Raw genomic sequence first — 56,643 nt, 5'->3', positions numbered from 1 at the left:
CTACGCGGTAGCCGCGCCGATCATTGTGGAGGGGCGCACGGTCGCCGCGCTATCCATTGCAGGGCTCGAGTTCCGGCTCGACGACCAGGCAAAGGAACGACTCCTCGAGAAGGTCAAGCTGGGCGCCAGAGAGATCGCAGAGCTCGTGCTTGCTGAGGAAAGCGCTCAGTAATCACCTATGCGCCGCACAGGTTGGCGGCGTCGGTTTCTCAGCATGTGATTTGTGCCGGAATGGGGCGCTACTTCGCCGGATTTCCGGGAAAGTAACGCTGTTATCTCGGCATTCTGAATTGCTTGACAGTGCTTTTAAATTCTTATAGCTTCATAAATCAGCATTACAAAGTGATAATTCTGGGTGAGAGTGCTCGTTGTATATGCTCAGCAACTCAACGGTGAGTGAAATTGGAGGAACACAAATGTTCTTGGGACGATCAACGAAAAAGGGGCTCCGCGTCGGCATCGCGCTTGCGGTCAGCGTGGGCCTATTGGCAACCGCAGGCTGCTCGGGTCGCGGGAGCGACACTGGCACGGCCGGCGGCGACGCGCCCGCCGCAGGGACAAAGGTGACTCAGTTCGCCATCGTCACGCCGGAGAAGGAATCGGATTACGGCTGGAACCAGCAGGGCATCTGGGCTGCGCAGGCGGCAGCTGACGAGCTCGGCATCAAGCTCGACGACAACTCGAACGTCGGCTACGACAACACCGAGACGATCCTGACCCAGGTCGCTGAGGCTGGAAACCAGCTCATCATCGCCCACGCCAGCGGGTTCAACACCGCGGGTCACCGCGTCGGTATGCAGACCGGCGTGCCGACCCTCGTCGTGGACTTCGACAAGAACGAGCCCGGTAAAGTCGCCACGGTGATTACGCAGGCGCAGGAGGGTGCATATCTCGCAGGCGTAGCCGCAGCGAAGAAGACCACCACGAAGACCGTCGGCATTGTCGCATCGGCTGAAGACCTGAACTGGTTCCTGATGGCCGGTGGCTTCGCACAGGGCGTCTACAGCGTGGACCCGACGATTAACGTCGTCGTGGCCTACGTCGGCCCTGCCGGTTACGGCGACTCTGCTGGCGGTAGCACAGTGACTGCCCAGGTCATCGCCGCGGGCGCTGATGTGATCTTCGGCATGGGCGATGGCGCGACCATCGGCTACCTTCAGGCCATCGAGACCGCTGACGTGGGTTACCCGATCTCGTACATCGCGACCATCGGCGACGTCACCGAGATCGTGGAGAACCCGGACATGGTGCTCACCTCGGTGCTGTGGAACTTCAAGGACTCCTACATCGCCGCGATCAAGGACGTCGAGGCGGGGACGTTCGGCACCAAGACCTACGAGCTCACGGTCGAAAACGGAGGCCTGTCGCTGCAGGACACCCCGTCGCTCACCGGCGATATTGCGACAGCGGTCGATGAAGCCAAGGCCGGCATCATCGACGGTAGCGTGAAGGTCGAGCGGGCAACCGATACAAAGGCTGTCCAGGCGATCATCGACGCTAAGGGCAAGTAGCACACGAGAAATATGCGCTGCACGGGGTGCCCCGGCAAAATGCTGGGGCACCCCGCACGTATCTGATTCGCGCGATTAACGGAGGGGACAGCCTTGTCCGAGAACACCCAGGTAGACGTCCCGGAATCGGACAACGCCGAAGCTTCGGTGATCATTCGACTCACCGAAATTACCAAGTCATTCCCCGGCATCATCGCGAATGACGCAATCTCACTCGATGTGAAGCGCGGCGAAGTGCACTGCCTGCTGGGCGAGAACGGCGCAGGAAAGTCGACGCTGATCAGCGTGCTTGCAGGCCTCCAGCAGCCAGATTCGGGCACGATTGAAATGCACGGTACGCCGACGGTCTTGAGCTCTCCGAGCGTCTCGATGGCGCAGGGCATTGGCGTTGTCTACCAGCACTCAGCGCTCATTCCGTCGCTGACGGTGCTCGAGAACCTCATGCTGAGTGACTCCGAAAACTTTTGGCTGGGCAAGGCGGGCGCAACCGCCCGCCTGCGCGAGCTCAGCGAACTTCTGGGCGCCCCGATCGACCCAGACATGCCCGCGGGCGACCTGGGGCTCGGCCAGCAGCAGCAGGTCGAGATCGCGAAGGCGATGTGGAAGGGTTCTGAGGTGCTCATCCTTGACGAGCCCACCTCGATGCTGACACCGCAGGCCATCGACAACCTCGTCGCGAGTATCAACCGACTGAAGGCCGAGGGGCTTGCCGTTATCTTTATCTCCCACAAACTGCACGAGGCGTACGCTATTGGCGATTCGGTGACCGTGCTACGCGGGGGTAAGGTCGCCGGGCGCATTGATCCTGCGGAAATGCATTCGATGACGGAAGAGCAGGCCAAGGCCCGCATCTTGGAAGCGATGTTCGGTACGAACCCCGAGACGATCGGTGCAGAGGAAGCCGAAGCGGCTGGTATGGGTGCGGAGGAACGGCGACACCAGGTGCCCGCGGACGCCGCGGTCGTCCTTGAAGTGCGCGACCTCAGTACAATTTCGCGTTCGGGGGAGGTGCCAATTTGCGAGCTGAACCTCGCCATTCGAGCGGGCGAGATCGTCGGGGTCGCCGGTATCGATGGACACGGACAGCAACATCTTGCCGAAGCGATCGCAGGCCAGCTTGCACCCACTGCGGGGTCGGTGCTGCTCGACACGAAGAACATTACGAAACTCAAGGTGAAGGAACGGCAACACCTCGGCGTGCGATACGTCACTGATGACCGCCTGCACGAGGGGATCGTCGGCACATTTAGCGTGGCGCTGAACCTCGTGTTGAAGAAGGTCGGGGAACGCCCCTTCTGGAAGTTCGGGCGAATGGACAAGGCGGCTGTACTGAACGAGGCGCTCACACAGATTGCCGACTACGAGATCCGTACCCCGTCAGAGCAGACGCGGGCCGGCACGCTCTCCGGTGGCAACATCCAGAAGATCCTTCTGGCGCGCGAGCTTTCGCACGACCCGAAGGCAGTGATCTTCCACAAACCTACATACGGCCTTGACCTCAAGACCGTGTACCGCGTGCGCGAGACCGTTCGGGAGTTTGCCCGTGGCGGGGGAGCTGCGCTCTTGATTTCCACCGACCTCGATGAGCTCGCTGAGCTCTCCGACCGGATCGTCGTCATCTCGAATGGACGGTTGATCGGCGAGGTGCAGAACGACGGCGACCGGGTCACCGAGCGCGTGGGCGAGCTCATGGTCGGTTCGAAGACGAGTATTGCCACGGTAGGGGGAACGCATGACCACGAGTAGCGAGTCAGTCGCAGAGAAGTTGGGGGCGAACGACGCCGGGCTGCCTGGCGATCCCGGCCCTGAAACCCGCGTCATCGAGGCGGCGCGCAAGCCCGAGAAGAGCAAGCTCAGCGTCTCGATGCAGGTGCTGATTCGCACCGTCGCGCCGGTGCTGCTCGCCCTGATCGTCGCGGGGTTCATTATCTGGTCGATGGGCGTTGACCCACTGAAGTTCTACGGCGACATTCTTGCGTTGGGGCTCGGGGGCACTGGGTGGCAGAAGACGCTCACCATGATGGCGCCGCTCCTGATCATCTCGCTCGGCTTGATCATCTCGTTCCGCGCGCAGCTCTGGAACCTGGGCTACAACGGCACCTACCTATTGGCCGCCGCAGTCGTCGCAGGAACCGCTCCCGACATCATGGCAACGTTGCCCTTCGGGGTGGGGATTGTAGTCCTCTTCGTGCTGGCGTTCGTCATCGGTGCGGCGCTCGGCTACCTTCCCGCGCTCCTCAAAGCGAAGTACGGAACGAACGAGATCATTACGAGTCTCATGCTCTCGTTTATCGCCATCAGCGTGGCGAATATCCTGGTGAAGGGCCCGTTCCAGGATCACGGGGTCACCGTTCCGCAGACCCGAGTGCTCGATTTGGGCCTCATGCTTCCCTTCATTCCGGGGACGCGCATCCACGTGGGGTTCATCATCGCGTTGGTGCTCGTTGTGGTGTTCCACTACATCCTCACGAAGTCGTCGTTTGGCCTGAAGATCGACATCCTCGGCGCGAGCCCGAAGGCGGCCACCCACGCGGGCATCGACGCGAAGAAGATGATCATCATCGTCTTCTTGCTCTCCTCCGGCATGATCGCGCTCGCGGGTGCGGTCGACATGCTGGGGCTCTGGGGGTACATGCGTACGAACTGGAACCCGATGTACGGCGACAAGATCCTGCCGTTCGTGTTCCTGGCCCGGCTCAACCCCATCGGCTCGATTCCGCTCGTCGCGTTCTACGCGATCCTGGCGACCGGCGGCACCATCGCCGCTCAACAGGTCGGGCTGTCAGTCGACTTCCTGCTCATCATCGTGGCGCTGATCCTGTTCTTCATGACGGTCATCGAGTTCATGGGTAACCGCAAGGACCTGGGCAAGAGCTATCTCCCCACCGGCCTGTTCAAGAGTGCCAAGAAGTAAAGGACGACTGGACATGATTCCCTTTTTCTCTGACGCATTTCTCACGGCGTTCGTCGTAGCGGCGCTGGCCAGCGCTATCCCCGTCATGCTTGCCGCGATCGGTGAGACCGTGGGCGAGCAGGCCGGCGTGCTCAATATCGGTATGGAGGGCATGCTGCTGATCGGCGGGTACTTCGGCTTCGTCGGCACACTCGCCACCGATAGCTTCTGGCTGGGCTTCCTTATCGGCGCTCTCGCCGGTGTGGTCCTGTCATCGATCATGATGGTGCTGTCTGTGCTGCTCGGTCTGAACCAGATTGTCGTGGGCATCGGTATTACCCTCGCGGGCACAGGTGTGAGCAGCGTGCTGTACGACTTCAACTACGGCACCTCAAAGCCGCGTCTCGGCCTGGCAGCCCCGTGGAAAATCCCGTTCTTGTCAGACATTCCGGTGATTGGGCCGAGCCTGTTTTCGCAGCCGGGCATGTTCTACATCTCGATGCTGCTCGCGATCCTGACCTCGATCTGGTTGTACCGGACCACGAGCGGGCTGCGGCTGCGCTCCGCCGGGCAGAAGCCCGCGTCGCTCGACGCTGCGGGCGGCAACGTCCTGCTGACCCGCTCGCTCGCGGTGCTTTTCGGCGGAGCGATGTCGGGCCTTGGCGGGGCCTACCTCGCCCTCATCTCCGCGGGAACGTTCACGCCGGGGATGACCCACGGCATGGGCTTCCTCGCCATCGTGGTGGCGATGTTGGCCCGCGGACGCTTGCTCTGGGTGCTCGCGATCTCGCTCATCTACGGGTTGTTCGTTGCGATGGGGACCGTGCTGCAGCTCACCACGCTGAACATTCCCAACGACGTCGTGACGATGATGCCGTTTATCGCGGTAATGATCGTCCTGACGTTCTTCGCCCGCAAGTCAGCTCTGCCAGCCGCATTGGCGACTCCGTACATTCGCGGCGCGCGCTAGTCCGCCATCGCTCTCCCCGCACCTCTTCTGAAAGGAATCCAGGTTGAAGAACCCTGAAGTATTCACGTTGTCCGCCGGGCCGACGATGGCGACGCACCGCACGCTCGCCGCCCTCGGCAAGCCGATTCTGTACCACTACGACCCGCTGTTCCTCGAGACCTTCCGGCGCACGCAGGAGAAGGCCGCGCGAGTCTTCAAGACGAAGAACGACATGATCCTGATGCAGGGCGAGGCGATCGTGGCGCTCGAGGGTGCCGCTCGCTCACTGGTGAAGCCGGGCATGCAAGTGCTCAACCTGGTGCAGGGCGTGTTCGGCAAGGGCATGGGGTACTGGCTCACGAGCTTCGGCGCCGAGGTGTTCGAGCTCGAGGTGGCGTACAACGAGGCGGTGGACCCGGCGGCGGTCGAGGACTTCCTCAAGTCGCACCCCGGCATCGAGCTCGTCACACTGGTGCACTCCGAGACACCCTCTGGCACGATCACGGACTGCAAAGCGATTGGTCCGATCGCGAAGAAGTACGGCGCCCTCACGCTCATCGACGCGGTGTCCTCAATCGGTGGACTCGAGTTCGAGACCGATGAGTGGCAGCTCGACGTTGTCGTGACCGGTGCACAGAAGTGCCTCGCGGGCCCTCCCGGCATCGGAATGATGTCGGTCAGCCCCGCTGCCTGGGACCGAATCGAGAATAACCCCGCCGCGCCGCGCGCCTCGTATGTGTCACTGCTCGACTGGAAAGAGAAGTGGCTTGACGGGGGAGTCTTCCCCTATACGCCGTCGGTTTCCGACGTGCACGGGCTTGAGTCGGTGCTGGACCAGGTGCTCGAAGAGGGCCTCGACGCCGCGATCGAACGGCACACTCTTGCGGCCGAGGCGACTCGCGCCGGGGTGACCGCAATGGGGCTCGAGCTCTGGGCGGCCAGTCCGAGCGTCGCGGCAAACTGTGTGACCTCGGTGCGGCTGCCCGACCACCTCGACCACGTCGAGGTCCGCACGCACGTCCGTGAGAAGTACGGCGTCATGCTGTCGAGCGGCCAGGGCGCCGGCAACCTGATGCGCCTCGCGCATATGGGTCCGACCGCCAGCGGAATGTACCCCATCGTGGGGCTTGCGGCGCTGGGGCGAGGGCTCAAAGATCTGGGAATGGACGTGAACGTCGGAGCGGGGATCGACGCCGCGCTTGAGGTGCTTGCCGCCGCAGAGTAACGGCTTCCGATGGGCCGTTCGCCGTTCGCACTCACGTGTGCGGGCCAGGCGGGCGGCCCGTGAACCCCCGGTGTTGCACACCCGAATCGCCGCCGCACCCGCTTCCCAGCTAGCCTGGAGGGCATGACGAACGAAACTGTTCAATCGTCCACCCTGAGTCGCTGGGTCTTCTGGCCCGCGGCCACAATCGTTGTTCTCTTTGCCGCCTTCGCGATGATCCTGCCCGATGCGGCGGAAGCCGCCTTCAAGGCGATCCAGGCCAGCATCGTCCACAACTTCAACTGGTACTACGTCCTCATCGCGTCGTTCTTCGTGATCTTTAGCCTCTCGATGGGGTTCAGCCGGTTCGGCGAGATCAAGCTGGGCAAGGACGACGACGAGCCGGAGTTCTCGCTCGGTTCATGGTTCTCGCTGCTCTTCGCCGCGGGAATGGGCATCGGTCTCGTCTTCTACGGCGTGAGCGAGCCGCTCAGCCACTTCGCGAACCCGCGGCCCGGGGTCACCGGCAGCGAGGGACAGCTGGCGCAGCAGGCCCTCTCGCAGACATACCTCCACTGGGGCGTGCACGCCTGGTCGATCTACGTCGTGATCGGGCTCGCGCTCGCGTACGCGATCCATCGCCGAGGCCGCCCCATTTCGATCCGCTGGACGCTCGAGCCGCTGCTCGGCAAGCGCGTGCGCGGCGGCTGGGGGAACACGATCGATGTGATCGCCCTCGTTGGCACCATCTTCGGCGTCGGCACCTCACTCGGCCTCGGCGTCTTGCAGATCAGCGCGGGGCTCGAGAGCGCCGGCATTATGCAGGCGTCAGACTTCAGCAACATCGTCATCATCGTCGTGATCACCGCGCTCGTGCTGTTCTCGGTGCTGTCGGGGGTCGGCAAGGGCATGAAGTGGCTGTCGAACGCCAACTTGATGCTCGCCGGCGTGCTGGTGCTCGTCGTGCTGATCGTCGGGCCCACCCAGTTCCTGCTGCGTGAGTTCGTGCAGTCCATCGGCGATTACCTGCAAAACATCGTCGGCATGTCGTTCACCGTGAGCGCGTTCACCGGCGCCGAGGGCGAGGCCTGGCAGGCGTCATGGACCACGTTCTACTGGGGCTGGTGGATCTCGTGGGCACCGTTCGTCGGCATCTTCATCGCCCGCATTTCGCGCGGGCGCACCGTGCGCCAGTTCGTGATGGGCGTCATTCTGGTCCCGACGCTGATGACGTTCCTCTGGTTCAGCGTGCTCGGCGGGACGGCGCTCTACTCGGAGCTGTCGGGCCCGGGCGGGCTCGTCGGCCCGGGCGGCTCAGTTGACATCGAGGGCTCGCTGTTCGCGATGCTCGGTCAGCTGGATGGCGGGGCCGCGCTCACCGTCGGCGCGATCGTACTCATCACGATCTTCTTCGTAACCTCGGCGGACTCCGGCTCGCTCGTCATGGGCATGATCGCGACGGGCGGCCAGGTCGAGCCAAAGAACTGGATCCGGGTGTTCTTCGCGCTCGCCACGGCCTTCCTCGCGACCGCCCTGCTGCTCTCGGGCGGGCTCGAGGCGCTGAAGACCGCGGCAATTATCATCGCGCTGCCGTTCTCGGTGATCATGCTCGGGATCTGTTGGTCTACGATCATCGCCTTCACCCGCGAGCGGCGCGCGTACGACCGCGCACAGCGCGCCGCGTTCGTCGATCACATCGGCGACTATTACGGGCTTGAGGTCGAAGAGCCTGCCGAAGAGGGCATCAAGCTGGGCTGGCGGGGCCTGTTCCGGCGCCCGGGCGGCGCTCCCGTGGTGATGACCGGGCAGGATCCTGCCGCTGCCGTACCTCAGAGCGAAGCCCCGGGCGAGGCCCCAGCCGAATAGCTACATCTTTGCGCAGGTCTTGCAGAGCTTGTAGCCGTTGGTCCCGAACTTCTTGTTCTCCTTCGGGATCGCCTTGCCCGCGGGGCAATCGCGCTGGTTGTGGTGCACGTCGGGGTCTTGCGTGTTGGTCGAGTAGTACGGGTTGGTCTTCACGGTTCCTCCTGGAACTTGGCGACATCCCGTCGAATGAAGGGGTCACTCAAGAGTACGGGGAACTGGGGCCCGCTACCCGACCCCCTTCTCGTCCTGAATCGCGTTTCCGCCGTCGACGACGAGCACCTGCCCGGTGACGTAGGAGGCGCCGGGCGATGCGAGGAATTCGATCACCGCGGCGACCTCGTCGGGCGTGCCCGATCGGCCAAGCGGCACCGCGTCGCCCATGCGGTTCTCGTGCTCGGTGGCGGATCCGGTCCGGATCCAGCCGGGGGCGACCGCGTTCGCCGTCGTGCCGCTCGCCGCCAGGTCGACCGCGAGAGCGCGCGTGAGCCCCACGAGGCCCGCCTTCGCCGCGTGATACCCGACGTCGCCGCGGTACGCGAGGATCGGCCCGGACACGGACGAGACGGTGACGATGCGGCCGTGCTCGGCCAGGGCGAGGTGGGGGAGCGCGGCGCGCGTCACGAGGTACGCCGTCGTGAGATTGCGGGTGAGTGCGTGCTCGAAGCCCGAGCGGTCGAGCTGGCCCATCGCGGCCGGCGCCTCTGGGTCGGACACCGAGGTCATGCCGGCATTGTTCACCAGGACGTCGAGCCTGCCGAACGCGACGACTGCCGCCTGCACGAGGCGTGTAGCCCCGGCCTCCTCCGTGAGGTCCGCGATGACGGGGACGGCGTGAGTAGCCCCGGGCTGGGCGCCGTGCGCCGCCGCGATGGCTTCGAGCTCGAAGGCGCGGTCGTCGATCCGGTCGCTCGTCGCCCCCACGACGACCCGGTAGCCGGCGCGCACCAGTCGGGCGGCGGTGGCGAAGCCGATGCCGTCGGGGGAGCCCGCCCCCGAGACGATCGCGACGCGGGCGGAGGGCGAGGTGGACGACAACGATTCGGACAACACAGTCATGGCTTGAGCGTAGCGGGCTTCGGCCGCGCCACCAGCATCACTCCGGCACGTGCTGCGCGCGGGCCTCAGCCTGCGAGAGCTCGAGCAGCTGGCGCAGCACCGAGAGGTCGACGCCCTCGAGGCGCTTGAGGTACAGGCACGCCTTGCTGGCGGTGTGGGGGCCGAGCCTCGCCATCAACTCGGGGTAGTCCTGCGAGAAGTTCTCGGTCAGGTAGATCGTGTGCTTCGTATTGTTGCTGTTGAACCCGAGCAGCGGGGCGTTCCCGGAGTGCCCGCTCGCGTAGCGGTAGTGATATTCGCCGAAGCCGATGATGCGCCTGGCCCACACGACGGGCTCTTCTCCGCTGACCTCGCGGCACAGCGCGAGCAGCTGCTCGGCCTCCGCGCGGCGGGCTGGGGTGAGGGGGATGAGAACCTCCTCAACGGGCATGTCTGACGGCGACATCGCCGGTGTTTTCGTGGCCATGGTGGCTTCCCCTTCCGCGCAGATGCTCACATCCTACGAGGCCCGTGTGCGGCGCGTGAGGAATCCAGAGATAGCCGTTTGGAAACCGTTAGGACGAGGGATCTGACTACCCCGGCGGGGCCAAGATTCAGGGAGCGGCCCCGAGAACGGGCCGGGCGGCGGCCGAGGGGGCCGCCCGCATCGCCCTCTGAAAGGAATCCACATTGCTGGACATCGTGTACGTGCTCGGCGTAATTGCCGTGTTCGTGCTGCTCGGCCTGATCGCGAAGGGGGTCGAGAAGCTGTGATCATCTTCTCCCTGATCGCCGCAGCGCTCGCGCTCGCCGCCATCGCCTATCTCGTGTTTGCTCTCGTGAAGCCGGAGCGATTCTGACATGGACGTACTTTTTGCCGTGCTGCAGGTCGCCACGCTGGCCCTGATCCTCGCGCTCCTGTACCGCCCGCTCGGCGACTACATGGCGCGCATCTATTCCTCGACTCGCGACCTGCGCGTCGAGCGTGGCTTCTACCGCCTCGTCGGTGTCGACTCGGCGAGCGAGCAGAGCTGGCGGGCGTACCTGCGCAGCGTCCTCTCGTTCTCGCTCGTCAGCATCCTCGCGGTCTACCTGTTGCAGCGCATCCAAGGGATCCTGCCGTACTCGCTGGGCCTGCCGCCCGTGCCCGAGGGCCTCGCGTTCAACACCGCGGTCTCGTTCGTCACCAACACGAACTGGCAGAACTATTCGCCCGAGCTCACCCTGGGGTACTCGGTGCAGATCGCCGGCCTCGCCGTGCAGAACTTCGTCTCGGCCGCGGTGGGCACCGCAGTGGCGATTGCCGTCGTGCGCGGCTTCGCTCGCACCCGCTCGCTCACGATCGGTAATTTCTGGGTCGACTTGACGCGCGGCACCGTTCGTCTGCTCCTGCCCATCTCCGTTGTCGGTGCGGTCATCCTGATCGCCGGCGGCGTCATCCAGAACTTCGCGGGGTTCACCGAGGTGACGACGCTGTCGGGCGCCACGCAGAGCATCCCGGGCGGGCCGGTCGCCTCGCAAGAGGTGATCAAGCTACTCGGCACCAACGGTGGCGGGTTCTTCAACGCAAACTCCGCCCACCCATTCGAGAACCCGACGGCCTGGACGAACCTGTTCCAGAACGTGCTCATGCTGATGATCCCGTTCTCGCTGCCGCGCACCTTCGGCAAGCTCGTGGGTGACCCGCGCCAGGGACGCGCGATCCTCGCCGTCATGGCCACGCTGTACGTCGCCTCGTTTGCGATCCTGTCGAGCCTCGAGCGGGCCGGTCTCGGTACCGCCCCGCAGCTGGCTGGAGGAGCGATGGAGGGCAAGGAGCAGCGCTTCGGCATCTTCGCCTCGACGCTGTTCGGCACGACCAGCACGCTCACCTCCACCGGCGCGGTCAACTCGATGCACGACTCGTACACGGCGCTCGGCGGCATGCTGCCGATGTTGAACATGATGCTCGGCGAGGTCGCCCCAGGCGGCGTCGGCTCGGGGCTGTACGGCATGCTCATCCTGGCCGTGATCACCGTCTTCATCGGCGGTCTGCTGGTCGGGCGCACCCCGGAATACCTGGGCAAGAAGATCGGGCCGCGTGAGATCACCCTCGCGAGCCTGTTCATCTTGATCGTGCCCGCCCTCATTCTCGGCGGCACGGCGCTCAGCTTCGCCATTCCTGCGGTGCGCGGCGATGTCGAGGCGACCTCGATCTGGAACCCCGGCAATCACGGGTTGTCCGAAGTGATCTACGCGTTCACTTCCGCCGCAAACAACAACGGGTCGGCGTTCGCGGGGCTCACCGGGAACACGCCGTGGTTTAACACGGCGCTCGGGGTCGCGATGCTGCTCGGCCGGTTCCTGCCGATCCTGTTCGCGCTCGCCCTTGCGGGTTCCCTCGCGGCGCAGGGCAAAGTACCTGCCACGAGCGGGACGCTGCCCACCCACAAGCCGATGTTCATCGGCATGCTCCTCGGGGTGACCGTCATCGTGACGGCCCTCACTTACTTCCCGATCTTGACCCTCGGACCCCTCGCAGAAGGGCTGCGCTAAACCATGTCCACTCTCACTGAACTCCCGAACACCACGGACGAGCCCGCCACAAGCGCCTCGTCGAAACCTCGACAGCGCAGCGTCTTCACCTGGAAGGCCGTGGTCGAAGCGCTTCCCGGCACGTTCGCGAAGCTCGACCCCAGGGTCATGTGGCGAAACCCCGTCATGTTCCTCGTCGAGATCGGCGCGGTACTGGTGACCGCGCTTGCGATCGCCGAACCCTTCCTGGGCGGGCCCGCCCCCTCTGGTGGTGCGGAGATTCCCGCGTCCTTCGCGTGGGGCATCGCTCTCTGGCTGTGGCTCACCGTGCTCTTCGCGAACCTCGCGGAATCGGTCGCCGAGGGGCGAGGCAAGGCACAGGCGGAGAGCCTGCGGGCGACCCGCACCAGCACGGTCGCGCACCGGGTCGTGGGGTACGACGCGGCGCAGGATCCCTCGGCCGCATCTGCCGAGCTCGAAGAGCTTCCCTCGTCAGATCTCGGGCTGCACGACACGGTCGTGGTGACGGCCGGGCAGCTCGTGCCGGGCGACGGTGACATCGTCTGGGGCATCGCCTCGATCGACGAGTCGGCGATCACCGGCGAGTCCGCCCCGGTCGTTCGTGAGTCGGGCGGCGACCGCAGCGCGGTCACGGGCGGCACCCGGGTGCTTTCGGACCGCATTGTTGTCCAGATCACGGCCAAGCCGGGGGAGACGTTCGTCGACCGGATGATCCGCCTCGTCGAGGGCGCGGCCCGTCAGAAGACGCCGAACGAGATCGCGCTGAACGTGCTGCTCGCAGGCCTGTCGATCATCTTCGTGCTCGTGACGCTGACACTCAACCCGATCGCCTCGGCCGTCGGCGTGAATGTCACCCTCCCCGTGCTGATCGCGCTCGTGGTCTGCCTGATCCCCACCACGATCGGTGCGCTGCTCTCGGCCATCGGCATCGCCGGCATGGACCGGCTCGTCCAACACAATGTGCTCGCGATGTCGGGCCGCGCGGTCGAGGCCGCGGGCGACGTCACGACGCTCCTGCTCGACAAGACCGGCACGATCACCTACGGCAACCGCCAGGCGTCCGAGTTCATCGCGCTTGACGGCGTGGACGAGAAAGAACTCATGACGCTTGCGGCACTCTCGTCGCTGGCCGACCCGACGCCCGAGGGCAAATCCATCGTGGAGCTCGCCCGCAGAAAGGGCGTCCAGTTCGACACGAACGCCCCCGGCGAGATCGTGCCGTTCACGGCCCAGACCCGCATGTCGGGGCTCGACCTCAGAAACGGCGTGCAGATTCGGAAGGGTGCCGGCTCGGCGGTTGCCGCGTGGGTGCGGCAGGATCAAGCGCCCGCCGAGGCGGTACTCGCCGAGCTCGACAGGCACGTCGAGCGGGTCTCGCAGGACGGCGGCACCCCGTTGGTGGTCGCGGTCAAGCAGCCGTCGGGTGAGAGCTCCATCCTCGGTGTCGTGCACCTGAAGGACGTCGTGAAGGACGGCCTGCGCGAACGCTTCTCCGAGCTGCGCAGCATGGGGATCCGGACCGTCATGATCACGGGCGATAACCCCCTGACGGCGCGCGCGATCGCGGCGGAAGCCGGCGTCGACGACTTCCTCGCTGAGGCGACGCCGGAAGACAAAATGGCACTCATTAAGCGTGAGCAGGCCGGTGGCAGCCTCGTGGCGATGACCGGCGACGGCACCAACGATGCGCCCGCGCTCGCGCAGGCCGACGTGGGCGTCGCGATGAACACGGGCACGTCCGCCGCGAAGGAGGCGGGCAACATGGTCGATCTCGACTCGGACCCGACCAAGCTCATCGACATCGTGGCGATCGGCAAGCAGCTCCTCATCACCCGGGGCGCTCTGACCACCTTCTCGATCGCGAACGACCTCGCGAAGTACTTCGCGATCATCCCCGCGATGTTTGTGGGGGTCTTCCCGGGCCTCGCCGTGCTCAACATCATGGGGCTGCACTCGCCGGCCTCGGCGGTACTCTCGGCGATCATCTTCAACGCGATCATCATCGTCATCCTGATCCCGCTCGCGCTGCGCGGCGTGAAGTATCGGCCGCTGAGCTCGTCGCGCGTGCTCGGCCGAAACCTCCTGGTCTACGGGCTCGGCGGCGTCATCGCTCCGTTCATTGGCATCAAGCTCATTGACCTTGCGGTCAGCCTCCTCCCCGGCTTCTAGCCGTACCCCTAGAAAGAAGCGAACATCATGAGTTCCACTCGGACTGGCGCCCGCACCACGTGGGTTGCCGTGCGCGTCCTCCTCCTCTTCACCCTCCTCCTGGGCGTGGCATACCCGTTGGTGATCACCGCGATCGGGCAACTCGCGCTGCCCGCCCAGGCGAACGGCTCGCTGGTCGCCCGCGATGGCGAAACGGTCGGCTCGCAGCTGATCGGGCAGTCGTTCTCAGACTCGGACGGTGCCCCGCTGCCCGAGTGGTTCCAACCGCGCCCGTCCGCCGCAGGCGACGGCTACGACGCCGGGGCCTCCAGCGGCAGCAACTGGGGCCCGGAGCACCCCGACCTCATCGCGGCTATCACCGAGCGTCGCGCGGGGGTGGCGGAGCACAACGGCACGCCCGCCTCGGAGGTTCCGGTCGATGCACTCACCGCGTCGGCGTCGGGTCTCGATCCGCACATCAGCCCGGCGTACGCCTTGCTGCAGGTCGAGCGGGTGGCGGCGGCGCGGCACCTGCCCGTCGAAACGGTCCGCGAGCTGGTGGAGAGTACAGTTCAGAAGAGGGATCTGGGGTACCTGGGCGAACCCACGGTGAACGTCCTTATGCTCAACCTCGCCCTCGCTCAGCTGGGAGGGTAGATGGCGTCCAAAGGACGGCTGCGGGTGCTGCTCGGTGCAGCACCCGGCGTGGGCAAGACCTACGCCATGCTCGAAGAGGGGCGACGCCTCCTCGAGGATGGCGTTGACGTGGCGGTCGCGATCGTGGAAACCCACGGTCGCGCCGCCACGGCGGCCATGTGCGAGGGTCTCGAGATTATCCCGAGAATGAGCGTGCAGCACCGCGGGGTCGAACTCACCGAGATGGACCTCGCGGCGGTGCTTGCGCGAAAGCCCGCGCTCGCGCTCGTCGACGAGCTCGCGCACACGAACGCCCCGGGATCGCTCCACGAGAAGCGTTGGCAGGACGTCGCGGCGCTGCTCGACGCCGGGATCGACGTCTGCTCGACCGTCAATATTCAGCACATTGAGTCGCTGAACGATGTGGTGGAGCAGATCACCGGTGTGCCGCAGCGGGAGACCATTCCCGACGCGATTCTGCGCTCGGCCGACCAGATCGAGGTCATCGACCTCGCACCCGACGCGCTGCGCGACCGCCTCTCGAGCGGCCGGGTATACCCGGCCGAACGCATCGACGCGGCTCTGTCGAACTACTTTCGCCTCGGCAACCTCACTGCCCTGCGCGAACTCGCCCTGCTCTGGCTGGCCGACGAGGTGGAAAGCGCGCTGCGCAACTACCGCGCCGAGCACGACATCGATGCCGCGTGGGAGACCCGAGAGCGCGTCGTGGTTGCGCTCACCGGCGGACCAGAGGGCGACACCCTGCTCCGCCGCGGGGCCCGGATCGCGGCGCGCACGGCGGGCGGTGAGCTGCTCGCGGTGCACGTCGCCGGTCAGGACGGCCTGCGCCTGTCGCGGCCCGAGGCGCTCGCCACGCAGCGCGCGCTCGTCGAGAAACTCGGCGGCACCTTCCACCAGGTGGTGGGGGAGGACATCCCCGAGGCGCTGGTCGCCTTCTCGAAAGGGGTCAACGCCACTCAGCTGGTGATCGGGGTGAGCCGGCGCAGCCGGCTGCGTTCCGCGCTGTCGGGTCCCGGCATCGGTGCGACCGTCATTCGCGAGTCGGGCGACCTCGACGTCCACATCGTGACGCACGCCGCCGCTGCCGGGCATCGCTTCTCCCTCCCGCGGCCAGCGGGCGGGCTCACCACTCGGCGACGCGTGCTCGGCTTTCTCCTCGCCCTCGTCGGTGGTCCGGCGCTCACCGCGTTGCTGTCCTCTGTGCGCACCGCGGAGTCGATTACCAGCGACGTGCTGCTCTACCAGCTTCTCGTGGTCCTCGTCGCGCTCGTCGGCGGGATCTGGCCCGCCCTCTTCGCCGCGTTCGCCTCCGGCTTGACGCTGAACTTCTTCTTCATCGAGCCGCTGCACAAGGTGACGGTGAGTAAACCCAGTCAGATGCTCGCGCTCGTGCTCTACGTGCTCATTGCCGCCCTCGTGAGCTACGTCGTGGACCAGTCGGCCCGGCGCATGCGCGCGGCCCGGCGCGCCGGGGCGGAATCAGACCTCCTCGCCTCGATTTCGGGGAATGTTCTGCGGGGAGAGAACGCGCTCCAGGCGCTAGTGAGCCGCACCCGCGAGGCGTTCTCGCTCAGCGCGGTGCGGCTCCTGTCCGGAGACACCGTGCTGGCGAGCGACGGGGAGCCCGTGGATGGCGACGAGCGCACCTCGATTTCCGCCGGCACCCGCGCAACGCTCGAACTCTACGGCGCGAAGCTCCACGCCACGGAGCGGCGCCTCGTCGAAGTCATCGCCACCCAGGCCGACTCGGCCCTCGAATATGCCGACCTCGCGGAGACCGCGAGTGAGGTCGGCCCGCTCGCCGAGGTCGACCGGGTGCGCAGCGCGCTGTTGTCCGCGGTGAGTCACGACCTGCGCCGCCCGCTCGCCGCCGCGACCGCGGCGGTCGGGGGCCTGCGCTCGCCGGGCATCTCGTACTCCGACCGCGACCGAGACGAACTGCTGACGACCGCGGCGGAGAGCCTATCGACCCTCGGCTCGCTCGTCACGAACCTGCTCGACGTGAGCCGCGTGCAGGCCGGAGTCCTCGGCGTCTCGCTGGGAGAGGTCGACGCCGAGGACATGATCCTGCCGGCCCTCGACGAGCTGGGGCTCGGGCCGCAGGACGTCGAGCTCGATCTTGACCCCGAGCTACCACCGCTCGTGGCCGATCCCGGCCTGCTGCAGCGGGTCATCGTGAACCTGCTCGCGAACGCGGGCCGCTTCGCCCCGGCCGGCACCCGAGTGCGGATCGCGTCAAGCAGCTTCGGGTCGACCGCCGAGATTCGGGTGATCGATCACGGGCCCGGTATCGCGCCCGACCGCCGAGACGAAGTGTTCCTTCCCTTTCAGCGCCTGGGGGACACGGACAACCTGACCGGCCTGGGGCTGGGCCTCGCCCTGGCCAAGGGGTTCACTGAGGGGATGGGGGGCACGCTCGAAGCGGAAGACACCCCGGGCGGCGGGCTCACCATGGTGGTCGCCCTGCCCGCGGCGATCGCGCACCCGGCCTCCCCGCCCGATCCTGAACCGCTCACCCCAGACGCCCCGACCGACTCCGCCGCACCATCGAACCCACAGGACGCCAGATGAAGATCCTCATCGCCGACGACGACCCCCAGATCCTGCGCGCGCTCAGGGTCACGCTGGCCGCACAGGGGTACGAGGTACTCACCGCGGTAAACGGTGCCGCCGCGATCAACACGGCGATCGCCGAGCGTCCCGACCTGTTCATGATCGACCTGGGCATGCCAGAGCTCGACGGGATCGACGTGATCTACGCGCTGCGCGGCTGGACGCGGGCGCCGATCCTGGTCGTCTCAGGGCGCACCGGGGCAGCAGACAAGGTCGAGGCGCTCGACGCTGGCGCGGACGACTACGTCACCAAGCCCTTTGCGATCGACGAGCTGCTCGCGCGTATCCGTGCGCTGACCCGGCGCGTGCCGAACCAAGAGCCGGCGCCGCTGACCCGCATCGCCGACATCACAATCGACCTGGCCGCGAAGAGCATCACGCGCGAGACAGCGGCGGGTTCGGAACGTATCCGGCTGACACGGACGGAGTGGGAGGTGCTCGACATCCTCGTGCGCAACGCCGGCAAGCTCGTCACGCGGCAGCGGCTCCTCACCGATATCTGGGGGTCGGAGCACATTACCGACACGGGGTACCTGCGGCTCTACATCGCCCAGCTGCGCAAGAAGATCGAGCCGGATCCTGCCCGGCCGCGGTTCCTCATCACCGACCCAGGCATGGGGTACCGCTTTGAACCGGACGCGGCCGCTGGCGAGCACCCGATACCGTGAGGCATGCGTTTCACTGAGACTGGCCCGCCGGGCGGCCCCGCCGTCCTGCTGATCCATGGCGGGGGCGTCGGTGGCTGGATGTGGCGACCAACTCTCGCGCGGTTGGACCCGTCATTTCGGGTGATCGTGCCCGAACTGCCCGGCCACGACCTCGAATCGGCCGGGTCCTACCGGGGGCACGCGGACACCCTGCACAGGCTCATCGAGCTCATCGAGGCGCGCGCCCCCGGAGGCCTGCACGTCGCAGGATTCTCGCTCGGAGCTCAGCTCGCGATCTTGCTGGCCGCGGCACGGCCGGACCTCGTGCGCAGCGTCATCGTGGTGAGCGCGCAAACCCGGCCCATCGCGCTGCCGGGCGCGACGCTGGCGATGCTGTCGCTTGCGGCGCCCCTCGCGCGACAGCCCTGGTTCGCGCGGCTGCAGGCAAGGGAGCTCTTCGTCCCGGATGAACTCCTCGACGAATACATCGAGCTGTCCGCCCACATCTCACCTGAGACGCTGCGCTCGGCGGTCGGCGAGAACATCCGCTTCACGCTTCCGAGCGGCTGGGCGAGGTTTCCCAAACCGGCGCTCGTGCTCGTGGGCGGGCGCGAGCGGCGACTCATGCGCGACTCGGCCCAGGCGAGCGCCGCCGCGTTGCCCGGCGCAGTCCTCGAGGTCGTACCGGAGTGCGGGCACGGGATTCCCCTCCAGCGCCCCGAATGGTTCGCCAATCGGCTGACGAGGTGGATGCGCGGGGACGCCGCGGGAGCGGGCGAGATCGGCGGCCCGAATGTCGGCGGTCGGGTCTAGAGTCCCAGTCATGGGACGAATCATCTTTGACAGTGCGACGACGCTGAACGGCTGGATCGCCGACGAAGCACACTCGCTCGACTGGCTCTTCTCGGTCGAGGGCGGTGACGAGCCCGCGGAGGGGCTATACCCCTCGCGGGCGGCGGTGCTCGTCGAGGGATCGACGACGTACGAGTGGGTGCTCGAGCACGAGAAACTCATGGAGTTCCCCGAGCGCTGGGCCGAACTGTACGGAGAGAAGCCCACATTCGTGTTCTCGAGCCGTGAGCTGCCCATCCCCGATGGGGCCGACGTGCGCGTGGTGTCCGGCCCGGTGGCCGAGGCTCTGCCCGCGATTCGCGCCGCCGCGGGTGACGGCGACATCTGGGTGGTCGGCGGCGGCGAGCTCGCGGGCCAATTCCTCGACATCGGCGCGCTTGACGAGATCGCACTGTCGATTGCGCCGGTCGCGCTCGCCGCCGGGGCGCCGCTGTTGCCGCGCCGGCTTGAGTCCGACCGGCTCCACCTCGCCTCCGTCCGCCAGGTCGGGCAGTTCGCGCGGTTGGTCTACGAGGTGCGACCCGAGTAAGCCAGCTACGCTTTGGGTATGGAGCCGATCTTTGTCTTTCCCGCCAAGCGCGACGTCGCTGGTATGTCCGCGCAGCTCGCCGAGGCCACGCCTGAACAGCGGATTGCGGTCGGCATCGAGACCGATCGCTACGGCGTGACGCTCATCGCGGGCCCGGTCTGGGTGAATGACGTCGACGAGATGGTGCTCGGCGGCGTGCACATCGCGAAGAAGCAGACGATGAAGAACGAGCTCGCGGTGCGGGCGCCCGAGCGCGAGGTGAAGCGGGTGCTGCTCGAAGCCCCGGACGTGCCGCGGGGGAGCGCGGTCGACGCGCTGAGCATCGGCCACGGCGACTTTGTCTCGGTCGACTTCACTCAGCACCCCTATGGCGACTTCACGGTGACGGGGGTCGCGACAGCGGGTGACCGCAGCGAGTTCGTAATGGTTGATCAGTGGATCATCCACGACTCGGCCGAGCGCAATACGCGGGCCACCGAGACCCGCCTGATCGCGGCCGCAGACGCGCACGACATGCCGATCCCGTCGCCGCGCACGGCCAACTTCTCGGCGGCGGACAGCGACGTGGTCTAGCCGCTCCGGCAACAATATGGCCGCAGTTCCGTCTTCGGGCGGGGCGGCGTGTTCTACTTTTGGCATGAGTCGACAGACGGGTGCGGTCGCCGCCGCCATTGTTGCCACGCTCGCGCTTGCCGGCTGTGCCGGTTCCGCGCCCGGGTCATACGATCCGGCCCCCACTGCCGCAGAACCGAACACGGCGTGGGGAACGTCGCTCGAGTCGGCGGTCACGGGCATGCTCGACGATACCGGGATCCCGGGTGCCGTCTTCCTCGTCACTCAGGACGGTAATGAGCTGTGGTCGTTCACCTACAACAGCCCTGACCAGGACGCGATCCCTGTCGCGATCGACCAGCACTTCGGCTACCGCAGCATCACCAAGTCGTTCACCGTGACGGCGCTGTTGGTGCTGGTCGATGAGGGGAGCGTCTCGCTGGGCGACCCCATCTCGAAGTTCGTGGAGGGCGTGCCGGGCGGTGACGAGATCACGCTGCAAGACCTCGCCGAGATGCGCTCCGGCCTGGCGAACTATTCCGCGCTGCCGGAGATCGGTGTGCTGATCAATGACGACCCGACGGCGCCGCTGACGGACGATCAGCTGATCGGCCCGGCGCTCGCGGTGCCGCTGGCGTTTTCACCGGGCGCCCAGTTCTCATACTCCAACACGAACACGATCCTGCTCGGAATGGTGATCGAGAAGGTGACCGGGGAGCCCTGGGCCGAGGCGGTCATGGAGCTCGCCACCGAGCCGCTCGGACTTGCCAGCGTTGCGTACCCGGCGGACGGCAAGATCGCCGAACCTGCGGCCACCCCCTACCAGTGGACCGACGAGACGCTCGAGCCGCTGCCGGTCGTGTCACCTTCCATGTTCGGCGCGGCCGGCGGGCTGTTCGGCAGCGTCACGGACCTCGCCAGCTGGGCCGACGAGCTCGGCACTGGCTCGCTGCTCGCTGCGCAGACGCAGCAGGACCGGCTCGCCTCGTTCCGCCCCGCGACGGGCGACCCAAACGCCCCCGAGTACGACGAGTACGGCATGGGTATGGGCAAGATCGGGGACTACGTCGGGCACACCGGAACGGGTCTCGGGTTCCAGGCTCTCGCGATGAACAACCCAGAGACCGGCGTCTCGGTCGCGATCCTGTTGAACAGCACGACGGCCGACTCGGACCTGCCCGCGCACCTCTTCAAACTGATGGAGCCGATACTGGCGACGCAGTAGCGTCTCGGCGCAGTCTACGCGCGCGCGGTCGCTGTGCCCGCGCCGCGCTGCGAGGCCCGCGATGCCGCGACCCCGAAGCAGGCCTCGCCGATCACGGCGACGATGAGCCCCCCGACGATGAGTGACCAGGGGACGCCGGCGGCGGCAAGCAGCCCCATGGCGAGCGGGCCGAGGGCCGCGAGGGTGTAGCCCGCCCCCTGTGCAAATGCCGAGAACGCGGATGTCTGGGCGACGCTCGGCGCGGTGAAGATGATGAGGCCGATCGCGATGCCAAATGCGGCGCTCTGGGCGATGCCCAGCAGACTCACCGCGAGCGGGGCGAGCGCGGTCGGGCCGAAGGCGACCCCCATCAGGCCGATGGCGGATAGGACCGAGAGCCCGACGATGAGTGGGGTGCGCAGCGCCGGCTTCGCGGCAAGCGTCGGAGCGAGCAGCGAGGCCGGCAAGCCGGCGATGCTCATGAGCGCGAGGAGGAGGCCGGCGTCGGCCGGGGCGAGCCCGCGATCGGTATAGACGGTGGGCAGCCACGAGGTGAGTGAGAAGTAGATGAGGGCCTGGCAGCCGAAGAACCCAGTCACGGCAAAGAGGCCGGGGGCCCGGCTGATGGGGCCCGCCTGGGGGCGCGCCGAGCTGGTGGCCGCCGGGGACGCCCTGCGCAGGCGCGGCAGCAGGATCGCGCCGACCGCCGCGGACCCTGCGAGGGGAATGCCCCAGGCGATGAGGGTGAGCGACGCCTGGTCGCTCAACGCGTGAAACAGCGGTACGGTCAGCGCCGCGCCGACGGCCGCACTGATGCCAAAGGAGGTGGTGTAGATCCCCGTCCAGAGCCCGGCGCGCTTGTCGAGGAAGTGTCGGATGAGCTGCGGGGCAAGGATGCCGAGGAGCGCGATGGCGGCACCGACGATCACGGTGCCGACGAAGAGCAGCGGGGTATTGAGTGGCCGCAGCAGCCCCGCGATTGCGAGGGCCACGAGCAGCAGGAGCAGCGCGCCCTCGAGCCCGAGCCGGCGCACGAGGACGGGCGCGATGGGGGAGGCGAGGCCGAACAACAGCACCGGGGTGGCGGTGAGGACTGCGAGCCCGGTCTCGCCGAGGACGAAGTGGTCGCCGAGGGCGGTGAGGATCGGCGAGACGGACGTGATGGGGAAGCGGACGCACAGTCCGATCGCGAGCACCATGATGCCCGCGGCGATGAGCGTCCCGCGACTCCTAGCGGTCATCGCCGAGCGACTGCGCCTGCTGGTCGAGGAGTCCGAGCGCGGCGGCGGTGGCCTGTTCGGGATCCTGCGCGAGCACCGCCTGGAAGAGCGCGTTATGCAGGTCGGCGCGATCGGGGTCGGCGTTGCGCGTGAGGCACGAGTTGTCGGCGACCGAGGTGCGCAGCGAGCCGTCGAAGCTTGCGTAGAGCCCCGCGAGCAAGGCGTTGCCGGAAGCCTCCGCGACGCCGACGTGAAACGCGACGTCATGCGTGATGAACTGCTCGACATCGCCATCGGCGATCGCGCGCCGTCGACCCTCGAGGTGGCGCTCGAGGGCGGCGATGTCACGGTAGCCGCGGTGTGAGGCCGCGAGCTGGGCAGCCAGCGCGTCGAGGGCGCGACGGACTTGGATGACCTCCAGGCTGTCGGCGGTGCCGAGCGCGCGGCGCAGCGCGACTTGAGTGGCGTCGTCGGCGATGACGTAGGTGCCATCACCCTGGCGGGTCTCGAGCAGGCCGAGCTGGACGAGTGAGCGCACTGCCTCGCGGACGGAGGGGCGGCTCACACCGAGCGTGTCGATGAGTTCGTGTTCGCTGGGGATTTTTCCGCCCACCGCCCAGTTGCCGGAGCTGATCTCAGCCTTGATCTGATCGACGACCTCGTCGACGAGAGACTTGCGGCGCACCTGCTGCATGAAAACCTCGTTTGAAATTGGGATGGTTGTGTGATTATCATATGTCATATGACCCGACGTTCGGGCATTCATTTGAGAGAGAGCCACACCGTCGTGACTACCCAAGCTACTGGACCCCTCCTCGCCGCACCCGCGCTGGTGGACGCCCACATTCACCCGGACAAGACCACGTGGGGAACCCCTTGGACTTCGCGCAAGCCCGCGAAGACGCTCGAGGAGCTCATCCAGAACGACCTCGAATCGACCTTCGACACCAGCACGGAGGAGCGCTCCTTCGCGTTGCTCTCGAACGCCGTCGCGAACGGCACCCTCGCGATGCGCGCCCACGTCGACGTCTCGACGCAGACGGGGATTGCCAACGTGGTCGCGGTGCGCGCCGCCGCCGACCGCCTCGCCTCGCACCTCACCGTGCAGATCGTCGCCTTCCCGCAGTTTGGCCTCATCACGAACCCCGGCACGCTCGAGCTCATGCGCGAGTCACTGACCGCGGGCGCCGACCTCGTCGGCGGGATCGATCCGGCCGGGATCGAGGGCGACGTTGACGCCCATCTGGACGCCGTGTTTGGCCTGGCGCAGGAGGCGAGCCGCGACATCGACATCCACCTGCACGACGGCGGCGAGCTCGGCCTCGAGCAGATCCGCGAGATCGCCCGCCGCGCGAAAGCACTCGGCATGCAGAACCGGGTCACGATTGGCCATGCGTTCGCGGCGTGCGACACCAGCCTGCCGAGCCTCCGCGAAACGCTCGACGCGGTCGCCGACGCGGGCGTCTGGCTGACCACCTGCGCCCTCGGCGCCGATCCGGTGCCCGACCTCGACCTGTTCGAAGAGCACGGGGTTCGCCTCGCGCTCGGCTCCGACGGGGTGCGCGACTCGTGGAGCCCCTACGGCAACGGCAGCATGGTTGATCGCGCGCACCTGCTCGGCTACCGCACAGCCGCCCTCACCGATTCGGACCTCGAGCGCTGCTACCGCCTCGCCTCGACCGCCGGCGGCGAGCTCCTTGGTGTTCCCGAGCTCGCAAGCTGGGGCGGCCCGGACTCGGCCACCCGGCTCGAATTCGCGGCGGAATCGATCGCCCAGCTTGTCGCAGATCGGCCTGCGCCGAGCGCCGTGTACCGAAACGGCGTCCGCTATTCCGGCTAGCGGCACGCCGCTCGAAGATCGCCGCAACGGCCGGATCCTGCCCACCTCACCCGCACGAAGACCAGCACGTTCTCGCTTCATCCCAACGAAAACAAAGGAGTTTTTCATGACTCGACGACCACTCGCCTTGCTGGGGGCCGCCGCCACGGCGACCCTCCTGCTCACCGCGTGCGCGGGCGGAGGTGGCGGTGCCGGTGGCGGCGGCGCGACCAAGCTCGACGTTGACCTCTCGAACCTGGCTACGACGACCGAGCCCGGTACGGCCGCGGTCGAAGAGCTGAACTGGAACCTGCCCTACGAGCCGATGTCGCTCGATCCGCAGCACTCGTTCAACTACGCCGAGAACACGGTTATCGCGAACCTTTGCGACAGCCTGCTTCGCATGAACCCCGACCTCTCGACGGGCCCCGGCCTGGCGGCGAGCGTCGAACAGCCCGACGACACCACCTACGTCTACACGCTGCAGGACGGGGTGACTTTCTGGGACGGTTCGCCGCTGACGCCGGCCGACGTCGTGTACTCCCTGAGCCGCCAAGCCGGCCCCGACGCGACCTCGTACTACTCCGAGTACTTCACCTACTTCCAGTCGGCGGAGGTGACGGGCGAGAACCAGGTGACCGTGCGCCTCAGCCAGCCCGACGCCCTCTTCGGCCAGGGCATGTCGAGCGCCGCGGGCGCCATCGTGCAGCAGAAGGCCGCCGAGGCCGGGGGAGAATCGTTCGGAACCCCCACCGCCGGCGTGCAGTGCACCGGGCCGTTCGAGCTCGCGGAGTGGAACGCCGGCAAGTCGATCGTGCTGACCAAGAACGCCGCATACTGGGACGAGACGCTGATCCCGAAGGTCGAGAAGCTCACGTTCTCGGCAATCGCTGACGAGTCGACCGCGGTCAATGCGTTGCGTTCGGGCGATGTCGACGGTCAATTCTTCTACCTGCCCCCGGCCGGTTTGTCGCAGCTTGAGGGTGCGGACGAGGTCACGACCACCTACGGCAAGTCGTTCGTGTTCTGGACGCTTGCAGCAGCGGCGACCGACGGACTGTTCGCCAACCCCGAGGTGCGGGCCGCGCTGCTCGCGTCGATTGATCGAACCGCCGTCGCCGACGTCGTCTTCCAGGGTGCAGCATTGCCCGCTCCGACGCTCGCCGGGCCCGACTACTGGGACACGCAGGCTGATATCTTCGAGCCCGCGTGGAAGCAGTTCTCGACGAAGTCGGATCCTGCTGCAGCTACGAAGCTGCTCGAGGGTGCCGGGGACCTGAGCCAGCCGATCGTCATCGCGATTCAGGGCAGTTCCGCCGTCCACGAGCAGACCGCGAACCTGCTGCAGGCTGCGGGCGAAGCAATCGGCCTTACGATCGAGACCAAGGTGATCCCGGCCGAGCAGTACGGCAACCTGTACTTCGACCCCACCGCGCGGGAAGGCATTGATGCGTTCTTCACGACCTGGTACGGCAACATGGCCGACCCCCTCGACGTCTACAACGTCTTCGCGACTGGCGGCGACAGCAACTTCAACGGGTACGAAGCCGTCGGCGCTCAGATCGAGGCCGCGCGGCAGACCATTGATCCGGCTGAGCGCGCACAGCTCACCGTCGGAATTCAGGATCAGGTCACCCAGGACCTGCCCTGGATCCCGCTGAACTACATGCCGACAATCTTGGTCCAGAACGATCGGGTCTCGGGGGCCACTGCTTCGGTGGCGTACCTGTCCTACCCGTGGGCCGCGACCATTGGCGGCGTCGAGTAACGATGTCCCTCCCGTCCTATCTCCTGCGACGAGCGGGCGGCCTGGTGCTTGTGCTCCTGGTCACGTCGTTCATCGTGTTCGGACTGCTGTATCTCGCCCCGGGAAGCCCGCTCGCATTCGTGCTCGGGCCCCGGGGCGGGAGCCCCGAGCAGATCGCTGCAGTCACCGCGCAGTACCACCTGAACGACCCGTTCTTCGTGCGGTACTTCCGGTGGCTCGGCGACCTCGTCCGCGGCGACCTGGGGTACTCGATCGTGTACCGTCAGGACGTCTCTGACCTCATCGTGACGCGCCTCAGCACGACGGCCGCGCTGGTCGGCCTCGCCACCATCGTGATCGCGGTGGTCGGCATCGGCCTCGGCCTGATTGCCGCGCTCAAGGGCGGGCTCGCCGACCAGATCGTGAACGTCGTCGCGACGCTGGGCCTCTCGACCCCGGTGTTCGTAGTGGGTGTCGCGCTGATCAGCGTCTTCTCGGTCGGCCTCGGCTGGTTCCCGACCAACGGCAGCGGGAGCGGGGGACTGGACACCCTGTTCCACCTCTTCCTGCCCGCGGTCGCGCTCGCCGTGGCGAGCTCGGCCTATCTGGCCCGCATCACGCGGGCCTCGGTGCTGGAGGAGAAGGGGCGCGAACACGTTCAGACGAGCGTCGCCCGTGGGCTGAGCTCGGGCGTGACGATCCGTCGGCACGTCCTGCGCAACGCCCTCATCCCGATCACCACCGTGATGGGCCTCACGATCGCCACCTTGATCGCCGGCGCCGTCGTCATCGAGAACGTGTTCGCCCTCGACGGACTCGGCTCGCTGCTCGTGCGTGCGATCATGCAGCGCGACTTCGCCGTCGTGCAGGCCGTGATCCTGGTGCTCGTGGTCGCCTTCGTCGTCGTGAACGCCATCGTCGACTTCCTCTACACGCTCATCGATCCGCGGATCTCACTGGGGAGCAAGCAATGACCGTACCGGCGACCACACAGATCGCGCTCGCGAAGGCGGCTCCCGTCGCGCCGTCCTGGTTCGCGCGCCTCTCCCGCAAACTCGGTGGATCCGGCATGGTGGCCTCGGCGATCCTGCTGGTCATCGCGCTGGCGGCCCTGCTCGCGCCCTGGATCGCGCCGTACCCGCCCAACCAGCCTGACCTCCTGGCCGCGCTGTCGGGGCCGAGCGCCGCGCACCCGCTCGGGGCGGACGCCCTCGGGCGTGACATCCTCTCGCGGGCCATGTGGGGTGCGCGCATCACGCTGGCGGGCCCGACGCTGGTGATCTTGATCGCGACCGTCGCGGGCACCGTGCTCGCCCTGGTCGCCGCGTGGTGCGGCGGGAAGATCGACACCGTCATCTCCTGGTTCCTCGACATCCTCTTCTCGGTGCCGGGTATCGTCTTCGGCCTCATCGCCGTCGCGATTTTCGGCCCGAACCTGATGACCGTCGTGATCGGCCTCTCGATCGGCTTCGTGCCCTACGTCGCCCGGGTCGTGCGCGGGGCGGCGCTGCGCGAGCGCAACATGCCCTACGTCCAGGCCGCTTGGCTGCAGGGCCAGTCGGGCGTCTCGATCACGCTCAAGCAGATCCTGCCGAACGTGCAGCCCATCATCGTGGCGCAGGCGGTCTCGTCCCTCGGCTTCGCGGTGATCGACCTCGCCGCCGTCTCGTTTCTGGGGCTCGGCGTGCAACCGCCGACGGCCGACCTTGGCCTCATGGTGAAGAGCGGGTTCGACTCGCTGCTGCGCGGACAACCGACCGAGGCGATCGTCGCCGGTGCCGGCATCGTGCTCATCGTGTGGTGCATTACCGCAATCGGCGACAAGCTCGCCTCGAACGTGAGGACCTACTGATGAGCGCTCCGCTGCTCCAAGTCGATGATCTGCGGGCGACGCTCGTCACCCGCGACCAGACGCTGTCGCTCTTGAACGGCATCTCGATCAGCCTCGAGCCGGGCGAGGCGCTCGGCCTCGTCGGCGAGTCCGGGTCGGGCAAGTCGCTCACCACCCGCGCGATCATGCGCATGCTCGACCCGAATTTCCGTGTCAGCGGCGACGTCAAGTTCGACGGGAAGTCGGTCCTCGGCATGAACCGCGCCGAGCTGCGCCACTACCGCGGCACCGACGTCGGCATGATCTTCCAGGATCCGCGCGCCCACGTGAACCCCGTTCACCGCATTGGCGACTTCCTCACCGAGGCGCTCGTGCGCAACCGGGGCATGGACCGCGCCGAAGTCGAGAAGCGCGCGGTCGCGCTGCTCGACGAGGTGGGGGTGCGCAACCCCGAGCAGCGCCTCACGCAGTACCCGCACGAGCTCTCGGGCGGGCTCCTGCAGCGCGTGCTCATCGCGAGCGTGCTGCTCGCCGAGCCGAAGCTGATCCTGGCGGACGAGCCGACCACCGCGCTCGACGTGACGGCGCAGTCCGATGTGATGGCCATTCTTGAGGAGCAGCGCCAGGCGCGCGGCCTCTCGCTGCTGTTCATCACACACGACCTGGAGCTGGCGCAGGCCTGCTGTGACCGGCTCGCGGTGATGTACGCGGGCGAGATCGTCGAGCAGGGCGCGCACGTGTACGACGCGCCGACCCACCCCTACACGCGGGAGCTGTTGGGGGCTCGGCCCAGCATTGACGTGCGAGCCGAGCGCCTTCCCGTGCTCCACTACTCCATCGACATGCACCAGGCACTGAAAGCTGAGGCCGCACTGTGACGAACGACGCCATCATTTCCGCACACGGGCTGCGCAAGGAGTTTCACAGCGCGGGCCGTGCGCCGGTCGTCGCGGTCGACGACGTCTCGTTCGAGCTGTTCCCGAATGAGTGCCTCGCGATCGTGGGCGAGTCGGGGTCGGGGAAGACGACCGTCGCGCGCATGCTCGTCGGCCTTGAGTCCATCACCGGCGGCACCGTGCACGTGCACGGGAAGCCGAGGGCGGGCGGGGTGCGACGCCTCGCCGACCGGCGCCGCTGGGCTCGCGAGGTGCAGTATGTCTTCCAGGATCCCTACTCTTCCCTCAACGGGCGTCAGAAGATCGGTGACGTGATCTCCTCCAACGTTCGCTTGCACGCCGAATCGGGGCAGAGCGCTCGGCAGATCGAGAACCGCGCGCACGAGATCCTCGAGAGCGTCGGGCTCGACACGAAGTTCTACGGCCGCTTGCCGCGCGAGCTCTCGGGCGGTCAGCGACAGCGCGTGGCCATCGCCCGTGCGCTCGCGGCGAACCCCGAGGTGATCGTGTTGGATGAGGCCGTCGCCGCGCTCGACGTGTCGATCCAGGCGCAGATCCTGAACCTCCTCAGCGATATCCGGGCAGAGCAACAGGTGAGCTACCTCTTCATCTCGCACGACCTCGCCGTGGTGAACCAGATCTCGGACCGCATGATCGTGATGGAGCAGGGCAAGGTCGTCGACTCGGGAAACACCGCCGAGCTGCTGGCGAACCCGGTGCACCCCTACACCCGCGCGCTGCGTGCGGCGGTGCCGGGGCCCGGGTGGAAGCCGGTGCGACGTGAAAAGCTGAGTGCATGACGACGTTTCTCACCGCGCGATATGTGCTCGCCCACGACGGCCGGCGGATGGTGGAGCTGCGTGACGCGGTCGTCGTGACCGAGGGCGACGCGATTGTCGCGATCGCGCACGGTGAGGACGCCGAGGCGATGGTGGCGGCCGCGGCCGACGACCCGCGCGCCGAGGTCATCGACCTCGGGAACAGCCTGCTGATGCCCGGGCTCATTGACCTCGACGCCCTCACTGACATTGATCACCTGAACCTCGACTCGTGGTGGACGCCCGAACACGACGCCCGGCTCAACTGGTCCAGCGCCTATGCCGCCGCTGGCGCGCGAGACGTGCTGAGCGCGACCGAGCGCAGCAAGCTGCGGCGCTATGCGCTTGTGCAGCTCGTGCTGCACGGCATCACCTCTGCGATGCCCATTGCCACCGAGGTGCACGGCGCATGGGCCGAGACCCACGACGACCTGCTCGACGTCGCGCGCACCGCGAGCGAGCTGGGACTTCGCACCTTCCTTGGCCCCTCCTACCGAAGCGCGGTACACACGACTTCTGCGGCGGGTGTCCCCTCGATGCACTGGGACGAGCCTCGCGGCTGGGCCGGGTTCCGCGATGCGGTGCGCTTCCTTGACACCGCCGATGCGCTGCAGGATCCCCTCGTCACCGGGATCCTGGCGCCGTGCCGGGTCGAGACCGTTGCCGAGGACGTGCTGCGGGCGACCGCGGAGGAGAGTGCCCGGCGCGGCACCCTCGTGCGTGCGCACGCCACGCAGGAACTCTCGGAGCGGGAGATCATTCGCGGTCGATACGAGGCGACGCCGCTCGAGTTCCTGGCGCGCGTGGGGCTGCTGAACGACCGGCTCATCCTCGCGCACGGCGTCTACCTCGACGTGCACCCCGAAATCCTCGGGCGAGACACGGGAGAGCTTGCCACGCTGGCCGCCGCTGGCGTTTCGATCGTGCACTGCCCGCTGACGAACGCGCGCTACGCGTTCCTCCTCGAAAAGCTCTCGCAGTACCTGGCGCGGGGCATCAATGTCGCACTCGGAACGGACTCGTTCCCGCCCGACCTCATTCGGGCGATCGATACGGGGGTGCAGACCGCGAAGGCGCAGCACGGGAACCTCGGCGCCGGCATGCTCGCCGAGTACATCGAGGCCGCAACCCTGGGCGGCGCCCAGGCGCTGCACCGCGGCGACCTCGGCCGCATCGCGGAGGGCTCGACGGCTGACCTCGTCGCGTTCTCGCTCGACGACTTCCGCATGGGCGTGACGGACGACCCCGTGCGCACCCTCGTGCTGTCGGGCACGGCGCGCGACGCCCACTTCAGCATGGTGCACGGCCGGGTGATCATGCGAGACGGCGTCGTGCCCGGCGTGGACCTCGGCGAACTCGCCCGCGACGGGCAGCGCATCTTCGAGAAGTTGCGCGCAGCCTACGCCGAGCGCGATTACCTGGGCGGAACCGAGCGCGAGCTCTTTCCGCCAGTGTTCCCCGCGGGTTCCTAGCCTGTTGCGAGGCAACGGGCCGAGCAGCAAAACAGTCGGGGCAGCAACGCTGCGCCCGACTGTTTTGCTGCTGTTGTGTGGCTTTGGTTACGCCGACTTTGCCAGGGCTGCACCCTTGAGCCGGGCGAACTCTTCCTCGGTGATCGCGCCCGAATCGAGCAGCTGCTTTGCCTGCGCGATCTCACCGGCGGCACCGCCGGAGACCGATCGGATGTACTCCTCGCTCGCCTGACGCATCTCCTCGGCCTGACGCTGGGCGCGCTCGCCCATGCCGCGGCCGCGGACGATGAGGTAGACGATCGCCGTGACGAAGGGGACGAACAACAGGAAGACGAACCAGAGTGCCTTTGCAACGCCGCCCAGCTTCCGGTCGCGGAAGAGGTCGGTGATGATCGAGAACAACGCCATCAAATAGGCGATGAACACGAATGCCGTGATAAACCACCAGATGGTGTCCCAGATGACGGACCAGAATGACATGGTTTTCCTTTCGAGGAATCTCCGGGGAGCCCCGGCGACGGTGCGTTGGCGGCTATGCGCCGGTGAGGATGCGCTGCTTTTGCGTTTCGAACTCGGCGTCTGTCAGCACACCCGCATCGCGCAGCTGTGCGAGCTGCTGCAACTGCGCGATCATGACGGCCGGGTCGGCTGGACCGGCCGCGGCAGGCGTCGCTACCGGTGCAGCCGGTGCTGCCGGAACGACCGCCGGGGCGACCGGCGCTGCGCTCTGCTGCGCCGCAGCTGCGTCCTCAGCGGCCCAGCGCTTCTGTTGACGGCGGTGCGTATTGCCGATGACCCTAGTCGCGATCGACGCCCGCGCCGCGGTGCGCAGGAGGCTCATGCGCCGACCTGACTGCTTGGCTCGACAACCTTCGCGAGGTCTGCCACGTCGATGCCGCCGGCCCAGAGGAGCTGCCCGCCCGCCGAGGTGACCTGCGCGGCGACCTCGGCCAGGCTGCGGTCTTCGTAGACGACGACGATCGCGCGATCGTCCGCACTGAGCTCTGCGGCGATCAACGCGAGATCCTCGTCATCCAGCACCGCCGACTCAGCCCCGTCGAAGACGCGGACGTCGAAGTCTTCGCCTGCCTCGAGCGCGGTTACCGGGCGCCGAACGGGCGAACCATCGGCGTCGCGCTCGATGACCTCGAGATCGAGCAGCTCGATCGCACCGAGCTCGATACGTGCCAGGAGCGTGCGCAGCGCTGCGCCGAGCTGTGCATTGCGGGGGACTGCGAACACGGCGTAATCGACCGGTCCGCTGTAGGTGAGAGTAGCCATGGCCTCAGCATATGACGAGCCTCCGACATGCTCTCGACCCAAATCGATTGGGCTTGCAAAATCCTTGGCGTGATGGGGAGCGAGCTCAGTCATGAGCGCCCCTGTTCGTGGGCCAGGGGGTTGAGCGCCTGCGTCTCATCGATCGCGTCGGGGTCGTCGGGCTCGAGCTGTTCGGGCAGCTCTCCGGCGATACGCCCCGGCATTCGTGTCGCGGGGACGATCGCCAAGAGCGCGAGGGCGGCGAGTCCCAGCAGCGAGAGCTGCAGTGCGCGCAGGCGCGCGTCCTCGTTGATGTCGATCGCCGCGGCAATCTCGGCCTCGTTCGCGCTGGTGCTCCCCAGCACGGCCTCGAGCTGCGAGTTGGTGAGGAAGTCCGCATCGTTGATGTTGACCTCGCTGATGAGGTCCGACGAGATCTCCGGGTGTTCGAACGCCGAGGTCGCGAGCGTCGAGGCAAGAATTCCGACGGCGAACGCGCTGGCGACCGCGATGCCGATCGAGCCGCTGAGGTTGTGCACGAGACCGCGCCACGCGCCCACGTCGCCGGCGAGTTCCTTCGGGGCGGACGAGAGCAGCGTGTTGAAGACGAGGGCAACGATCGATCCCTGGCCCAGGCCGAGCAGGATCAGGCCCAACACGATGAAGCCCTGGCCCCAATCGCCGCGAACGGTGAACGCGATGAGGGTGAGCGCGGTCGCGACGACGATGAAGCCGACCGAGGCGAGCACCCGCGGGGGGAACTTTTTGTACAGCGTCGCGACGAACGTCGACGCGAGGAAGATCGAGATCGTGTACGGAATGATCGAGAACGAGGTCTGAACGCCGGTGAGGCCCTGCACGACCTGCATGTACAGCGGGATCAGGAAGTTCGCCGCGGTGCCCACGAACAGCATGATGGCCATACACGCGGTGACGGCGAGCTCAGAACTCGAGGCGAGCACCCGGAGATCAAACACCCGCGACTGCTTCTCGCGCTGCCGCTTGCCGATCCACAGGAAGAAGACCTGCCCAAGAACGATGCCGAAGATGATCAGGATCGGCGCGGGCGAGACTCCGAGGAGGTCGAACGGTGCCTGGTCGGTGGCCTGCCAGAGGCCCCATGAGTTCAGGCCGGAGAAACCAAAGCTCAAAAAGATAATCGCGACAGCGGCGAGCAGTGCGCCGGTCCAGTCAATCTTGAGGTCGGGCTGAGCGGGCACCTTCTTCAGGCGGAAGCTGAGCAAGAGGTTGACGGCGCCGAGGGCGACCATGAGCACGAAGGACCAGCGCCATCCGATCGTCTCGGCGAACCAGCCGGCGAGCACGAGCGCGAGCACGCCAGCGAGCGGAATCGCGGCCGCGAGCAGCCCGATCGCGCGGGCCTGGCTGTCTCCCTGATAGTTGGTCGCGATGAACACCGTGAGGGCGGGAGCGATGAGCGCAATGACGGCGCCCGAGGACGCCTGCGCGATGAACAGCATCGCGGGGCTCAGGCTCAGCGCCACCCCCAGCATCGCGAGGGCGTGAATCGCGACGGCGATCTGGAAGACGCCGCGGGTGCCGAAGCGCGCGCCGATCTTTGCCCCCAGCAAGATGAACGCCGCCATGGCGAACGTGCCCGCGGTGATGGCGGTTCCGACCGAGGTCGCGGGCGTGTCCAGATCCGTCGTAATTCCCGCCATCGATACGGTGAGCGCGTTCACGGCGAACGAAGCCTGCACCTGGGTGAGGACGACGACGATGAGGGGAAGCCATGAGGCCTTCTCCGCGAGGGCCGACGTCGTGCTCACTGCTGCTGATTGGGTCATTATGCCCACCCTTCCCACGATCGACGCCTTCCAGGGGTGAATGCGTCCGGCCCGTTTTGCTCATTCTGGCGGATCGACGGCCCACTGCAAAGCGCGAGCGAGAAAATCCATGTGAGTGTCGACGCGTCGAGGGTGCACCGAGTACCCGTCGTCCCGTACAGTCGCCTCTATGGACCCGATCGCGATCACGCTCACCATCCTCGTGCTCGCGATCGTGGCCTTCGTTTCCAACAGGATCCCGCTGGGGATCGTCGCCGTCGGCGTCGCGCTCGCGCTCTTCTTTACGGGGGTCTTGACCCTCCCCGAAGCCCTCGCGGGCTTTGGCGACCCGACGGTCCTGTTTATCGCCTCCCTCTTCATCGTGAGCGAGTCGCTTGATGCCACCGGCGTGACCGCGTGGGCGGGCCAGCAGGTCATCGCGCGGGCGGGGACGAAGCGGCTTACCCTCCTCATCGTGATCAGCGTCCTCGTCGCCGGCCTCACCGCGCTCATCAGCGTGAATGGGGCGGTCGCGGCGCTGCTTCCGCTCGTCGTGGTCGTCGCCGCGCGGGCAAAGATCGCCTCGTCGCAGCTCCTGCTTCCGCTCGCCTTTGCGGCGCATGCCGGATCACTACTGGCGCTCACGGGGACTCCGGTGAACATTATTGTCTCCGAGGCTGCGAAGGAGGCGGGCGGCCGCGCGTTCGGGTACTTTGAGTTTGCCCTCGTGGGAATCCCGCTCGTCGTCTGCTCGGTCACCTTTATCGCGCTCTTCGGCCGGCGGCTGCTGCCCGAGCGGGAATCGAAGGCGCTGCCGACTGATTTGCACCGCCTCGCGGCGACCCTCCGCACCCAGTACGCGGTCGAGCCGGGCAGCGACGTCCCGGTCGGTGCGAGCCACGGCTTCAGCGAGGTCGTCGTCGCTCCGCGCTCGCCGCTGATCGGGATGCACGTCTTTCCCGGGATGACGACGCCGAGCGGCGATCTCGTCGTACTGGGCGCGCGCCGTGGCCCCGAGCGGCTGGAGGGTGCCGAAGTTCGGCTCCAAGCTGGCGACGCCCTTCTCCTCCAAGGGGATTGGGATGATCTGCAGCGGCATACCGCCGGGGCTGATGTGTTGGTCGTCGATGCGCCCCAGCGCCTGCGGCGCTCAGTACCCCTGGGTCGCGGGGCGAAGCGGGCAGTGGGGATCCTGCTGCTGATGGTGGTCTTGCTCGCCACCGGGCTGATGCCGGCCGCCGCCGCCGCCATGCTCGCCGCTTCCGCGCTTGTCGTGAGTGGCGCGGTGTCGGTGACCCAGGCATATCGCTCAATCTCTTGGACGACGGTTGTGCTGATCGCCGGTATGATTCCGCTCTCGACCGCGTTTCAGTCCACGGGTGCCGCCGACCTGATCGCCGGATGGCTGTTGTCGGGCATCGGCGAGGCGAGCCCGTATGTAGCGCTCGCCGCAATCTGTGCCCTGACGATCGTGCTAGGCCAGTTGATCAGCAACACCGCGACCGTGCTGATCGTCTTGCCCGTTGCGATCGCGCTCGCAGATGCCATGGGGGCCTCGGTGCAGCCGTTCCTGATGGCACTCACGGTTGCCGGGGCGGCGTCGTTCCTGACCCCCATCGCGACCCCCGCTAACCTCATGGTGATGGAACCGGGCGGGTATCGCTTCGGCGACTACTGGAAGCTTGGGTTGCCGCTCGCGCTCATCTTCTTTGCGATCGCGGTGTTCTACGTGCCGCTCATCTGGCCGTTCTAGGGGCACGGTGGACTCTCCAGGATCTGTTGCCAGAATGGGGGCATGACCATGCGTGTGCTCCCCATCGCCCTGTCCCTCCTCGCCGCGGGTGCACTGCTGACCGGCTGCGCGATCGCGCAACCAGAGACGGCCGCCGACGAAGTCGCAGGGGTCGTTCTCGGCGATGCGCTTGCCGAGGCCGGATTCGACGGAAGTGAGCCTCGGGCGCTGGTCGAGTCGCTCGACGCACTTCGGGTGAGTGATCGGCCCGCGAACCTCATCGTCTCGGTCACGTCGACCGAGCTCATTGTGCAGCCCGAAGAGCCGGGCGAACGCCGCATCCCATTCGCCGACCAGCCGTTCTACTTGTCGGTCGCGCCGTACTTGACCCAGACCCATCCCTGCACCTTCCACAGCCTCACGACCTGCATCGGCGAGCAGCGCAATCAGCCCGTGGCGGTGCGAGTCGTCGACGCAGATACAGGCACCGTGTATGTCGAGGAATCGCGCACGACCGCCGACAACGGGTTCACCGGCCTGTGGCTGCCGCGAGACGTGCGCGTGGCCGTCACGATGACGATCGCCGGGAAGACCGGCACGGTCGTGACCTCGACGGGGTTGGGCGATCCGACCTGCCTCACCACGTTGCAGCTGACGTAGGCGCGACGGGCGAGCCTGGTCGGAGCCGATTCGCGCGCTTGTTTGCGTGATTCGGGAGAAGTGCCTATTCTGAGTGTGCGGTATTCGAACCACCTGTTCGAATAGTGAATAATGCGACTGGCGGCCCTGCTGCCCACAACGATGTGAGGAGATCCCCGTGCAGTTCCACGACCAGGGATACGTGTCCGGAAATCCCAGGATCCAGCCGGCCGCAGGCGTCGGTATCGACCGACCCGAGGAGTTGCCCGAAGAGATCGACGTGCTGATCGTCGGATCCGGCCCCGCCGGAGTGGTCGCCGCGGCCCAGCTCGCGCAGTTCCCCGGCATCACGACTCGCCTCGTCGAGCGCCGCGGTGGTCGACTCGAGATCGGCCAGGCTGATGGCATTCAGGCGCGCAGCGTCGAGACGTTCCAAGCCTTCGGGTTTGCTGAGCAGATCATCCAGGAGGCCTACCGGATCACCGAGATGTGCTTCTGGCGGCCGGACGCGCAGGATCCCGCGAAGATCGTCCGCTCGGCCCGGGCCGAGGACGACGCCCACGGCATCAGCGAGTTCCCGCACCTCATCGTGAATCAGGCCCGGGTGCTCGACTACTTCTCCGAGGTCATGGAACAGGCCCCCACCCGCATGCGGGCGGACTACGGCTACGAGTTCGTCGACCTCGAGGTCGCCGAGTCGGGGGAGTACCCCGTCTCCGTCACGCTGGCGCACACCACCGGCGAGCACGCCGGCACGCAGCGCGTGGTGCGCGCGAAGTACGTCATCGGCTGCGACGGCGCGCGCAGCGCCGTGCGCTCATCGATCGGCTGCCAGCTCGCGGGCGACCAGGCCTTCCACGCGTGGGGCGTCATGGACGCGCTCGCCGTCACCGACTTTCCGGACATCCGCACGAAGTGCGCAATTCAGTCGGAGGACGGCGGCAACATCCTGCTCATCCCGCGCGAGGGCGGCACGCTCTTCCGCATGTACGTCGACCTCGGAGAGGTGGACCCCAATGACAACGGGGCCGTGCGTCAGACCTCGCTCGATGAAATCATCGCTCGCGCGAACCAGATCCTGAGCCCGTACACGCTCGATGTGCGAAACGTCGCGTGGCACAGCGTGTACGAGGTCGCGCACCGCCTGACCGACCGCTTCGACGACGTGCCGCTCGAGCTCGTGGGCACCCGCTCGCCCCGCGTCTTCATTACGGGCGACGCCTGCCACACGCACAGCGCGAAGGCCGGTCAAGGCATGAACGTCTCGATGCAGGACGGGTGGAACATTGCCTGGAAGCTGGGGCACGTGTTGGAAGGGCGCAGCCCCGAGTCGCTGCTGTCGACCTACTCGGCCGAGCGTCAGGTGATCGCGAAGAACCTGATCGACTTCGACAAGGAGTGGTCGACCCTCATGGCCAAAAAGCCGGAGGACTTCGCGAGCCCCACCGAGCTCGAGGACTTCTACGTGCAGACCGCGGAGTTCCCAGCGGGCTTCATGACGGAGTACCAGCCGTCGATGCTCATCGGCGAGCGCACCCACCAGGACCTCGCGACCGGGTACCCCATCGGGAAGCGGTTCAAGTCGGCGCCGGTCATCCGCGTCGGCGACGCGAACGACGTGCAGCTCGGCCACCACCACCGAGCCGACGGGCGCTGGCGCATCTACGCCTTCGCCGGCGAAGCGCCGCTCGGGGCGCCGTCCGCGCTCAGCGACTGGGCCAACTGGCTCTCTCATTCGGACGAGTCGCCGCTTCGCGTATACACGCCGGAGGGGGCCGACATCGATCAGGTGTTCGACGTCAAGGTCATCGCGCAGCAGCCGTACACCGAGGTCGATTTGGGCGTCGTCCCCGAGACGTTCCTCCCTCGGACGGGCCCGTTCGGCTTGATCGACTACGAGCTTGTCTATGCCGCCATCCCCGACGAGGACATCTTCGCGCTCCGCGGGGTCTCTCGCGAGGGAGCCATCGTCGTGGTTCGTCCCGACCAGTACGTGGCACACGTGCTGCCGCTCACGGCGACCGCGGAGCTCGCCGCGTTCTTTGCCGGGATCCTGCTGCCACGCTAGGTCCGCGAACGTCAACGGCGGCCGCTCGGTCAGGGGATCCTGCCGGGCGGCCGCCGTCGTGTGGCAGGGGCCTACTGCGAATCGTTGCCGGACCAGATGTCGTCGCCGCGCAGTGACGCATCGGCGCCGCCATCGTTGTAGATGACCTGCCCGGTGGTGTGCGTGTTCTCGGCGCTCGTGAGCCAGATCAGCAGGTTCGCGATCGACTCGGGCGGCTGGTGCGAGTTCAGCGGCATCGGAACGTGCGCATCGACCATCGCGCGCCCCTCGGGCGTCGACAGCAGATCCTGCGTCATCGGGGTGACCACGGTGCCGGGGGCGACCGCATTCAGCGCGATATGGGCGCCGGCCCAGCGCGGCGTGATCGACTCGCGGCGCACCCAGCGCGCGATCGCTCGCTTCGACGAGGGGTAGATCAGATATCCGACGGCGGGACCCTGAACGGCGAGCGCCTCGGCGATCTCGGTTGCTTGCGCCTCGTCGCCCGCGAGCGCGGCGTCGACGAGCTCTGCGGAGTTTGCCTGCAGCGACGCCATCGACGAGACGACGGCGACGCGGGGCGCGCTTGACGCCGCGAGGGCAGGCTGCAGCGCCTCGAGCAGCTCGGTGACGCCGAAGTAGTTCACCTTGATGGTGGCGGCGATGGGTGCCGAGATGCCCGCACACGCAATCACTGCGTCAATGGTGCCGCCCGCAAGCTCGCTGGCCTTCGCCGCGGCGTCGATGCGGCCGGCCGGGGTCGACAGGTCTGCCTCAACGTCGGCGCCCCGCAGGTCGATGCCGATCACGCGGTCTCCGCGTGCGCGAACGAGCTCTGCCGTCGCCGCTCCGATGCCTGAAGCCGATCCGGTAATGACCACCGTACGTGCCATGAAATGCCTCCGTGGGACTGGATGGGCCCTGGCGATCAGGGCTCCCGGCGCAGCCTACGCCTGCATTTCTGGAGCGCTTTGAGGTGCCGGCTCGCGGGCCATGCTACTCATGAGTGCGCCGACGACCGAGAGCACCGCGCTCAGCGCGAACACCAGCCAGAATCCGCCGACGAGAGCGACGAGGCCGGCACCCAGCACCGGGCCGATGAGCTGCCCCATCTGCGCGGTGGTGTTCACGATGCCAAGGTCGCGCGCGTGATCGGCGGGATTGGGCAGCAGGTCTGTCGCGAACGCGAGCCCGACGCTCGAGAACGCGCCGTACCCGAGCCCCATCAGGGCCGCCGCGATCATGGTCACTTCAAACGTCGGCAGGATCACGACCGCGATGCCACACGTCGCCTGCACGAGGGCCGCAGCGACCGTGAGCCCCCGACGTCGCCCGGTACGATCCGAGATGACCCCCGTCGCGATCGAGGCGATCACGACGAAGAGCGTGTAGACGAGGATGAGGAGCAGGAGGTTCTCCTCGGCGATGGCGTGCGGCTGGTGCAGGCCGTAGAGCAGGAAGAACAGGAACAGCGCGGTCCCGAGCGAGTTGCCGATGTTCACCACGAGCCGGCCGCCGAGCATCCAGCGGAAGTCGCGATCTTTGAGGGAGGCGAGTCCGTCGCGCAGGCGTGCCGGGCTCAGGGCGATCCCGCCGGCGCCGAGATGCGCAGAATCCGCGCCGGTGGCGCTCGGTCCCGGCGCCGCGGGCGGATCCGGCAGCAGGAGTGCGGTGAGCGTGCCGACGATCGCGACCGCCACCGCCAGGATGACGTACCCGTCCAGTACCCCGAGGCCGAGCAGCACGACCGTGCCCACGCCGAGCACGATGCCGACGGCCTGCGCCGAGCCGACCACGGACGATGCCGCGCCGCGCTGGCGGACGGGCAGCTGATCCGCGATCAGGGCGGTGAACGCGGCCGACATGACGGCGATGCCCACGGAGACTCCGATCCACGCGAGCGCCACCTGCCAGACGCCTTGCGCGAGCCCGAGTAGCAGCAGGCAGACGGCCGTGATCGCGGTCCCGAGCAGCGCCCAGGGGCGACGGCGGCCGATCCTGCGCGCCCCGCGGTCGGAGAGCGCCCCGGCGATGGGGCCAGCGATCACGCCCACGAACCCACCGACGCCGAGCACGATGCCGGAGGCGACCACGCCCGCCACCCAGTCGGTGCCGCCGACGAGGCCATCGAGCTGCAGGGGAAGGAGTAGCTGCAGCGGCGTGAGCTGCGCGGTCCAGATGACGAGCCAGGCGAGAGAGAACAGCGTAAACCAGCGGCCGCCCACCTTGCCTGTCGTATTGGCGGGTCCGGATCCCGCCGCACTCGTGGCGGGCGCGCTCATGCGCGGGCCTCGGAGATCAGCGCGCGGTACCAGTGGTACGAAGACTTCGGGGTGCGTTCGCCCGTTTCGTAATCGACGTAGACGAGCCCGAAGCGCTGCCCGAATCCCTCCGACCATTCGAAGTTGTCGGTCAGTGACCAGGCCGTGTATTCCTCGACCGGGACGCCTGCCGCGATTGCGTCGCCCACGGCGCGGATGTGGCCGTCGAGGTAGGCGATGCGGTCGGGGTCGTCGACCTCGCCATCCAAGAGGTCGTCGGGGAACGCGGCGCCGTTCTCGCTGATGATGATCGGCGACAGCGCCTCGCCGTACTGCCGCTTCATGCCGATCAGCAGCTCGGTCAGCGCCTCCGGCACGATGGGCCACTCTTCGCCAAACCCGGTGACGGGCGCGCCGGGGGTCGGCACCCGTTTGAAGGGGATGGGGCTGCCCTCGGGGGCGGCTGAGACCGTCGTTGGGTTGTAGAAGTTGACGCCGTAGAAGTCGGTCTGGGCGGAGATGAGGTCGAGATCTCCCGGCTGGACGGGCATGGGAGGCAGGCCCAGCGCCTCGATGTCGGGGTAGGTGGCGGCGAGCAGCGGCATGCTGAAGAGGTGGTTATGGACCAGGTCGTAGATCGCGGCCGCCTGCTGGTCGGCGGGGGAGTCGGTGAGGGGACGCACCTGGGTGTGGTTGTTCGTGAGGCCGACGGCCTCGGCCCCCGCCGCGCGCAGGATCGGCATCGCGAGTCCGTGCGCCAGCAGCTGGTGGTGCGCGGTCGGGAGCGCGCCGAAGAGGAGCTGCCTGCCGGGCGCGAGGGTACCGATGGCGTACCCCTCGAGGGTCGTCATCGCCGGCTCGTTGATGGTGTACCAGTGGCGTACTCGGTCGCCGAGTCGGTCCGCGACGATCTGCGCGTAGTCGGCAAAGCGCTGGGCGGTGTCACGTGTCAGCCAGCCGCCATTCGCCTCGAGCGCGACCGGGAGGTCCCAGTGATAGAGCGTCGGGAAGGGGGTGACGCCGGCCGCGAGGAGGTCGTCGACAAGCCGCGAGTAGTAGTCGAGTCCCGCCGTGTTGGGGGCGCCGGTTCCGTCCGGCTGCACACGGGTCCACGAGACGGAGAACCGGTATCGATCGAGCCCGAGGCCCGCGGCGTGCGCGACGTCCTGGGCGCTGCGGCGGTAGCTGTCGGGCCCCGGGTCGGCGATTGACCCGTCGGCGATCGCGCCGGGCCGTTCGACATAGTCGTCCCAGATCGAGCGACCGCGCCCATCAGCGGTGCGGGCGCCTTCGATCTGGAAGGCGGCTGAGGCGGCCGAGAAGCGTAGGCCAGCGAGGTGCGGGGGAAAGGATGCAGCAGTCATAGTTCTCCTCGTGACGCCAGTGTCGTTGGGGAACGGGGCCGGGATGCGGCGGCGGCCCACGCTGTTCGGATTCTATGGCTGCAGCGGGCTCGGGCGCGAGGATGTCCACAAAAACAGCCCGGGGTCAGCCGCAATTGCGGCTGACCCCGGGCCTTCGGGGATCGTTGCCCCGCTGCCTACGTGTTGAATCTGACCTACTTCGCCGACTCCGGCAGGCCGAAGATCTTGTCGAACACCCAGGAGTAGACGTAGGTGTAGACGAGGAAGAAGACGAGCAGCCCACTCTCAATCATGAGCGCCTCGAGCAGGCCGACGTGCAGCAGGAACGCGACGAGTGGGACGGTGAAGATGAGGAGGCCGCCCTCGTAGCCGATGGCCTGCACGACGCGCATGAGCGGGCCGCGGCCCTTGATGCTGAAACGCCGCTCGGCCCACTCGAAGATCGAGTTCCAGGCGTAGTTCCAGGCGGTCGCGGTGAGCGACACCAGGATTGCGGTAATGGTGGATTCGCCGCCGCCGTGCCCGAGGAGGCTGCCGAGCACGAAGCTGGTGAAGAGGGCGCCGAAGAGTTCATACCCTCCGACGTATACGGCGCGACGGACCGCCGGGCGCAGAGGTGTGCGTGCGCGGTCGGAAACGACGATAGAGATGGGCGCGGTCTGGCCTTGGCCGTTCACGGGTATCACTCCAGGAAACAAGTGGCTCCGCAGGGGCACCCGATTGGGCGACTCACTCGTTCTGCGGATAACGTCACTAAACAGAGGATAATACAACTGATTTCGTTGCAAATTCCGTATTTGAGTACCGCACCCGCATTGTCAGGCAAGCTGACCTAATGGGCGATTCTGCGCCGCTGGTCGCGCTAGGCAGGGGACTCGACGATCGCGAGCCCGCGACCGCGCAACCGAAGTCGCTCACCCTCAAGGGTTGCGAGTAGGCGATCTCGGGTACCGCGCGTGTGCAGAATAACGAGCTCGGTCGCACGCTCGGTGTCGCCGGACTGGATCGCCGTCGCAATCGCCTGGTGCTCGCGGCGCGCCTGTGCCCGGGACTCCTGGGTGCGCACCTCAAGCCAGCGGGTGCGGGCCAGGCGAACAAACACATCGCGCATGGCGTCGACGAAGAAGGGGTTCCCGGAGAGCGCGGCGAGGGAGAGGTGAAAGTCGGTGCCGCCCTGCAGGCCGGCCGCTTCGTCTTCGTCCGCGGATCCCGCCTCGAGTCGCTGCTGAATACCCACGACCTCCGCGGCGTCCGCGCGCTCGGTGGCGAGCGCGACGGCCCCAATTTCGAGCGCCTCGCGGAACTCCATCGCCGCACGAATCTCCGTCAAATCGATGGGGGCAACCTGCCAGGACCGGCCGGACCGGCGAGTCAGGCCCTCGACCTCGAGGCGAGTGAGCGCCGCGCGAATGGGTGTGCGAGAAGCGCCCAGCGCCTCCTCGAGCCCACGCTCGGAGAGACCCATGCCGGGCATGAGTTCGAGCGACAGGATCAGGGTGCGCAGGGTGTCAGTGGCGCTCTGCTCGCTCGTGGTGTTCATTGCGGTTGGCTCCGTTGACTCGGTCGCTGCCCATTCCCGCGTCGTCGCGCCGAGGGAATTGGTATACCATTTCGGTATTCCGCAAATCTACACCAGTTGTGCTCCCGAATCGAGGCCATTGTTCATGTCCGCCCAGACCGCAAGCCCCACGCTTACCCCGACCAAGGCGTGGCGAATGTTGGCGCTGGGGGTCGCGGCCCAGGCGGCCGGAACCATGCTGGTGAGCACGCCGGTGTACCTGATCCCGATGCTGCACCTCGAGCGCAACATGCCGCTGGCTCAGGCGGGCGCGTTGGCCGCGGCGCCGACGATCGGGATGGTGTTGACCCTGGTCATGTGGGGCTATGTCGCTGACCGGTTCGGGGAGCGGTGGGTCATCTCCGGCGGGCTGGTGCTCACTGCCGTGTTCTCCTTCGCGGCGGCCGCGACCGGAAACCTCGTGTGGCTCGGGGTCGTGCTTGCGCTCGCGGGCGCCGCCTCGGCGAGCACGAATGCCGCGAGCGGGCGTGTCGTGGTGGGCTGGTTTCCCAAGGAGCGTCGCGGCTTTGCCATGGGCATCCGGCAGATGTCACAGCCGCTCGGTGTGGCGGCGGCCGCGCTCATCGTTCCCCCGCTGGCAGATCGGTTTGGCATCCACGCCCCGCTGCTCGTCACCGGCGCGGTGCTCGCGGTGCTGGCCCTCGGCTGCGCGCTGTGGATCGAGAACCCGCCCCGCGCTCTGCGGCCAGCGGGGGCCACCCGTGCCGACGTGAACCCGTACCTCAGCGGTGGGTTCCTGGCGCGGATCCACACGGTGTCCATGTTGCTCGTCCTCCCGCAATTCACCCTGGCGACGTTTGGCATGGTGTACATGATCGCCACGCTGGGGTGGTCCGCGATCGCCGCCGGGCTCATCATCGGGGCCTCGCAGTTCATCGGCGCGCTCGGCCGCATAGCGATCGGCTCGCTCAGCGATCGCTTGGGAAGCCGGGTTCGCGTGCTGCGCTGGGTGGCGATGGGGGCAATTCTCGCGATGATCGCCGTCGCAGTCACCGGGGCACTGGACTGGACGCTCGTGGGCGCCGTGATTCTGGTGATCGCCTCGACGGTCACCGTCGCAGACAACGGCCTCGCCTACACGTCGGTCGCCGAGGCGGCGGGAAGCGCATGGGTGGGCCGAGCGCTGGGGATCCAGAACACGGGCCAGTTCATCGTGGCGTCCGCGGTTGGCCCCGGGATCGGCGCCCTCATTGCGCTCGTCGGGTACCCACTGGCCTTTGCCGCGGTAGCGATCGCGCCGCTCATCGCGGTGCCGCTCGTGCCACGGAATGACCTGCATCGGGACTGACACGCTCGGTGTCCTTCGGCCGGGCGGATCCTGCGAGAACGCATAGAAAACTCTCACAGTTGGCGTTTTGGGTGACCTATGCCTACGATTGCTCAGTCTTCCGCCGCGGCAATACACCCCGCGAGCGGGCACGTGAAAATCCCAATGACGAGCTTTTCCCATCGAAATGCTCGAAATTCGCGGTATTTCTCGGGGAAGTTACCCACCTTGAGCGAGGCGTATCCCCGAATGTCCACATCGATCGATTCCCCGTATGACCGCCCGGTCTCACCGGAGACTTCTGCGGGCCTGAGCCTGAAGCAGCCGAAGAAGCTGCGCTCGCGCCACGTCACCATGATCACGCTCGGCGGCATCATCGGCGCGAGCCTCTTCGTCGGATCCGGAAACGTGATCCGCGCCGTCGGCCCCGCCGCCGTGATCTCGTACCTGATCGGCGGACTGCTCGTCTTCCTGGCGATGCGTATGCTCGGGGAGATGGCTGCGGCCCGCCCGTCGATCGGCTCGTTCATGGAGTACGCGCGGGTCGGGCTCGGCGACTGGGCCGCCTATCTCGTGGGCTGGCTCTACTGGTACTTCTGGGTCGGCGTGCTCGCCTACGAGGCGGTACTCGGCGGCGAGACCATGTTCGCCTGGTTCCCCGCCGTTCCGTCGTGGGCCTGGTCGCTTATCCTGCTCGGCATCTTCGTCGGCACGAACCTTATCTCGGTGCGCACTTTTGGTGAGGTCGAGTTCTGGTTGGCAAGCATCAAGGTGATCGCCATCGTGGTCTTCTTGGGTGCTGGCCTCCTCTTCGCGCTCGGCCTCTGGCCCGAGGCGTCCTTCTCGGTTCCGAACCTCTGGGAGCACGGCGGCTTCGCGCCGAACGGTCTGGGCGTTGCGGTGACCGGTGTGGCGCTCGTGATCTTCTCGTACTTCGGCACGGAGATCGCCGTCATGGCAGCCGCCGAGTCGGAGAACCCGGCGAAGGGCATCAAGCAGGCCACGAGCACGGTCATCTGGCGGATCCTGCTCTTCTTCGTGGGCTCGGTCCTCTTGATCGTCACGATCGTGCCGTGGAACCAGCTCCCGGAGCCGACCGACGTCGCCACCGCGCCGTTCACCTACGTCTTCTCCCTGTTCGGCCTGCCGGGCGCGGCCATGGTCATGCAGCTGATCATCTTCAGCGCGGTGCTGTCCGTGCTGAACTCGGGCCTCTACTCCGCCTCGCGCATGTTCGCCGCGCTGGCGGGCCGGGGCTACGCGCCGAAGATCGTCACGAAGAAGTCTCGCACCGGCGTGCCCTACGTCGCGCTGCTCGCCTCGACCATTGGCGGCGTGGTGGCGGCCATCGTCAACTTCGCGGCCCCCGGCTCGGGCGTGTTCGAGTTCATCATGAACTCCGCTGGCCTCGTCGCGCTCTTTGTGTATGCGTTCATCGCGATCACGCAGATGCGCCTGCGGCAGAAGATGACCGCTGAGGAGCAATCGAAATTGACCCTCAAGATGTGGCTGCACCCGTGGCTCAACATCTTCCTCGTTGTCGCGATCATCGGCGTGCTCATCATCATGCTGACCACCGAGTCGGGCCGCACCCAGGTGTGGGCGAGCTTGATCGCCACCGCCGTGCTCGTCGCGTTCTGGCCACTCGTGCGGGTGCACCTGAAGCGGCGTAAGGCCGCCGAGGCTGATCCTGCGGCGGACGAGACCGCGATCGAGACCGCTGCCGAGGATATCTCCGGTCACTAGCGCCGACACATTTTCCGCCCCATCGATCGAATTCGGTGGGGCGGAAAACTGTATGCTCGGGCCCCAGAGACACGCAGCGCATTGAGCTGTGGAAAAAGAAGGGTGCGCGATGACGCGAGATATGACCGACGGCCAGCTCGAGTCTGCCGCCCGCCAACCGGCGTTGATGCTGGGCATGATGCGCGCCGAGGAGCTGGACGCGGCAGCGCTTCGCGCCCTCGTCTCCGCCGCGCTGGACGTCGGCGTGCAGTGGGTCGATCACGCAGATATTTACGGCAGCGGTTGGCACGGCTGCGAGGCGCACTTCGGTGCGGCCCTGCAGTCAGACGCGGGCGCACGCGCCGCCCTCAAGATTCAGACGAAGTGCGGCATCGTGCGCGGCGAGTCTTCCTACGACCTGTCCTACGCGCATATCGTTCGTCAGGTGGAAGGGTCGCTGCGGGCGTTGCGCATCGACACCATCGACTCGTTGCTCCTGCACCGCCCCGATGCCCTGTGCGAGCCGGACGAGGTTGCCCGCGCGTTCGATGAGCTCGAGGCGTCGGGGAAGGTGCGCGCGTTCGGCGTCTCGAACCATACCGCGCGGCAGATCGAACGGTTGCGGGGAAGCGTGCGCCAGCCCCTGGTCGTGAACCAGGTGCAGCTCTCGCTCGCGCATGCCCCTGCGATTGCACAGGGCATCGCCGCGAACATCGCCGGCGAGGAGCAGTCGGTCATGCGCGACGACGGGGTGCTCGACTATTGCCGTGCGACCGGAATCGCGGTGCAGGCTTGGGGTCCGCTGCAATCGCCGATCGCTGCCGGGAGCTTTTTGGGCGCTCCCGAGCACGCGGCACTGAACACGGAGATCTCACGGGTCGCAGCGGCACACGGCGTCGGCGAGCTGGAAGTCGCCGTGTCCTGGATTGCGCGACACCCGTCGCGTCCGGCGGTGGTGCTCGGGTCGACGCGGCCAGAGCGTGTTCGTGCCGCTGTGCGGGGGACGACGCTCGAGCTGTCGCGGAGCGACTGGTACGGGCTCTTCCGCGCTGCCGGGTATGAGGTGCCCTAGGGCGCCGGTCGCGCTCCGATGGGGAAATCGAGCGTCCAGAGCGGGAACTGCCCGCTATCGATGAGGTGGCGCAGCATCTCTCCGAGTTGATGGCCAGGCTCGAGGCGGAGCGCATCATCGATATGCTTCGCGGCCACCGAGGTGAGCCCCGTCCACCACCACAGCCACGCGGCGAGGCAGTGCAGTCCGGGTCGCAAGTCGCGAGGCGCGTGCGCGGTGGCCTCGGAGACGAGCGCAATCGCGCGTCGGCAGAGGTCCCGATCCGGCGGTACCGCCGCGAAGAGAATGAGCGCGTGTTCGAGGGGCCCGAAGGCCCGCGTGAGCTCCTGCGGGTCGTCAAACGCGCCGCCGCGGTCGAGGCAGTCCGCGATGTAGGTCATCTCGCTGACGGGGCCGACGTCCTCGGCCCCCATCTCTCCGCTCGGGAAATACGGCGGAAGAGCGGCGGCGACCGCCGCGCAGACGAGTCGCAGCCAACCCGACTGCCCACTCGCAGTGCAGGCGAGCCGGGCGATGTCGTTTGCCGTTGGGATGGCACCCGGGCGGGCAACCAGCGCAGCGAGCCGGGGAGCCGCAAACACGACACCCCGCTTCGTCCGCGCGGGCCGGGCCGTGAGTTCGTCAATGCGGTGCCGAACGTCGGCGGCACGCGCCGCATTTCGCTCGGGCAGGCTCCCGAGTTGCTCGATATCGGGCACCGGCTCATCGATGATGACGGAAGCCTCGAGCCCGGCCATGCTGTGCTCGATCTCGCTCAGCGGGCGCATCGCTCCGCCGGGCTCGGGGGAGAGGTAGGACGCCCAACCGTCTGCCGCGATACAACAGGAATCGCGCAGCACGAGGCCGGCGCGCGCGGCGCCCCGTTGCAGCAGGCGGGCGAGGTCCTGCCACGGGGCCCCGCGTCCCGGTGTCGAGCGGGCGTCGGTCAGCATCGCGAACGCCACACCATCGACCTGGGCAATTCCGCCGACGACCTGAGCCACCGCATGCGACAGGCTGACGCACTGGTCTGGTCCGGTGTCCTCGGGAAGGTCGAACCGCAGGGAGCCGAAGGACTGGTTTCCCTGGAAGAGGACCACTAAGAGGCTGTTCGTAATGGAGTAGCCGGTGAATGCCGGCAACAAGGCCAGGAAATCGGCGGAGGATTCCGCCTTGATGACGGCGGGGCGGGACGGTGTCGGGGTGTGCGGAGGAGTCATGGCTCCAGCGTGCGCCGGTGAAGGGGCGCTGTGGGCCCTGCGAGGCGATCTGTGGAGAGACTCGTCCGTCAGCCAGCTGTGAACAAGGCTCCGCTCAGCTGGGTACGTGTCGCGGCCAGTGGGATCCTGCGGAAGCTACGCCGAAGTCGTCGGCTTGCCGCGATTGCGCCGTCGCGTCGCCTTCTTGGGCTTGCCGCCGAGATAGGAGGCCGCGGGGTTCACAACGAAGCCCTGCGCGAGCGCCTCGCGCCCGATCAACATACGAAAGTCCATGACGTCGCGGTTCGTAAGCGTGACCTCGGCGGTGACCGTCCGCCCCGACAGCTCGATGTCGAGCAGCACCACGAGGCGCTGCTCAGACTGCCCATTCGAGCTGCGAATCGTGCGGCGGTCATGGATCGGAAGCTCGACCGTCACCGCATCCAATTCCGACTGCTGCCAGGGGTGAATGCCGAAGCGAACCCACGACGCGCCGTCACGCGCAAACTCCGCGACGTCGAATGCGTGCAGCGCGGAGGACCGCGCGCCCGTGTCGATCTTGGCTTTGAGCCAGGGCACTCCGACATTTGGCAGGCTTACCCACTCGCGCCACCCCGTGATAGTGCTTGAATGTGTGTGTTCGTTCACGCTTCTATCTTGGCAGGATCATCACGTGAAACTCGCGATTCTCTCGCGCGCCCCGCACGCGTACTCCACTCAGCGGCTCCGTTCTGCTGCCCTCCAGCGAGGGCACAACGTAAAGGTGCTGAATACTCTGCGGTTCGGTATCGACCTCTCCGCTGACCAGCCCGACTTGCAATATCGCGGGAAACAGCTCAGCGACTACGACGCGATCCTGCCGCGTATCGGCGCCTCGATCACGTACTTCGGCACCGCCGTCGTGCGCCAGTTCGAACAGATGGACGTGTACACGCCCAATACCTCGAACGGCATCGCGAACGCCCGCGACAAGCTCCGGGCCAATCAGATTCTGTCGCGCCACAACATCGGCATGCCCGCGACGACTTTTGTGCGCAATCGCGCCGACGTGCGCCCCGCGATCGAGAGTGTCGGCGGCGCGCCCGTGGTCATCAAGCTGCTCGAGGGAACGCAGGGCATCGGGGTGATTCTCGCCCCGCAGGTGAAGGTCGCCGAGGCGATCATCGAGACGCTGCACTCGACCCAGCAGAACGTCCTCATTCAGCGCTTCATCGCCGAGAGTCGCGGCCGCGACATCCGGGCGTTGGTCGTCGGCGACCGCGTCGTGGCGGCCATGCGCCGCATCGCGAGCGGCGACGAATTCCGCTCGAACGTGCACCGGGGCGGGACCGTCGAACCGGTCGAGCTCGACCCGGCCTACGAGGCCGCCGCCGTGCGTTCCGCCCAGATCATGGGGCTGCGCGTCGCGGGCGTCGACATGCTCGAGGGCGACGACGGGCCGCTCGTCATGGAGGTCAACTCCTCGCCGGGACTGCAGGGCATCGAGACCGCGACCAAGCTCGACGTCGCTGGGGCGATCATTGACTTCATCGCGAACCAGGTCGCCTTCCCCGAGATCGATGTGCGCCAGCGACTCAGCATCTCGACGGGCTACGGCGTCGCCGAGCTGCTCGTGCACGCGAGCGCGGACCTCGTCGGGAAGACCCTCGGCGAGTCCGGGCTGTGGGAACGGGACATCACCGTCCTCACCCTGCACCGCGGCACCCAGGTCATCCCGAACCCTCGCAAGCACGAACGCCTCGAGGCGGAGGACCGTCTGCTGTGCTTCGGCAAGCTCGAGGAAATGCGCACCATGATTCCTGAGCGCCGGCGCCGCCGGGCGCGGGTGCGCAAGCTCCCGAAGGAGCCCATCGGGGACTTGTAGGTCGCCCGCGATCGGCAGGATCCTGCTGGGAGTATGGCTGCGTTCACAGCCCTCGTCCATTGCTCTCGGGAGGGGGCGAGCGTACGCTCAAAGTACGGACCGCGCCGTCAACTGACGGCGCTCGGGACGACCCCTCGTGGGCTGATTCCCCCTCCCCGACGCCTGGTGCGACGACGCGATCCCTCGTACGAGGAGGCGAGTCATCATGAACACCATCGAACGCAAGCCCCGTCTCGGGACCATGCCGCACGATGCGGGCGGAGCGCGGCTGGAGGATGTCCAAATCCCGGGGCGGCCAGTACTTGACCCCATGAACCACCTCGACGCCGACGCCGAACGACGAGCGGAGGCGGGCACCGAGAATCCGTACTTCGGCGAGAGCGATCCCGGTCGGCTGCCGCACCTGCAGCACACGATGCACGTGGCCCAGACGCGGCGCTGGGTCGTCGCATCGACCATTCTATGGATCGTTACTTTGGCGCTCGGCTTCACCCTGATTCCCTTCAACGAGGCGCTCGCGGCCGGGGCGATCGCGGTGTCGATCCTGCTCTACGGGATGGTGTGGATCTTCCGGATGTTCCTCGCGACCGATCATCGACGGACCCTGTTTCTCGCCTCGCTCGCGGGGCTGCAGGCGCTGCTCGTGGTCGCGCTCGCGATACTGCTCGTGACGAGTTAGGAACGATGCCCCGTTCACAGGCGGGGCTCGCTGGGGAGTTGTGCACAGTTCTCGGGCTGCGGACCCCGGGTCACGCTTTGTGGCTCAGGATCGGCGCATGTCGCGTCAGTCGTGGATGCCGCACGGCGGCCCGGGGCTTGCGTTGCGCCCGGATCAATTGCGCGCGATGGGGGTGACGCGGTCGAGGCTTGCCGCCTCTGGCATCGAGCGCGCCTTCCGTGGGTCGGTGTTGCTTCCCTCGACCGCGTATGACCCGGACTCGATGGTGGACCGCTGCCTGGCATTTGGGCCGCTGATGCGCCCCGGCTGGTTCTTCACGCGGCGCTCGGCGGCGGCGCTGTGGGGGATCCCGGTGCCAGACGCTCCAAACGGCGCGATCGAAGTGGGGGCGGTTCGACCGCGTCATGCACCGCGCAGACGGAACGTCCGCGGGCACGAGATTTCGAGTGGGATCCTGCGGACGGGACAGCGGTATGGTCTGCCGGTGCCCATGCCAGCGGATGTGTGGTGTGTGCTCGCCCCCGTAATCTCGCTCGGTGAGCTGGTGGCCGTAGGGGATTTTCTCTTGTCGGGAAGGGTGGGAAGACCGCGGGTACCTCTCGCAACGATTGCGGACTTGCGGGAGAGCGAGCAGCGTTTCCGGGGGACTCCCGGTGCGCCAGAGCGACGCGAGGCGATTGAGTTGCTGCGGTCACCCGTGGATTCCCGGCCTGAGTCGCTGATGCGCTTCGCCATGCACCGAGCGGGCCTCCCAGCGCCGGTCCTTTCGTGCCCGGTGATGGTGGCTGGGCGAAACGGCCCAATTGAACTCCACTCTGACATCGGGTTTCCGCAGTGGAAGATCGCCGGCGAATATGAGGGAGGGGTGCACTTCACCGACCTGGGTCGAGCCAGGCGCGACGTGGAGCGATGGGAGCTCATGACCGATGCGGGCTGGCGCGTCGTGCGCGCGACGGCTCGAGATCTTCCTGATTTCGGCGAATTCACCACGCGACTTCGCAGGATCATCGCCGAGCGTGGTGGGTCCTAGGGCAAAATGCACCCTTCCGACAGGGTGTTGGGGCGATACACCCTGTCGGAAGGGTGCATTTTCGGAAGGGACGCATCAGGCACCGCCCGGCACCTCCTACCGGAGCCCCTGCAGCCGCTCGATCGCGTCCCTGAGCGTCGACTCCTCCTTGACGAAGGTGAAGCGCACCCAGGACGCGAGGGCAGCGGCGGTCGCTGACCCCTCCGCGCAGAACGCCGACACCGGCACGCACGCGACGCCCACGAGCTCGGGCAGCGCGCGCGCAAACGCGGCGCCGTCGGTGATCTCGGCGGTGAAGAACGGGGTCGCGTCGGCGCACACGAAATAGGTGCCGCCCGGCACCACGACGTCGAAGCCCGCCGCCCGCAGTCCCTCCAACAAAACGTCGCGGCGGTGAGCGAGCGCGTCCCGCAGCTCGCGCACGTCGTCGTCGCCATCGCTGAGCGCGCGGGCGATCGCGGGCTGGAAGGGTGCCCCGCCCGAGTACGTCAGGAACTGCTTGATCGCGAGGACAGCCTCGATGAGGCGCGCGGGCCCCGAGACCCAGCCGATCTTCCAGCCGGTGAGGGAGAACGTCTTCCCCGCGGACGAGATCGTGAGCGTGCGCTCCGCCATGCCGGGCAGCGTCGCGAGCGGAACGTGGCTGAGCCCGTCGAACGTGAGGTGCTCATAGACCTCGTCGGTCATTACGATCGCGTCGGCGCGCGTAGCGGCAGCGGCGATGAGTTCGAGCTCGGCGCGGGTGAGCACCGTGCCGGTCGGGTTGTGCGGGGTGTTCACCAAGATCAGGCGCGTGCGCTCGCTGATCGCCGCCTCCAGCGCCGCGGCATCGAGCCGAAACCCGGTCGAGTCGGGCACGAGGGGGACGGTGACGTGCGTCGCCCCCGCCATCGCGATCGCGGCGGCGTGCGAGTCGTAAAAGGGCTCGAGCGTGACGACCTCGTCGCCCGGGCCGGCAAGCGCGAGGATTGCCGCCGCGAGCGCCTCGGTCGCCCCGGCGGTGACGAGCACTTCGGTTTCCGGATCCAGCTCGATGCCGTAATGGCGTTGCTGGTGGCCGGCGATGGCGCGACGCAGCTCGGGAATGCCCCGTCCGGGCGGATACTGGTTCGCGCCGTCCATGATCGCCTGCGCCGCGATGTCGCGGATCCACTCGGGCCCGTCGGCGTCGGGGAATCCCTGTCCGAGATTTGCGGCTCGGTGCCGCGTGGCGAGCGCGGTCATCTCCGCAAAGATCGTGGGGCGCGTGGTGCCGTCGGCGGATGCCAAACCGGTAGCGGACGCGACGGACTGCCATCTGAGATTCACGATCCCATCGTAGGGTGCGCTGCCTTGCGGGCAGGGCGTCCAGGGGAAGGCGTGCAACAGAGCGTAATGCTCGCGTCACCGACGTACTCGCGGTGCTACTTTGACGAGGTTCCACACCCCGACCCGGAGGACGCATGACTGCCCCGATCACCGTGCACGCAGACGTTGTCGTCGTCGACCTTGAGGGGACCACGAGCGCGGCCGGATTCATCCTCGGCGACCTCTACGACTACGCGCGGCCCCGCCTCGAAGCAGTGCTCGGGCGAGACGACGACATCGTGCGCGCTGCCCGGGCGCAAGCGATCGTTGACGCCGGGCTCAGCGCGAACGCGACAGACTCCGAGATCGCCGACGCCTTGCGCGGGCTCATGGAGGCGGACGTGAAGTCCACCCCCCTGAAGACCATCCAGGGGATCATCTGGGCAGAGGGCTTTGCCGCCTCGGCGATCACCTCGCACTTCTTCGACGACGTGCCGCCGAAGCTTCGGCAGTGGCACGAGCAGGGCACTCGGGTCGCCGTGTACTCCTCTGGTTCGGTTGCCTCTCAGCAGCCCTGGTTCCGCCACGCGCCGCAGGGCGATCTCTCCGGCTTGGTCGAGGCCTGGTTTGACACCGTGAACGCCGGACCGAAGAAAGAGCCAGCGTCATATCTCAGGATCGCGGAGGCGCTGGGCGCCGAGCCCGCCAGAATTGTCTTCCTCACCGATCACCCCGACGAAGTGGCCGCCGCGCTGAGCGCCGGCTGGCAGTCCGTCGCGCTTGATCGGGTGGGTGAGCCCTGGGCTGGCGCGGAGTTCCCGGCGCCCGCCGTTTCCCGTTTCGACCAGATTGAGGTGACCGCATGACCACGCTGCTCGCTGAGCGTATTTCCGATGCGAAGGTTCGTGAGGGCGGCCGCATCCTCGCCGCTGAGGCGGCCCGGTTCTCGGGCTATGGCTGGATGCGTGGCACCTCGGGCAACCTCTCGATCGTGCTCGACCGCGAGCCGCTGCTGCTCGCCGTGACGGCGTCCGGGCTCGACAAGTCGGAGCTCACCGAGCGCGACGTCGTGCTCATCGACGCCGACGGGCAGGCGGTCGATGTGAACGACCCGCGCCCGCCGTCGGCGGAGGCGGGTTTGCACGCCCACATCGCCGCACGGACCGGCGCCCAGGCGATCTTCCACGTGCACGCGATTGACCCGGTCATCGCGGGGGACCGCTGGCCCGACGGCGTCGAGTTTCGCGATCTCGAGATGCTCAAGGGCATCGGCCACCCGGCGCACGACGCGACGGTGAGCATCCCGGTGATCCCGAATCACCAGGACATGCGCGTGGAGGCTGCGCGCTTCGACGAGGTGTATCAGCGCGCGACGGCCCAGACGCCGGAGGTGCCCGTGCTCATCATCGCCGGCCACGGCATGTACGCGTGGGGCAAGGACATCCCCTCGGCCCGGCGCCACCTCGAGATCGCCGAGTGGCTGTTGCGCTACGCCATCGCGAGTCGCTAGCTCGCCCCTTCGACACCGCGCGACACGCGCGCCCAACAACGACAGAGAACGCCACAGGAAAAGGAGCCACCATGACACTGCTCACGGTCTGGAATGAAACCGATGCCGCAACGCCCGTGCTTGAGAGCACCGACGAGGCCGAGATTCGTGAGGCGCTCGCTGAGCTGGGTGCGCGCTTCTCGCGCTGGGAGATCAAGGATCTCGACGATACCGCCACCCTCGACGAGGCGCTGAGCCTGTACGCCGACGAGATCGAGGCGGTCAAGCAGAGCGAGGGCTACACGCTCGTCGACATCGTCGGGCTGACTCCCGAGCAGGAGAACTACGACGAGGTGAAGACCGTCTCGCGCGAGAAGTTCCTCTCCGAGCACCAGCACGACGACGATGAGGACCGCTACTTCGCGAAGGGCGCCGGCGTCTTCTACCTGCACGTGGGCGGGAAGGTCTACGCGCTGTACTGCGAGACCGGAGACCTGGTGTCGGTGCCGGCGAACACGACGCACTGGTTCGACATGGGCACGAGCCCCGAGTTCGTTTCGATCCGCTTCTTCCATGACGATGACGGCTGGATCGGCCACTTCACGGGCAACCCGATCGCCGAGGCCTTCCCGACGTTCGACGAGCTGCACGCCCGTCGTGCGCAGCTCGCCACGGTCTAGAAACGCAACAGTCCGGTCGAGCCATGAGGCTCGGCCGGACTGTTGCCGCTCATTCCGGCCCTAGCCGACCTTCTTGAGGTCGGCCTCGAGCGCGACCCACGCGAGCATGGCGCACTTGATGCGCATGACGAACTTCGAGACGCCCTGGAACGCGACGGCGTCGCCCAGCAGGTCCTCGTCGGGCTCAAACTCGGTGTTCCCACGCGACTGGATCATCTCGCGGAATGCGGCGATGAGCGCGTGCGCGTCGGCCACCGTCAGTGCGGGGGTGTCCCGGACAAGCTGGCTGAGCACCGATGCCGAGGCCATTGAGATTGAACACCCCGCGCCCTCCCAGGCGAGGTCGACGACTTCGCCGGAGGCGGGGTCGACCGCGATCGACAGGGTGATCTCGTCCCCGCAGCTCGGGTTCAGCTCGTGGTGACTCGCGGTGAGTGCACCGGGCGCCTCGGTCAGCTCGCGCTTCCCGATCGGCCGCCGGGAGTGGTCGAGGATCAGCTGCTGGTACAGGCTATCGAGCGCGCTCATCGGGCAACCTCCGCAGTGTGGGCGGCGCCCGCGGGGAGCACGCCGAAGTATTCCTGAGCCCCGCGCACCGCGGCGAGGAACCGGTCGACCTCGTCGGCCGTGGTGGTGAGGTGGACGCTCGCGCGCACGCTCGCGGTCACACCGAGCGCCCGGTGCAGCGGCTGAGCACAGTGGTGG

General features: G+C 67.2%; 55 protein-coding genes (2 of these 55 cut by a window edge). 36 read left to right on the top strand and 19 right to left on the bottom strand.

What is annotated here, in order from left to right; all coding sequences use genetic code 11:
- The 7 genes from JW030_RS09425 to JW030_RS09395 form a co-directional block, all read left to right on the top strand.
- On the top strand, nucleotides 1-172 hold the 3' portion of the coding sequence (locus tag JW030_RS09425) for an IclR family transcriptional regulator (protein ID WP_188044281.1). Its footprint begins 593 nt before the window's first position; the window shows 172 of its 765 coding nt (coding positions 594-765); its start codon lies off the left edge, out of view; its stop codon occupies nucleotides 170-172.
- A 244-nt stretch (nucleotides 173-416) separates the two neighbouring features.
- Entirely contained in the window at nucleotides 417-1,511 is a 1,095-nt protein-coding gene (locus JW030_RS09420) for a BMP family protein (RefSeq protein ID WP_188044280.1), read from the top strand.
- A gap of 93 nt (nucleotides 1,512-1,604) precedes the next feature.
- Nucleotides 1,605-3,257: an ABC transporter ATP-binding protein gene (locus JW030_RS09415; RefSeq protein ID WP_206348547.1), complete on the top strand. Its 1,653-nt coding sequence runs from the start codon at nucleotides 1,605-1,607 to the stop codon at nucleotides 3,255-3,257.
- Entirely contained in the window at nucleotides 3,244-4,425 is a 1,182-nt protein-coding gene (locus JW030_RS09410) for an ABC transporter permease (protein WP_188044279.1), read from the top strand. Before JW030_RS09415 ends, JW030_RS09410 begins: the two co-directional genes overlap by 14 nt.
- A 13-nt stretch (nucleotides 4,426-4,438) precedes the next feature.
- Nucleotides 4,439-5,374 carry an ABC transporter permease gene (locus JW030_RS09405; RefSeq protein ID WP_188044278.1) on the top strand — a complete coding sequence of 312 codons (936 nt, stop codon included), beginning with the start codon at nucleotides 4,439-4,441 and terminating at the stop codon, nucleotides 5,372-5,374.
- Between the two features lie 43 nt (nucleotides 5,375-5,417).
- On the top strand, nucleotides 5,418-6,578 hold the full coding sequence (locus tag JW030_RS09400; RefSeq protein ID WP_188044277.1) for an alanine--glyoxylate aminotransferase family protein: 1,161 nt from the start codon (nucleotides 5,418-5,420) through the stop codon (nucleotides 6,576-6,578).
- A 123-nt stretch (nucleotides 6,579-6,701) separates the two neighbouring features.
- The gene (locus JW030_RS09395; protein ID WP_188044276.1) at nucleotides 6,702-8,423 is read left to right on the top strand and encodes a BCCT family transporter; all 1,722 of its coding nucleotides are present in this window, start codon (nucleotides 6,702-6,704) and stop codon (nucleotides 8,421-8,423) included.
- Here JW030_RS09395 and JW030_RS09390 read toward each other — a convergent pair whose 3' ends face one another.
- The 3 genes from JW030_RS09390 to JW030_RS09380 form a co-directional block, all read right to left on the bottom strand.
- A complete protein-coding gene (locus JW030_RS09390; RefSeq protein WP_188044275.1) occupies nucleotides 8,424-8,576 on the bottom strand; it encodes a hypothetical protein in 153 nt (50 codons plus the stop codon).
- A 72-nt stretch (nucleotides 8,577-8,648) separates the two neighbouring features.
- Nucleotides 8,649-9,479 carry an SDR family NAD(P)-dependent oxidoreductase gene (locus JW030_RS09385; protein ID WP_188044274.1) on the bottom strand — a complete coding sequence of 277 codons (831 nt, stop codon included), beginning with the start codon at nucleotides 9,477-9,479 and terminating at the stop codon, nucleotides 8,649-8,651.
- A gap of 37 nt (nucleotides 9,480-9,516) precedes the next feature.
- Nucleotides 9,517-9,945, bottom strand: a complete 429-nt coding sequence (locus JW030_RS09380; protein WP_188044273.1) for a DUF1801 domain-containing protein — start codon at nucleotides 9,943-9,945, stop codon at nucleotides 9,517-9,519.
- A 283-nt stretch (nucleotides 9,946-10,228) separates the two neighbouring features.
- Between JW030_RS09380 and JW030_RS09375 the strand changes: the two genes are divergently transcribed.
- From JW030_RS09375 to JW030_RS09330, 10 genes are all read left to right on the top strand, one after another.
- Nucleotides 10,229-10,318: a potassium-transporting ATPase subunit F gene (locus JW030_RS09375; protein WP_188044272.1), complete on the top strand. Its 90-nt coding sequence runs from the start codon at nucleotides 10,229-10,231 to the stop codon at nucleotides 10,316-10,318.
- 1 nt (nucleotide 10,319) lies between these two features.
- The gene (gene kdpA, locus JW030_RS09370; protein WP_188044271.1) at nucleotides 10,320-11,993 is read left to right on the top strand and encodes a potassium-transporting ATPase subunit KdpA; all 1,674 of its coding nucleotides are present in this window, start codon (nucleotides 10,320-10,322) and stop codon (nucleotides 11,991-11,993) included.
- A 3-nt stretch (nucleotides 11,994-11,996) separates the two neighbouring features.
- Nucleotides 11,997-14,162 (top strand): potassium-transporting ATPase subunit KdpB, encoded by a 2,166-nt coding sequence (gene kdpB, locus JW030_RS09365; RefSeq protein ID WP_188044270.1) that lies wholly within the window; start codon nucleotides 11,997-11,999, stop codon nucleotides 14,160-14,162.
- A 27-nt stretch (nucleotides 14,163-14,189) separates the two neighbouring features.
- Complete coding sequence (gene kdpC / locus JW030_RS09360) at nucleotides 14,190-14,798, top strand: potassium-transporting ATPase subunit KdpC (RefSeq protein WP_188044269.1); 609 nt, start codon at nucleotides 14,190-14,192, stop codon at nucleotides 14,796-14,798.
- Nucleotides 14,799-17,369, top strand: coding sequence for a DUF4118 domain-containing protein (locus JW030_RS09355; protein ID WP_188044268.1), 2,571 nt, complete (start codon nucleotides 14,799-14,801; stop codon nucleotides 17,367-17,369).
- A complete protein-coding gene (locus JW030_RS09350) occupies nucleotides 17,366-18,079 on the top strand; it encodes a response regulator (RefSeq protein WP_188044267.1) in 714 nt (237 codons plus the stop codon). Before JW030_RS09355 ends, JW030_RS09350 begins: the two co-directional genes overlap by 4 nt.
- Before the next feature lie 3 nt (nucleotides 18,080-18,082).
- Nucleotides 18,083-18,871 carry an alpha/beta fold hydrolase gene (locus JW030_RS09345; RefSeq protein ID WP_188044266.1) on the top strand — a complete coding sequence of 263 codons (789 nt, stop codon included), beginning with the start codon at nucleotides 18,083-18,085 and terminating at the stop codon, nucleotides 18,869-18,871.
- Between the two features lie 10 nt (nucleotides 18,872-18,881).
- A complete protein-coding gene (locus JW030_RS09340; RefSeq protein ID WP_188044265.1) occupies nucleotides 18,882-19,439 on the top strand; it encodes a dihydrofolate reductase family protein in 558 nt (185 codons plus the stop codon).
- A gap of 18 nt (nucleotides 19,440-19,457) precedes the next feature.
- Nucleotides 19,458-20,012 carry a hypothetical protein gene (locus JW030_RS09335; RefSeq protein ID WP_188044264.1) on the top strand — a complete coding sequence of 185 codons (555 nt, stop codon included), beginning with the start codon at nucleotides 19,458-19,460 and terminating at the stop codon, nucleotides 20,010-20,012.
- A gap of 64 nt (nucleotides 20,013-20,076) precedes the next feature.
- A complete protein-coding gene (locus JW030_RS09330) occupies nucleotides 20,077-21,216 on the top strand; it encodes a serine hydrolase (protein WP_188044263.1) in 1,140 nt (379 codons plus the stop codon).
- Between the two features lie 14 nt (nucleotides 21,217-21,230).
- Here the strand turns inward: JW030_RS09330 and JW030_RS09325 are convergent, their stop codons facing one another.
- Both JW030_RS09325 and JW030_RS09320 read right to left on the bottom strand, forming a co-directional pair.
- The gene (locus tag JW030_RS09325; RefSeq protein WP_188044262.1) at nucleotides 21,231-22,436 is read right to left on the bottom strand and encodes an MFS transporter; all 1,206 of its coding nucleotides are present in this window, start codon (nucleotides 22,434-22,436) and stop codon (nucleotides 21,231-21,233) included.
- Nucleotides 22,426-23,109 carry a FadR/GntR family transcriptional regulator gene (locus tag JW030_RS09320; RefSeq protein ID WP_188044261.1) on the bottom strand — a complete coding sequence of 228 codons (684 nt, stop codon included), beginning with the start codon at nucleotides 23,107-23,109 and terminating at the stop codon, nucleotides 22,426-22,428. Before JW030_RS09320 ends, JW030_RS09325 begins: the two co-directional genes overlap by 11 nt.
- Nucleotides 23,110-23,202: 93 nt before the next feature.
- Between JW030_RS09320 and JW030_RS09315 the strand changes: the two genes are divergently transcribed.
- The 7 genes from JW030_RS09315 (at nucleotide 23,203) to JW030_RS09285 (ending at nucleotide 30,998) form a co-directional block, all read left to right on the top strand.
- On the top strand, nucleotides 23,203-24,255 hold the full coding sequence (locus JW030_RS09315) for an amidohydrolase family protein (protein ID WP_241095403.1): 1,053 nt from the start codon (nucleotides 23,203-23,205) through the stop codon (nucleotides 24,253-24,255).
- A 106-nt stretch (nucleotides 24,256-24,361) separates the two neighbouring features.
- Nucleotides 24,362-26,002: an ABC transporter substrate-binding protein gene (locus JW030_RS09310; RefSeq protein WP_188044259.1), complete on the top strand. Its 1,641-nt coding sequence runs from the start codon at nucleotides 24,362-24,364 to the stop codon at nucleotides 26,000-26,002.
- Nucleotides 26,003-26,004: 2 nt separating this feature from the next.
- Nucleotides 26,005-26,955 (top strand): ABC transporter permease, encoded by a 951-nt coding sequence (locus JW030_RS09305; RefSeq protein ID WP_188044258.1) that lies wholly within the window; start codon nucleotides 26,005-26,007, stop codon nucleotides 26,953-26,955.
- Nucleotides 26,952-27,833, top strand: a complete 882-nt coding sequence (locus tag JW030_RS09300; RefSeq protein ID WP_188044257.1) for an ABC transporter permease — start codon at nucleotides 26,952-26,954, stop codon at nucleotides 27,831-27,833. The genes JW030_RS09305 and JW030_RS09300 overlap by 4 nt, the downstream gene beginning before the upstream one ends.
- Entirely contained in the window at nucleotides 27,833-28,690 is an 858-nt protein-coding gene (locus tag JW030_RS09295) for an ABC transporter ATP-binding protein (protein ID WP_188044256.1), read from the top strand. Before JW030_RS09300 ends, JW030_RS09295 begins: the two co-directional genes overlap by 1 nt.
- Nucleotides 28,687-29,508, top strand: coding sequence for an ABC transporter ATP-binding protein (locus JW030_RS09290; RefSeq protein ID WP_188044255.1), 822 nt, complete (start codon nucleotides 28,687-28,689; stop codon nucleotides 29,506-29,508). Before JW030_RS09295 ends, JW030_RS09290 begins: the two co-directional genes overlap by 4 nt.
- Nucleotides 29,505-30,998, top strand: a complete 1,494-nt coding sequence (locus JW030_RS09285) for a chlorohydrolase family protein (protein ID WP_188044254.1) — start codon at nucleotides 29,505-29,507, stop codon at nucleotides 30,996-30,998. The genes JW030_RS09290 and JW030_RS09285 overlap by 4 nt, the downstream gene beginning before the upstream one ends.
- An 87-nt stretch (nucleotides 30,999-31,085) precedes the next feature.
- Here the strand turns inward: JW030_RS09285 and JW030_RS09280 are convergent, their stop codons facing one another.
- From JW030_RS09280 to JW030_RS09265, 4 genes are all read right to left on the bottom strand, one after another.
- Complete coding sequence (locus JW030_RS09280; protein WP_188044253.1) at nucleotides 31,086-31,478, bottom strand: SHOCT domain-containing protein; 393 nt, start codon at nucleotides 31,476-31,478, stop codon at nucleotides 31,086-31,088.
- 52 nt (nucleotides 31,479-31,530) lie between these two features.
- Nucleotides 31,531-31,839, bottom strand: coding sequence for an SHOCT domain-containing protein (locus JW030_RS09275; protein WP_188044252.1), 309 nt, complete (start codon nucleotides 31,837-31,839; stop codon nucleotides 31,531-31,533).
- On the bottom strand, nucleotides 31,836-32,279 hold the full coding sequence (locus tag JW030_RS09270) for a DUF6325 family protein (RefSeq protein ID WP_188044251.1): 444 nt from the start codon (nucleotides 32,277-32,279) through the stop codon (nucleotides 31,836-31,838). Before JW030_RS09270 ends, JW030_RS09275 begins: the two co-directional genes overlap by 4 nt.
- Before the next feature lie 89 nt (nucleotides 32,280-32,368).
- The gene (locus JW030_RS09265; RefSeq protein WP_188044250.1) at nucleotides 32,369-34,066 is read right to left on the bottom strand and encodes an MFS transporter; all 1,698 of its coding nucleotides are present in this window, start codon (nucleotides 34,064-34,066) and stop codon (nucleotides 32,369-32,371) included.
- A 169-nt stretch (nucleotides 34,067-34,235) separates the two neighbouring features.
- Between JW030_RS09265 and JW030_RS09260 the strand changes: the two genes are divergently transcribed.
- From JW030_RS09260 to JW030_RS09250, 3 genes are all read left to right on the top strand, one after another.
- A complete protein-coding gene (locus JW030_RS09260; RefSeq protein ID WP_188044249.1) occupies nucleotides 34,236-35,798 on the top strand; it encodes an SLC13 family permease in 1,563 nt (520 codons plus the stop codon).
- 42 nt (nucleotides 35,799-35,840) lie between these two features.
- A complete protein-coding gene (locus JW030_RS09255) occupies nucleotides 35,841-36,437 on the top strand; it encodes a CueP family metal-binding protein (RefSeq protein WP_188044248.1) in 597 nt (198 codons plus the stop codon).
- Between the two features lie 157 nt (nucleotides 36,438-36,594).
- Nucleotides 36,595-38,484 (top strand): FAD-binding monooxygenase, encoded by a 1,890-nt coding sequence (locus JW030_RS09250; protein WP_188044247.1) that lies wholly within the window; start codon nucleotides 36,595-36,597, stop codon nucleotides 38,482-38,484.
- A gap of 71 nt (nucleotides 38,485-38,555) precedes the next feature.
- Here the strand turns inward: JW030_RS09250 and JW030_RS09245 are convergent, their stop codons facing one another.
- From JW030_RS09245 to JW030_RS09225, 5 genes are all read right to left on the bottom strand, one after another.
- A complete protein-coding gene (locus JW030_RS09245; RefSeq protein ID WP_188044246.1) occupies nucleotides 38,556-39,356 on the bottom strand; it encodes an SDR family oxidoreductase in 801 nt (266 codons plus the stop codon).
- Between the two features lie 54 nt (nucleotides 39,357-39,410).
- A complete protein-coding gene (locus tag JW030_RS09240; protein WP_188044245.1) occupies nucleotides 39,411-40,745 on the bottom strand; it encodes an MFS transporter in 1,335 nt (444 codons plus the stop codon).
- The gene (locus JW030_RS09235; RefSeq protein ID WP_188044244.1) at nucleotides 40,742-42,088 is read right to left on the bottom strand and encodes a GH1 family beta-glucosidase; all 1,347 of its coding nucleotides are present in this window, start codon (nucleotides 42,086-42,088) and stop codon (nucleotides 40,742-40,744) included. The genes JW030_RS09240 and JW030_RS09235 overlap by 4 nt, the downstream gene beginning before the upstream one ends.
- A gap of 194 nt (nucleotides 42,089-42,282) precedes the next feature.
- A complete protein-coding gene (locus JW030_RS09230; RefSeq protein WP_206348545.1) occupies nucleotides 42,283-42,765 on the bottom strand; it encodes a PACE efflux transporter in 483 nt (160 codons plus the stop codon).
- A gap of 185 nt (nucleotides 42,766-42,950) precedes the next feature.
- Nucleotides 42,951-43,628: a GntR family transcriptional regulator gene (locus JW030_RS09225; RefSeq protein ID WP_188044243.1), complete on the bottom strand. Its 678-nt coding sequence runs from the start codon at nucleotides 43,626-43,628 to the stop codon at nucleotides 42,951-42,953.
- Between the two features lie 124 nt (nucleotides 43,629-43,752).
- On the opposite strand from JW030_RS09225, the gene JW030_RS09220 reads away from it, so the two are divergent.
- From JW030_RS09220 to JW030_RS09210, 3 genes are all read left to right on the top strand, one after another.
- Nucleotides 43,753-44,955, top strand: a complete 1,203-nt coding sequence (locus tag JW030_RS09220) for an MFS transporter (protein WP_188044242.1) — start codon at nucleotides 43,753-43,755, stop codon at nucleotides 44,953-44,955.
- Between the two features lie 228 nt (nucleotides 44,956-45,183).
- Nucleotides 45,184-46,680, top strand: coding sequence for an amino acid permease (locus tag JW030_RS09215; protein WP_188044241.1), 1,497 nt, complete (start codon nucleotides 45,184-45,186; stop codon nucleotides 46,678-46,680).
- Between the two features lie 109 nt (nucleotides 46,681-46,789).
- Nucleotides 46,790-47,731 (top strand): aldo/keto reductase family oxidoreductase, encoded by a 942-nt coding sequence (locus JW030_RS09210; RefSeq protein ID WP_241095402.1) that lies wholly within the window; start codon nucleotides 46,790-46,792, stop codon nucleotides 47,729-47,731.
- Here the strand turns inward: JW030_RS09210 and JW030_RS09205 are convergent.
- A complete protein-coding gene (locus JW030_RS09205; protein ID WP_188044240.1) occupies nucleotides 47,728-48,930 on the bottom strand; it encodes a DUF4192 family protein in 1,203 nt (400 codons plus the stop codon). The genes JW030_RS09210 and JW030_RS09205 overlap by 4 nt on opposite strands.
- Nucleotides 48,931-49,065: 135 nt before the next feature.
- Nucleotides 49,066-49,557 (bottom strand): RimK/LysX family protein, encoded by a 492-nt coding sequence (locus JW030_RS09200; RefSeq protein WP_188044239.1) that lies wholly within the window; start codon nucleotides 49,555-49,557, stop codon nucleotides 49,066-49,068.
- A 25-nt stretch (nucleotides 49,558-49,582) separates the two neighbouring features.
- On the opposite strand from JW030_RS09200, the gene JW030_RS09195 reads away from it, so the two are divergent.
- The 3 genes from JW030_RS09195 to JW030_RS09185 all read left to right on the top strand — a co-directional run bounded on the left by JW030_RS09195 (nucleotide 49,583) and on the right by JW030_RS09185 (nucleotide 52,482).
- On the top strand, nucleotides 49,583-50,773 hold the full coding sequence (locus JW030_RS09195) for a RimK family alpha-L-glutamate ligase (protein WP_188044238.1): 1,191 nt from the start codon (nucleotides 49,583-49,585) through the stop codon (nucleotides 50,771-50,773).
- A 205-nt stretch (nucleotides 50,774-50,978) separates the two neighbouring features.
- Nucleotides 50,979-51,452, top strand: coding sequence for a hypothetical protein (locus JW030_RS09190; protein ID WP_188044237.1), 474 nt, complete (start codon nucleotides 50,979-50,981; stop codon nucleotides 51,450-51,452).
- 97 nt (nucleotides 51,453-51,549) lie between these two features.
- Nucleotides 51,550-52,482 (top strand): hypothetical protein, encoded by a 933-nt coding sequence (locus JW030_RS09185; protein ID WP_188044236.1) that lies wholly within the window; start codon nucleotides 51,550-51,552, stop codon nucleotides 52,480-52,482.
- Nucleotides 52,483-52,578: 96 nt separating this feature from the next.
- Here JW030_RS09185 and JW030_RS09180 read toward each other — a convergent pair whose 3' ends face one another.
- Entirely contained in the window at nucleotides 52,579-53,790 is a 1,212-nt protein-coding gene (locus tag JW030_RS09180; RefSeq protein ID WP_241095401.1) for a pyridoxal phosphate-dependent aminotransferase, read from the bottom strand.
- A gap of 134 nt (nucleotides 53,791-53,924) precedes the next feature.
- On the opposite strand from JW030_RS09180, the gene mtnC reads away from it, so the two are divergent.
- The 3 genes from mtnC to JW030_RS09165 all read left to right on the top strand — a co-directional run bounded on the left by mtnC (nucleotide 53,925) and on the right by JW030_RS09165 (nucleotide 55,938).
- A complete protein-coding gene (mtnC, locus tag JW030_RS09175; RefSeq protein ID WP_188044235.1) occupies nucleotides 53,925-54,635 on the top strand; it encodes an acireductone synthase in 711 nt (236 codons plus the stop codon).
- On the top strand, nucleotides 54,632-55,279 hold the full coding sequence (mtnB, locus tag JW030_RS09170) for a methylthioribulose 1-phosphate dehydratase (RefSeq protein WP_188044234.1): 648 nt from the start codon (nucleotides 54,632-54,634) through the stop codon (nucleotides 55,277-55,279). The genes mtnC and mtnB overlap by 4 nt, the downstream gene beginning before the upstream one ends.
- Before the next feature lie 71 nt (nucleotides 55,280-55,350).
- Nucleotides 55,351-55,938 carry an acireductone dioxygenase gene (locus JW030_RS09165; protein ID WP_188044233.1) on the top strand — a complete coding sequence of 196 codons (588 nt, stop codon included), beginning with the start codon at nucleotides 55,351-55,353 and terminating at the stop codon, nucleotides 55,936-55,938.
- A 60-nt stretch (nucleotides 55,939-55,998) separates the two neighbouring features.
- Here the strand turns inward: JW030_RS09165 and sufU are convergent, their stop codons facing one another.
- Complete coding sequence (sufU, locus tag JW030_RS09160) at nucleotides 55,999-56,466, bottom strand: Fe-S cluster assembly sulfur transfer protein SufU (RefSeq protein ID WP_188044232.1); 468 nt, start codon at nucleotides 56,464-56,466, stop codon at nucleotides 55,999-56,001.
- A protein-coding gene (locus tag JW030_RS09155; RefSeq protein ID WP_188044231.1) for an aminotransferase class V-fold PLP-dependent enzyme crosses the window boundary here: on the bottom strand, nucleotides 56,463-56,643 show its end. 1,208 nt of this gene lie beyond the right edge of the window; 181 of the gene's 1,389 nt are visible here — the last part of the coding sequence; its start codon lies off the right edge, out of view; its stop codon occupies nucleotides 56,463-56,465. Before JW030_RS09155 ends, sufU begins: the two co-directional genes overlap by 4 nt.

Source organism: Leucobacter sp. CX169, from assembly GCF_017161405.1.
In the GTDB taxonomy this organism is placed as follows: domain Bacteria; phylum Actinomycetota; class Actinomycetes; order Actinomycetales; family Microbacteriaceae; genus Cx-87.
This window is presented reverse-complemented; position numbering and strand designations above follow the sequence as displayed.

Coding starts and splice junctions, on each gene's coding strand:
- JW030_RS09320 (WP_188044261.1), bottom strand. CDS start 23,109: ATGCAGCAGGTGCGCCGCAAGTCTCTCGTCGACGAGGTCGTCGATCAG.
- JW030_RS09260 (WP_188044249.1), top strand. CDS start 34,236: ATGGACCCGATCGCGATCACGCTCACCATCCTCGTGCTCGCGATCGTG.
- JW030_RS09225 (WP_188044243.1), bottom strand. CDS start 43,628: ATGAACACCACGAGCGAGCAGAGCGCCACTGACACCCTGCGCACCCTG.
- JW030_RS09280 (WP_188044253.1), bottom strand. CDS start 31,478: ATGTCATTCTGGTCCGTCATCTGGGACACCATCTGGTGGTTTATCACG.
- JW030_RS09300 (WP_188044257.1), top strand. CDS start 26,952: ATGACCGTACCGGCGACCACACAGATCGCGCTCGCGAAGGCGGCTCCC.
- JW030_RS09165 (WP_188044233.1), top strand. CDS start 55,351: ATGACACTGCTCACGGTCTGGAATGAAACCGATGCCGCAACGCCCGTG.
- JW030_RS09405 (WP_188044278.1), top strand. CDS start 4,439: ATGATTCCCTTTTTCTCTGACGCATTTCTCACGGCGTTCGTCGTAGCG.
- JW030_RS09215 (WP_188044241.1), top strand. CDS start 45,184: ATGTCCACATCGATCGATTCCCCGTATGACCGCCCGGTCTCACCGGAG.
- mtnB (WP_188044234.1), top strand. CDS start 54,632: ATGACCACGCTGCTCGCTGAGCGTATTTCCGATGCGAAGGTTCGTGAG.
- JW030_RS09240 (WP_188044245.1), bottom strand. CDS start 40,745: ATGAGCGCGCCCGCCACGAGTGCGGCGGGATCCGGACCCGCCAATACG.
- JW030_RS09325 (WP_188044262.1), bottom strand. CDS start 22,436: ATGACCGCTAGGAGTCGCGGGACGCTCATCGCCGCGGGCATCATGGTG.
- JW030_RS09245 (WP_188044246.1), bottom strand. CDS start 39,356: ATGGCACGTACGGTGGTCATTACCGGATCGGCTTCAGGCATCGGAGCG.
- kdpC (WP_188044269.1), top strand. CDS start 14,190: ATGAGTTCCACTCGGACTGGCGCCCGCACCACGTGGGTTGCCGTGCGC.
- JW030_RS09295 (WP_188044256.1), top strand. CDS start 27,833: ATGAGCGCTCCGCTGCTCCAAGTCGATGATCTGCGGGCGACGCTCGTC.
- kdpA (WP_188044271.1), top strand. CDS start 10,320: ATGGACGTACTTTTTGCCGTGCTGCAGGTCGCCACGCTGGCCCTGATC.
- JW030_RS09220 (WP_188044242.1), top strand. CDS start 43,753: ATGTCCGCCCAGACCGCAAGCCCCACGCTTACCCCGACCAAGGCGTGG.
- JW030_RS09340 (WP_188044265.1), top strand. CDS start 18,882: ATGGGACGAATCATCTTTGACAGTGCGACGACGCTGAACGGCTGGATC.
- JW030_RS09355 (WP_188044268.1), top strand. CDS start 14,799: ATGGCGTCCAAAGGACGGCTGCGGGTGCTGCTCGGTGCAGCACCCGGC.
- JW030_RS09345 (WP_188044266.1), top strand. CDS start 18,083: ATGCGTTTCACTGAGACTGGCCCGCCGGGCGGCCCCGCCGTCCTGCTG.
- sufU (WP_188044232.1), bottom strand. CDS start 56,466: ATGAGCGCGCTCGATAGCCTGTACCAGCAGCTGATCCTCGACCACTCC.
- JW030_RS09235 (WP_188044244.1), bottom strand. CDS start 42,088: ATGACTGCTGCATCCTTTCCCCCGCACCTCGCTGGCCTACGCTTCTCG.
- JW030_RS09185 (WP_188044236.1), top strand. CDS start 51,550: ATGTCGCGTCAGTCGTGGATGCCGCACGGCGGCCCGGGGCTTGCGTTG.
- JW030_RS09420 (WP_188044280.1), top strand. CDS start 417: ATGTTCTTGGGACGATCAACGAAAAAGGGGCTCCGCGTCGGCATCGCG.
- JW030_RS09270 (WP_188044251.1), bottom strand. CDS start 32,279: ATGGCTACTCTCACCTACAGCGGACCGGTCGATTACGCCGTGTTCGCA.
- JW030_RS09380 (WP_188044273.1), bottom strand. CDS start 9,945: ATGGCCACGAAAACACCGGCGATGTCGCCGTCAGACATGCCCGTTGAG.
- JW030_RS09310 (WP_188044259.1), top strand. CDS start 24,362: ATGACTCGACGACCACTCGCCTTGCTGGGGGCCGCCGCCACGGCGACC.
- mtnC (WP_188044235.1), top strand. CDS start 53,925: ATGACTGCCCCGATCACCGTGCACGCAGACGTTGTCGTCGTCGACCTT.
- JW030_RS09275 (WP_188044252.1), bottom strand. CDS start 31,839: ATGAGCCTCCTGCGCACCGCGGCGCGGGCGTCGATCGCGACTAGGGTC.
- JW030_RS09305 (WP_188044258.1), top strand. CDS start 26,005: ATGTCCCTCCCGTCCTATCTCCTGCGACGAGCGGGCGGCCTGGTGCTT.
- JW030_RS09205 (WP_188044240.1), bottom strand. CDS start 48,930: ATGACTCCTCCGCACACCCCGACACCGTCCCGCCCCGCCGTCATCAAG.
- JW030_RS09410 (WP_188044279.1), top strand. CDS start 3,244: ATGACCACGAGTAGCGAGTCAGTCGCAGAGAAGTTGGGGGCGAACGAC.
- JW030_RS09285 (WP_188044254.1), top strand. CDS start 29,505: ATGACGACGTTTCTCACCGCGCGATATGTGCTCGCCCACGACGGCCGG.
- JW030_RS09335 (WP_188044264.1), top strand. CDS start 19,458: ATGGAGCCGATCTTTGTCTTTCCCGCCAAGCGCGACGTCGCTGGTATG.
- JW030_RS09265 (WP_188044250.1), bottom strand. CDS start 34,066: ATGACCCAATCAGCAGCAGTGAGCACGACGTCGGCCCTCGCGGAGAAG.
- JW030_RS09350 (WP_188044267.1), top strand. CDS start 17,366: ATGAAGATCCTCATCGCCGACGACGACCCCCAGATCCTGCGCGCGCTC.
- kdpB (WP_188044270.1), top strand. CDS start 11,997: ATGTCCACTCTCACTGAACTCCCGAACACCACGGACGAGCCCGCCACA.
- JW030_RS09385 (WP_188044274.1), bottom strand. CDS start 9,479: ATGACTGTGTTGTCCGAATCGTTGTCGTCCACCTCGCCCTCCGCCCGC.
- JW030_RS09210 (WP_241095402.1), top strand. CDS start 46,790: ATGACGCGAGATATGACCGACGGCCAGCTCGAGTCTGCCGCCCGCCAA.
- JW030_RS09190 (WP_188044237.1), top strand. CDS start 50,979: ATGAACACCATCGAACGCAAGCCCCGTCTCGGGACCATGCCGCACGAT.
- JW030_RS09255 (WP_188044248.1), top strand. CDS start 35,841: ATGACCATGCGTGTGCTCCCCATCGCCCTGTCCCTCCTCGCCGCGGGT.
- JW030_RS09395 (WP_188044276.1), top strand. CDS start 6,702: ATGACGAACGAAACTGTTCAATCGTCCACCCTGAGTCGCTGGGTCTTC.
- JW030_RS09330 (WP_188044263.1), top strand. CDS start 20,077: ATGAGTCGACAGACGGGTGCGGTCGCCGCCGCCATTGTTGCCACGCTC.